This window comes from Achromobacter sp. PD1 (assembly GCF_048541815.1).
GTDB classification, from domain to species: Bacteria; Pseudomonadota; Gammaproteobacteria; order Burkholderiales; family Burkholderiaceae_B; genus Achromobacter; species Achromobacter bronchisepticus_A.
Map to the genome: position 1 here is coordinate 2,962,810 of NZ_CP183349.1, position 55,493 is coordinate 3,018,302.

At 66.4% G+C, this 55,493-nt stretch carries 55 protein-coding genes (2 of these 55 only partly in view); 13 read left to right on the top strand and 42 right to left on the bottom strand.

Features of this window, described 5'->3' with window-relative positions:
• Window positions 1-681: the beginning of a methyl-accepting chemotaxis protein gene (locus ACM1PE_RS13915; RefSeq protein ID WP_419343614.1), read on the bottom strand. 939 nt of this gene lie to the left of the window's left edge; only the first 681 of its 1,620 coding nucleotides appear in the window; it begins with the start codon at window positions 679-681; the stop codon falls past the left edge of the window.
• A 248-nt stretch (window positions 682-929) separates the two neighbouring features.
• Window positions 930-2,411: an amidase gene (locus tag ACM1PE_RS13920; protein ID WP_419343615.1), complete on the bottom strand. Its 1,482-nt coding sequence runs from the start codon at window positions 2,409-2,411 to the stop codon at window positions 930-932.
• A gap of 217 nt (window positions 2,412-2,628) precedes the next feature.
• Between ACM1PE_RS13920 and ACM1PE_RS13925 the strand changes: the two genes are divergently transcribed.
• A complete protein-coding gene (locus ACM1PE_RS13925; RefSeq protein ID WP_059373127.1) occupies window positions 2,629-3,036 on the top strand; it encodes a group III truncated hemoglobin in 408 nt (135 codons plus the stop codon).
• Here the strand turns inward: ACM1PE_RS13925 and ACM1PE_RS13930 are convergent, their stop codons facing one another.
• The 9 genes from ACM1PE_RS13930 to ACM1PE_RS13970 form a co-directional block, all read right to left on the bottom strand.
• A complete protein-coding gene (locus tag ACM1PE_RS13930) occupies window positions 3,037-5,307 on the bottom strand; it encodes an ATP-dependent DNA helicase (protein ID WP_419343617.1) in 2,271 nt (756 codons plus the stop codon). It lies immediately after the preceding gene.
• Window positions 5,304-6,947: a VRR-NUC domain-containing protein gene (locus tag ACM1PE_RS13935; RefSeq protein ID WP_419343619.1), complete on the bottom strand. Its 1,644-nt coding sequence runs from the start codon at window positions 6,945-6,947 to the stop codon at window positions 5,304-5,306. The genes ACM1PE_RS13930 and ACM1PE_RS13935 overlap by 4 nt, the downstream gene beginning before the upstream one ends.
• A 69-nt stretch (window positions 6,948-7,016) precedes the next feature.
• On the bottom strand, window positions 7,017-7,529 hold the full coding sequence (locus tag ACM1PE_RS13940; protein WP_251879746.1) for an AAA family ATPase: 513 nt from the start codon (window positions 7,527-7,529) through the stop codon (window positions 7,017-7,019).
• A 255-nt stretch (window positions 7,530-7,784) separates the two neighbouring features.
• Window positions 7,785-9,098, bottom strand: coding sequence for a cytochrome c (locus ACM1PE_RS13945; protein WP_059373137.1), 1,314 nt, complete (start codon window positions 9,096-9,098; stop codon window positions 7,785-7,787).
• A 12-nt stretch (window positions 9,099-9,110) separates the two neighbouring features.
• Window positions 9,111-10,886: a GMC family oxidoreductase gene (locus tag ACM1PE_RS13950; RefSeq protein WP_059373138.1), complete on the bottom strand. Its 1,776-nt coding sequence runs from the start codon at window positions 10,884-10,886 to the stop codon at window positions 9,111-9,113.
• A gap of 3 nt (window positions 10,887-10,889) precedes the next feature.
• Window positions 10,890-11,603, bottom strand: a complete 714-nt coding sequence (locus ACM1PE_RS13955) for a gluconate 2-dehydrogenase subunit 3 family protein (protein WP_059373140.1) — start codon at window positions 11,601-11,603, stop codon at window positions 10,890-10,892.
• A gap of 323 nt (window positions 11,604-11,926) precedes the next feature.
• Entirely contained in the window at window positions 11,927-12,649 is a 723-nt protein-coding gene (locus ACM1PE_RS13960) for an aspartate/glutamate racemase family protein (RefSeq protein WP_280016214.1), read from the bottom strand.
• Between the two features lie 32 nt (window positions 12,650-12,681).
• Entirely contained in the window at window positions 12,682-13,641 is a 960-nt protein-coding gene (locus ACM1PE_RS13965) for a Bug family tripartite tricarboxylate transporter substrate binding protein (protein WP_280016215.1), read from the bottom strand.
• Between the two features lie 93 nt (window positions 13,642-13,734).
• Complete coding sequence (locus ACM1PE_RS13970; RefSeq protein WP_118933295.1) at window positions 13,735-14,511, bottom strand: GntR family transcriptional regulator; 777 nt, start codon at window positions 14,509-14,511, stop codon at window positions 13,735-13,737.
• Window positions 14,512-14,688: 177 nt separating this feature from the next.
• Here ACM1PE_RS13970 and ACM1PE_RS13975 point away from each other — a divergent pair, with 177 nt between their 5' ends.
• The 4 genes from ACM1PE_RS13975 to ACM1PE_RS13990 all read left to right on the top strand — a co-directional run bounded on the left by ACM1PE_RS13975 (window position 14,689) and on the right by ACM1PE_RS13990 (window position 17,147).
• Window positions 14,689-15,255 carry a hypothetical protein gene (locus ACM1PE_RS13975; RefSeq protein ID WP_419343622.1) on the top strand — a complete coding sequence of 189 codons (567 nt, stop codon included), beginning with the start codon at window positions 14,689-14,691 and terminating at the stop codon, window positions 15,253-15,255.
• A 154-nt stretch (window positions 15,256-15,409) separates the two neighbouring features.
• Window positions 15,410-16,006, top strand: coding sequence for a hypothetical protein (locus ACM1PE_RS13980; RefSeq protein WP_419343624.1), 597 nt, complete (start codon window positions 15,410-15,412; stop codon window positions 16,004-16,006).
• Entirely contained in the window at window positions 16,003-16,584 is a 582-nt protein-coding gene (locus tag ACM1PE_RS13985) for a hypothetical protein (RefSeq protein ID WP_419343625.1), read from the top strand. Before ACM1PE_RS13980 ends, ACM1PE_RS13985 begins: the two co-directional genes overlap by 4 nt.
• The gene (locus ACM1PE_RS13990) at window positions 16,581-17,147 is read left to right on the top strand and encodes a hypothetical protein (RefSeq protein WP_419343626.1); all 567 of its coding nucleotides are present in this window, start codon (window positions 16,581-16,583) and stop codon (window positions 17,145-17,147) included. The genes ACM1PE_RS13985 and ACM1PE_RS13990 overlap by 4 nt, the downstream gene beginning before the upstream one ends.
• 1 nt (window position 17,148) lies before the next feature.
• Here the strand turns inward: ACM1PE_RS13990 and ACM1PE_RS13995 are convergent, their stop codons facing one another.
• Window positions 17,149-18,423: a hypothetical protein gene (locus tag ACM1PE_RS13995; protein ID WP_419343627.1), complete on the bottom strand. Its 1,275-nt coding sequence runs from the start codon at window positions 18,421-18,423 to the stop codon at window positions 17,149-17,151.
• Window positions 18,424-18,530: 107 nt separating this feature from the next.
• On the opposite strand from ACM1PE_RS13995, the gene ACM1PE_RS14000 reads away from it, so the two are divergent.
• Window positions 18,531-18,986, top strand: coding sequence for a GNAT family N-acetyltransferase (locus ACM1PE_RS14000; protein WP_118932181.1), 456 nt, complete (start codon window positions 18,531-18,533; stop codon window positions 18,984-18,986).
• Here the strand turns inward: ACM1PE_RS14000 and ACM1PE_RS14005 are convergent.
• The 3 genes from ACM1PE_RS14005 to ACM1PE_RS14015 form a co-directional block, all read right to left on the bottom strand.
• On the bottom strand, window positions 18,979-20,592 hold the full coding sequence (locus ACM1PE_RS14005; protein ID WP_419343628.1) for an ATP-binding cassette domain-containing protein: 1,614 nt from the start codon (window positions 20,590-20,592) through the stop codon (window positions 18,979-18,981). The genes ACM1PE_RS14000 and ACM1PE_RS14005 overlap by 8 nt on opposite strands.
• Window positions 20,593-20,754: 162 nt before the next feature.
• Window positions 20,755-21,882 carry an alpha-hydroxy acid oxidase gene (locus ACM1PE_RS14010; protein WP_419343629.1) on the bottom strand — a complete coding sequence of 376 codons (1,128 nt, stop codon included), beginning with the start codon at window positions 21,880-21,882 and terminating at the stop codon, window positions 20,755-20,757.
• A gap of 7 nt (window positions 21,883-21,889) precedes the next feature.
• Complete coding sequence (locus tag ACM1PE_RS14015) at window positions 21,890-22,861, bottom strand: Bug family tripartite tricarboxylate transporter substrate binding protein (RefSeq protein ID WP_251879736.1); 972 nt, start codon at window positions 22,859-22,861, stop codon at window positions 21,890-21,892.
• A gap of 143 nt (window positions 22,862-23,004) precedes the next feature.
• Between ACM1PE_RS14015 and ACM1PE_RS14020 the strand changes: the two genes are divergently transcribed.
• Window positions 23,005-23,919, top strand: coding sequence for a LysR family transcriptional regulator (locus ACM1PE_RS14020; RefSeq protein WP_251879735.1), 915 nt, complete (start codon window positions 23,005-23,007; stop codon window positions 23,917-23,919).
• Window positions 23,920-23,931: 12 nt separating this feature from the next.
• On the opposite strand, the gene ACM1PE_RS14025 is transcribed toward ACM1PE_RS14020, so the two are convergent.
• The 5 genes from ACM1PE_RS14025 to ACM1PE_RS14045 form a co-directional block, all read right to left on the bottom strand.
• Window positions 23,932-24,453: a helix-turn-helix transcriptional regulator gene (locus ACM1PE_RS14025; RefSeq protein ID WP_059373175.1), complete on the bottom strand. Its 522-nt coding sequence runs from the start codon at window positions 24,451-24,453 to the stop codon at window positions 23,932-23,934.
• Window positions 24,454-24,457: 4 nt separating this feature from the next.
• Window positions 24,458-24,733 (bottom strand): hypothetical protein, encoded by a 276-nt coding sequence (locus ACM1PE_RS14030; RefSeq protein ID WP_251879733.1) that lies wholly within the window; start codon window positions 24,731-24,733, stop codon window positions 24,458-24,460.
• 249 nt (window positions 24,734-24,982) lie between these two features.
• Window positions 24,983-25,396: a PaaI family thioesterase gene (locus ACM1PE_RS14035; RefSeq protein WP_419343631.1), complete on the bottom strand. Its 414-nt coding sequence runs from the start codon at window positions 25,394-25,396 to the stop codon at window positions 24,983-24,985.
• Window positions 25,397-25,617: 221 nt separating this feature from the next.
• Window positions 25,618-26,751: a thiolase family protein gene (locus tag ACM1PE_RS14040; RefSeq protein WP_419343632.1), complete on the bottom strand. Its 1,134-nt coding sequence runs from the start codon at window positions 26,749-26,751 to the stop codon at window positions 25,618-25,620.
• 24 nt (window positions 26,752-26,775) lie between these two features.
• Window positions 26,776-27,576, bottom strand: a complete 801-nt coding sequence (locus tag ACM1PE_RS14045) for an SDR family NAD(P)-dependent oxidoreductase (RefSeq protein WP_059373181.1) — start codon at window positions 27,574-27,576, stop codon at window positions 26,776-26,778.
• A 136-nt stretch (window positions 27,577-27,712) separates the two neighbouring features.
• Between ACM1PE_RS14045 and ACM1PE_RS14050 the strand changes: the two genes are divergently transcribed.
• From ACM1PE_RS14050 to ACM1PE_RS14060, 3 genes are all read left to right on the top strand, one after another.
• Window positions 27,713-28,666, top strand: a complete 954-nt coding sequence (locus tag ACM1PE_RS14050) for a GlxA family transcriptional regulator (RefSeq protein WP_419343634.1) — start codon at window positions 27,713-27,715, stop codon at window positions 28,664-28,666.
• An 89-nt stretch (window positions 28,667-28,755) separates the two neighbouring features.
• Window positions 28,756-30,369 (top strand): NAD(P)/FAD-dependent oxidoreductase, encoded by a 1,614-nt coding sequence (locus ACM1PE_RS14055; RefSeq protein ID WP_419343636.1) that lies wholly within the window; start codon window positions 28,756-28,758, stop codon window positions 30,367-30,369.
• Between the two features lie 155 nt (window positions 30,370-30,524).
• A complete protein-coding gene (locus ACM1PE_RS14060; protein WP_419343638.1) occupies window positions 30,525-31,451 on the top strand; it encodes a hypothetical protein in 927 nt (308 codons plus the stop codon).
• 66 nt (window positions 31,452-31,517) lie between these two features.
• On the opposite strand, the gene ACM1PE_RS14065 is transcribed toward ACM1PE_RS14060, so the two are convergent.
• The 6 genes from ACM1PE_RS14065 to ACM1PE_RS14090 form a co-directional block, all read right to left on the bottom strand.
• The gene (locus ACM1PE_RS14065) at window positions 31,518-31,754 is read right to left on the bottom strand and encodes a tautomerase family protein (RefSeq protein WP_047351050.1); all 237 of its coding nucleotides are present in this window, start codon (window positions 31,752-31,754) and stop codon (window positions 31,518-31,520) included.
• Window positions 31,755-31,806: 52 nt separating this feature from the next.
• Complete coding sequence (locus ACM1PE_RS14070) at window positions 31,807-32,154, bottom strand: hypothetical protein (protein ID WP_419343639.1); 348 nt, start codon at window positions 32,152-32,154, stop codon at window positions 31,807-31,809.
• Between the two features lie 84 nt (window positions 32,155-32,238).
• The gene (locus ACM1PE_RS14075) at window positions 32,239-32,655 is read right to left on the bottom strand and encodes a VOC family protein (protein WP_118932173.1); all 417 of its coding nucleotides are present in this window, start codon (window positions 32,653-32,655) and stop codon (window positions 32,239-32,241) included.
• A gap of 85 nt (window positions 32,656-32,740) precedes the next feature.
• A complete protein-coding gene (locus tag ACM1PE_RS14080; RefSeq protein WP_419343641.1) occupies window positions 32,741-33,949 on the bottom strand; it encodes a hypothetical protein in 1,209 nt (402 codons plus the stop codon).
• A gap of 59 nt (window positions 33,950-34,008) precedes the next feature.
• On the bottom strand, window positions 34,009-35,016 hold the full coding sequence (locus ACM1PE_RS14085; protein WP_419343642.1) for a hypothetical protein: 1,008 nt from the start codon (window positions 35,014-35,016) through the stop codon (window positions 34,009-34,011).
• A 23-nt stretch (window positions 35,017-35,039) separates the two neighbouring features.
• Window positions 35,040-35,597, bottom strand: a complete 558-nt coding sequence (locus ACM1PE_RS14090) for a hypothetical protein (RefSeq protein ID WP_223283252.1) — start codon at window positions 35,595-35,597, stop codon at window positions 35,040-35,042.
• Between the two features lie 184 nt (window positions 35,598-35,781).
• On the opposite strand from ACM1PE_RS14090, the gene ACM1PE_RS14095 reads away from it, so the two are divergent.
• Window positions 35,782-36,579 carry an aminoglycoside adenylyltransferase family protein gene (locus ACM1PE_RS14095; protein WP_419343644.1) on the top strand — a complete coding sequence of 266 codons (798 nt, stop codon included), beginning with the start codon at window positions 35,782-35,784 and terminating at the stop codon, window positions 36,577-36,579.
• A 60-nt stretch (window positions 36,580-36,639) separates the two neighbouring features.
• Here the strand turns inward: ACM1PE_RS14095 and ACM1PE_RS14100 are convergent, their stop codons facing one another.
• The 5 genes from ACM1PE_RS14100 to ACM1PE_RS14120 are packed head-to-tail and all read right to left on the bottom strand — an operon-like array spanning window position 36,640 to window position 41,707.
• Window positions 36,640-37,359, bottom strand: a complete 720-nt coding sequence (locus ACM1PE_RS14100) for a GntR family transcriptional regulator (RefSeq protein ID WP_059373200.1) — start codon at window positions 37,357-37,359, stop codon at window positions 36,640-36,642.
• Entirely contained in the window at window positions 37,356-39,023 is a 1,668-nt protein-coding gene (locus tag ACM1PE_RS14105) for a GMC family oxidoreductase (RefSeq protein WP_306637195.1), read from the bottom strand. Before ACM1PE_RS14105 ends, ACM1PE_RS14100 begins: the two co-directional genes overlap by 4 nt.
• Complete coding sequence (locus ACM1PE_RS14110) at window positions 39,020-40,018, bottom strand: ABC transporter substrate-binding protein (protein WP_054456339.1); 999 nt, start codon at window positions 40,016-40,018, stop codon at window positions 39,020-39,022. The genes ACM1PE_RS14105 and ACM1PE_RS14110 overlap by 4 nt, the downstream gene beginning before the upstream one ends.
• 34 nt (window positions 40,019-40,052) lie before the next feature.
• Window positions 40,053-40,910, bottom strand: a complete 858-nt coding sequence (locus ACM1PE_RS14115) for an ABC transporter ATP-binding protein (RefSeq protein ID WP_059373647.1) — start codon at window positions 40,908-40,910, stop codon at window positions 40,053-40,055.
• A gap of 29 nt (window positions 40,911-40,939) precedes the next feature.
• Window positions 40,940-41,707 carry an ABC transporter permease gene (locus ACM1PE_RS14120; protein ID WP_059373204.1) on the bottom strand — a complete coding sequence of 256 codons (768 nt, stop codon included), beginning with the start codon at window positions 41,705-41,707 and terminating at the stop codon, window positions 40,940-40,942.
• An 81-nt stretch (window positions 41,708-41,788) separates the two neighbouring features.
• On the opposite strand from ACM1PE_RS14120, the gene ACM1PE_RS14125 reads away from it, so the two are divergent.
• Window positions 41,789-42,955, top strand: coding sequence for a mandelate racemase/muconate lactonizing enzyme family protein (locus tag ACM1PE_RS14125; RefSeq protein WP_059373206.1), 1,167 nt, complete (start codon window positions 41,789-41,791; stop codon window positions 42,953-42,955).
• 57 nt (window positions 42,956-43,012) lie between these two features.
• Here the strand turns inward: ACM1PE_RS14125 and ACM1PE_RS14130 are convergent, their stop codons facing one another.
• On the bottom strand, window positions 43,013-43,927 hold the full coding sequence (locus ACM1PE_RS14130) for a LysR family transcriptional regulator (RefSeq protein WP_419343647.1): 915 nt from the start codon (window positions 43,925-43,927) through the stop codon (window positions 43,013-43,015).
• Window positions 43,928-44,153: 226 nt separating this feature from the next.
• On the opposite strand from ACM1PE_RS14130, the gene ACM1PE_RS14135 reads away from it, so the two are divergent.
• Complete coding sequence (locus ACM1PE_RS14135; protein WP_059373211.1) at window positions 44,154-45,368, top strand: MFS transporter; 1,215 nt, start codon at window positions 44,154-44,156, stop codon at window positions 45,366-45,368.
• A 236-nt stretch (window positions 45,369-45,604) separates the two neighbouring features.
• On the opposite strand, the gene ACM1PE_RS14140 is transcribed toward ACM1PE_RS14135, so the two are convergent.
• The 10 genes from ACM1PE_RS14140 to trbE form a co-directional block, all read right to left on the bottom strand.
• Window positions 45,605-46,525: a nucleotidyl transferase AbiEii/AbiGii toxin family protein gene (locus ACM1PE_RS14140; protein WP_054666124.1), complete on the bottom strand. Its 921-nt coding sequence runs from the start codon at window positions 46,523-46,525 to the stop codon at window positions 45,605-45,607.
• A complete protein-coding gene (locus ACM1PE_RS14145) occupies window positions 46,522-47,259 on the bottom strand; it encodes a type IV toxin-antitoxin system AbiEi family antitoxin (protein ID WP_054666126.1) in 738 nt (245 codons plus the stop codon). Before ACM1PE_RS14145 ends, ACM1PE_RS14140 begins: the two co-directional genes overlap by 4 nt.
• 127 nt (window positions 47,260-47,386) lie before the next feature.
• Window positions 47,387-47,614: a DUF2274 domain-containing protein gene (locus ACM1PE_RS14150; RefSeq protein ID WP_054666128.1), complete on the bottom strand. Its 228-nt coding sequence runs from the start codon at window positions 47,612-47,614 to the stop codon at window positions 47,387-47,389.
• Window positions 47,611-48,876 (bottom strand): TrbI/VirB10 family protein, encoded by a 1,266-nt coding sequence (locus ACM1PE_RS14155; protein WP_054666130.1) that lies wholly within the window; start codon window positions 48,874-48,876, stop codon window positions 47,611-47,613. Before ACM1PE_RS14155 ends, ACM1PE_RS14150 begins: the two co-directional genes overlap by 4 nt.
• Window positions 48,877-48,878: 2 nt before the next feature.
• On the bottom strand, window positions 48,879-49,883 hold the full coding sequence (gene trbG, locus ACM1PE_RS14160) for a P-type conjugative transfer protein TrbG (protein ID WP_054666133.1): 1,005 nt from the start codon (window positions 49,881-49,883) through the stop codon (window positions 48,879-48,881).
• A complete protein-coding gene (gene trbF / locus ACM1PE_RS14165; protein ID WP_054666135.1) occupies window positions 49,880-50,584 on the bottom strand; it encodes a conjugal transfer protein TrbF in 705 nt (234 codons plus the stop codon). The genes trbG and trbF overlap by 4 nt, the downstream gene beginning before the upstream one ends.
• Window positions 50,585-50,601: 17 nt before the next feature.
• Window positions 50,602-51,954 (bottom strand): P-type conjugative transfer protein TrbL, encoded by a 1,353-nt coding sequence (gene trbL, locus ACM1PE_RS14170; RefSeq protein ID WP_054666138.1) that lies wholly within the window; start codon window positions 51,952-51,954, stop codon window positions 50,602-50,604.
• A complete protein-coding gene (locus tag ACM1PE_RS14175; RefSeq protein WP_054666141.1) occupies window positions 51,951-52,277 on the bottom strand; it encodes a hypothetical protein in 327 nt (108 codons plus the stop codon). The genes trbL and ACM1PE_RS14175 overlap by 4 nt, the downstream gene beginning before the upstream one ends.
• Before the next feature lie 11 nt (window positions 52,278-52,288).
• Window positions 52,289-53,044 carry a P-type conjugative transfer protein TrbJ gene (trbJ, locus tag ACM1PE_RS14180; RefSeq protein WP_054666143.1) on the bottom strand — a complete coding sequence of 252 codons (756 nt, stop codon included), beginning with the start codon at window positions 53,042-53,044 and terminating at the stop codon, window positions 52,289-52,291.
• On the bottom strand, window positions 53,041-55,493 hold the 3' portion of the coding sequence (gene trbE, locus ACM1PE_RS14185; protein WP_054666146.1) for a conjugal transfer protein TrbE. Its footprint extends 13 nt past the window's final position; 2,453 of the gene's 2,466 nt are visible here — the last part of the coding sequence; the start codon falls outside the window, past its right edge — the gene reads right to left on this strand; its stop codon occupies window positions 53,041-53,043. The genes trbJ and trbE overlap by 4 nt, the downstream gene beginning before the upstream one ends.

The window sequence follows — 55,493 nt, forward strand, 5'->3', positions numbered from 1 at the left end:
GCCGGTGGCCTCCAGCGTCTTGACGATGGCGCGCATGGGATTGGCGATGGCGCGCATCAGCAGGATGCCGCAGATGATGGCGGCCACGATCGCCAGGCCCAGCGACAGCAGCATGCGCGTTTCGGCGCTGCTCACCGATTGCTTGATGGCGACGGCCGCTTCATCGGCTTGTTTCTTGTTTTCCAGCACCATCCTGGCGAGGATGTCGCGGCCCTTGTAGAACGCCGGCCGCAGTTCGGCCTTGATCAGCCCCTGCGCCCGCGCCGGGTCCGCCAGCGTGGCGGGCGCAAGAATGCTGGCGCGAATGCGTCTGTACTCCTGCAGTTCTTTCTCGAACTCCTCGAACATCTGCCGGTCATCGTCGCGCGCGATGGTGCGGCGGTACTGTTCAGTGTGTTCCGCCAGCAGCTTGTCGGTTTCGGGCAGACCCGCCAGGATGCTGCTGCGTTCCTGCTCCGTCTCCATGTTGAAGGCATCCTGGACCAGCACGAAACCGGCGAACCAGGAGGCGCGGATCGAGGTGCTGTAGTAGATGCCGGGCACGGCATCGTTATTGATCAGCTCGACTTCGGACTCGATGACCAGCAGGCGCCGGTAATCCATCACCACCATCAACGCCATGATGGCCAGAATCGCCAGGAAGCTGGCCAGGATGCGCTGGCGTAGTGTCAGATTCTTCATGCCGGGAGACCTCTATGCAAAATCAACTCGTCGATTGGACCGAAATATTCTGGAACAAAACCAGGGACATAAGGCTGTCCATTTATTACGGGATGTTGTGAGTTGGTCGACAATTATTGCAAAGGCAAACGCCGACAGCCACGTAAAACGCGGAAATTGCCGGAAATATGGCGTTTTGCGTCGGAAAAAAGCAAAGCCCTCTTACAAGGGCTTGTCTTTTCCCGCAACAATGCGTACCGGACCCGTTTTCAGGCGGCGCCGCTCCAGAGCGCCGCGGGCGGGCGGGATTGCACCCAGTCCCGCGCCTGCCCGTAGGCGTGCGCAAGCTGCAGCACGGCCAGGTCGGCCTGCGGCGGCCCGATAAGCTGCATGCCCATGGGCAGCCCGGCGGCGTTGAATCCCACCGGCACGCTGATCACCGGGCAGCCCGCCAGCGTCCAGGGCGTAACGGTCTCCATCCAGCGGTGATAGGTGTCCATGGGACGCCCGGCGATCTCCTTGGGCCAGTCCAGCGCCGCGTCGAAGGGGAACACCTGGGCCGACGGCACCGCCAGATAATCCACGTCGTCAAACATGCGCAGCACGGTCTGATACCAGGCGCTACGCTCTTCCGTGGCCTGGTAAACCTGCCGCGCCGTCATGCCTTCCAGCCCTTCGACCTCCCAAACCACGGCGGGCTTCACCAGCTTGCGGGTTTCGGGATTCTGGACCAGGGGGTGCAGTTGTCCGCCCACCATCAGGTGGCGGTGGGCCAGCCAGATGCGCCAGAGGCGCTCGCCGGCGAATGGCACCTGGTAGTCGACCGCTACGCAGCCGGTCTGCGCCAGGTCGGCCAGCGCCTGCTCGCACAGTTCCAGAATGCCCGCCTCCATCGGCAGATAGCCATTCCAGTCGCCCAGCCAGCCCACGCGCTTGCCGCGCAGGTCGGCGTCCAGCGGCTGGGCGAACTGCGCCGGGTCGCCGGTCAGGGACAACGGCACGCGGCGATCGGGGCCGGCCATCACGGACAGCAGCATGGCCACGTCGCGCGGCGTGCGGCCCATCGGCCCCTCAAACGCGAGCTGCTTGAGGAACACCTCGGTCGATGGCCCGTAAGGCACCCGGCCGGCGGACGGACGCATGCCGTAGACGTTGCAGAACGCCGCGGGATTGCGCAGCGAGCCGCCGAAATCGCTGCCGTCCGCCACCGGCAACATGCGCGCCGCCAGCGCAGCCGCCGCCCCGCCGCTGCTGCCGCCCGCTGTCCGGGAAGGGTCGTAGGGGTTGCCGGTGGCGCCATACACCTGGTTATAGGTGTGCGAGCCCAAGCCGAACTCCGGCACGTTGCTGCGGCCGATGAAGATGGCGCCGGACGCGCGCATGCGTTCGATGATGATGGAGTCATGCGCCGTGACCTGATCCTTGTAGACCAGCGAGCCCATGGACGTGACCATGCCGCGCACCGCGGTCAGGTCCTTGGGCGCCTGCGGCATGCCATGGAGCCAGCCCAGCCACTGTCCCGCGGCCAGTTGGGCGTCGCGCTCATCGGCTTCGCGCAGCAGTTCGTCGCTGTCACGCCGCGCAACGATGGCGTTGAGCTTGGGATTGACCCGGTCGATGTGCGCCAGATAGGCCGCCATGACCTCGCGGCAAGACACCTGACGCTTGCGGATCGCCTCGGACAGCGCGTGCGCGGGCAGCGCCACGATGTCGTTCAATGGGGCGGCTGCGGCCGGGGCGGCAATGGTCATGCGGGTCTCCTTGCGGCGCGCCTTCGACTCGGGGCGCCTGTTCATATGGGGTCGCGCTTGCCGGACGCCGGCCGCGCAGGCAGACAATACTACGCAAACCACAGGCGCCGCGCTTGCCGCGCCGGATCCCGCGGCAGGCCGGAAAACTTGCGCCAGATCAAACCGCTGGCGGGCGCACCCGCCCTAAGATCGCCATCCGCCCCCCAAGGAGACGAGCTTGAACTCGACCGCCGACATCTGCACCGAAGCCGAAATCCGCGACCTGGTGCACGCCTTCTACGGCAAGGCGCGCGCCGACGCGCAGCTGGGCCCGGTCTTCAACAGTCAAGTGCACGACTGGGACGAGCATCTGGCGACCCTGTCGGATTTCTGGTCCGCCGTGCTGCTGGGCACACGCCGCTTCACCGGCATGCCCATGCCCAAGCATGCCGCCATGCCGCATCTCAGCGCGGAACTGTTCGAGCGCTGGCTGGCGCTGTGGCAGGAGACCACCGACGCCCTGCCCAACCGCGCCCTGGCCGACGCGGCACAGGAAATGGCCAGGCGCATGGCGCGCAGCCTGTGGTACGGCTACCAGCTCAGCCGCGATCCCAACCAGCCGCTGACCGAGTTGCGCCCGGCCTGATCACTCCACTCGCCACCAGCCGGGCAACAAGCCGCGCACCTTGGCGCGGCGGTAGCGGTCGTCGATCAGGTGCACCGTGCCCACGTCGTGTTCCGTGCGGATGACGCGGCCCGCCGCCTGCACCACCTTTTGCATGCCGGGGTACAGGTAGGTGTAGTCGTAGCCGTTCTCCACGCCATAGCGCAAGTCCATGGCGCGCTTCATGTTCTCGTTCACGGGATTCACCTGCGGCAACCCCAGCGTGGCGATGAACGCGCCGATCAGCCGCTTGCCGGGCAGGTCCACGCCTTCTGAAAAAGCGCCGCCCAGCACCGCGAAACCCACGCCCTGCCCCGTTTCGGTAAAGCGCGCCAGGAACGCGGCGCGGCCCGCCTCGTCCATGCCCGGCGTCTGCAGCCAGATCGGCACCGAGGGATGGCGCTCGCGCATCAGGTCCGACACCTGGCGCAGATAGTCGAAGCTGCTGAGAAAGCCCAGGTAGTTCCCCGGCCGCTCGGCGTATTGCCGCGCAATCAGTTCGACGATGGGCGACAGCGAGCGCTCGCGGTCGCGATAGCGCGTGGACACATTGCCCACCACCCTCACCGCCAGCTGCTCGGCCTGGAATGGCGCGGCCACGTCGAGCCAGGGGGTGGCCGCGGGCAGGCCCAGCGTGTCGCGGTAGAACTGCTGCGGGCTCAGCGTGCCCGAGAACAGCACCGTGGCGTGCGCGGCCGCGTAACGCGCCGCGAGGTACGACGCCGGGATCACGTTGCGCACGCACAGCACGGAGGGCGGCGTCTTGGCGCCGGCCGCGCTGGCGTCCGACAAGGTCACGTCGAACAGCGCATGCGAGCCGAATTGCTCGGCCAGGCGCATGAACTGCAAGGCCTCGAAATAGAACCCCAGCACGGGATCATCCTGCGGCAACGGGTTTTCGGCCATGTGCTCCATGATCGCGCCGACCGCCTTCTGCACCGCGGCCAGCACCCCGGCCGCGACTTCGTCATAGGCCTGGTAGCGCTCCGCCTGCTTCTTGTTGAGCGCGTTCCATGAGCGCTGCAAGCCATCCAGGGACTTCTTCAACCCCTTGGGCGCGGCGTAGCGCGCCGCCGCCAGCGAGGCCTGGTCGAGCTCGCCCGTGTACATGCGGCGCGCCCGGTCGACCAGGTTGTGGGCCTCGTCCACCAGCACGGACACCTTCCACTGGTAGGCCTGCGTCATGGCGTACAGCATTGCCGTGGCGTCGTAGTAGTAGTTGTAGTCGCCCACCACCACGTCGCTCCAGCGGATCAGCTCCTGCGACAGGTAGTACGGACAGACCTGGTGTTCGCGCGCGGCCGCGGCCACCGTCGCGGCATCCAGCCGCGCGTGCGCCAGCGCGGCCTCGCGCGCCTGCGGCAAGCGGTCGTAGAAGCCCTGGGCCAGCGGACAGGATTCGCCATGGCAGGCCAGGTCCGGATGCACGCAGGTCTTGTCGCGCGCCTGCAGATCCAGCACCCGCAAGCCGGGCGCGGCGGGCTGCGCGTTGACCGTGTCCAGCGCCTCCAGTGCCAGGCCGCGGCCCGGGCTCTTGGCGGCCAGGAAGAAGATCTTGTCCAGGCCCGCGCCCGGGCTGGCCTTGAGCAGCGGAAAAATCGTCCCCAGCGTCTTGCCTATGCCGGTGGGCGCCTGCGCCATCAGGCAACCGCCGTCGCGGGCCGTGCGGTACGCGGCCACGGCGAGCTCGCGCTGACCCGCGCGGAATTCGCCGTGCGGAAACTTCAGCGCCTCCAACGCCGCGTCGCGCGACTGGCGGTGCGCCAGTTCCGTCGCCGCCCAGGCCAGGAATCGTCCGCATTGCTCGCGGAAGAACGCCTCCAGCGCGGCGGCCTCATGCGTTTCCACCAGCACCGTCTCTTCCTCGGTGACCACGTTGTAGTACACCAGCGCCACGCGCAGGCTTGCGAGTCCGCGCGCCTGGCAGAGCAGATGCCCATACACCTTGGCCTGCGCCCAATGCACGGCGCGGTGGTTGTCGCGCACGCTATCGAGTTGGCCGCGGTAGGTCTTGATTTCTTCGAGTTGCTTGGCCACGGGGTCGTAGCCGTCGGCGCGGCCGCGCACCAGCAGGTTTTCATGCTGGCCGGACAGCGCCACCTCGGTCTCGTAATCCGGCCCCCGGCGGCCCGTCACGGCCGCGTGGCCCGCCATGCCCTCCAGGCCGGTGGGCGCGGGCGTGAAGCGCAGGTCCAGATCCCCTGCCCGCGCCGTGAATTCGCACAGGGCGCGCACCGCCACGGCATAGCTCATGCGCCGTCCTCGCGCCAGCTGACGTGGCACACCCGCACCGGCATGCCATGCGACACGCAATACCGCAGCCAGCGGATCTGGTTGTCCTGCAGCTTGTCGCCCGGCCCCTTGACCTCGATCAGTTCATAGCGGCGCTCGGCCGGCCAGAAGCGGATCAGGTCCGGCAGACCGGAGCGGTTGGTCTTGACGTCGCGCAGCAGGCGTTCGAAGTACAGCTTCAAGTGAGCGGCAGGCAGGCAGTCCAGCGCCTGCGTCAGCAGGTCCTCCGACAGCGCGCCCCAGAAAACGAAGGGCGATTGCAGGCCGGACTTTTCGGCATAGCGTTGCAGGATCAGGTCGCGGTAGCCCGGCGTGTCCAGCTGCGCCAAGCACTGGGTGAACAGCGCCGCGCGGCGCTCATGGAAATCCGGCGCGTCCAGGTCGGCCGGGCCGCGTTGGAACGGGTGGAAGAAAGCGCCCGGCAAGGGCGCGAACACCGCGGGCCAGCACAGCAGTCCGAACAACGAATTGATCAGCGCATTTTCCACGTAGTGCACGGGCGCATCGTCGCGGTGCAGGTGGTCGCGCGTGACGAACTCCACCGAAGCGGGCTGTGCCGGCCGCGCCAGTGTCAGATCGGTGCGCAGCAAGGCGGGAGCCGGTTCGCGCGCCGGAGCGCCCTGCCCTGCGCCACGGTACAGCCGCGGCAGCATGCGCGCCAGGCGCTGGCTTTCCTCTTCGCTTTCAGGCTGAGCCTGGGCCTGCAGCGCCAGGGCCAATGCGTCGCCGTGCCGCGCCATGCGCTCATACACGCGGATGCGGCGGTGGCGCGCGCCGGGATACGCGCAGGCCTCGTACACGCGTTGCGCGGTGCCCCAGTCCTGCAACCGCTCGCAAGCCTGCCCAATGCGCAGCAGAACCTTGGCCCGGCGCTTTTCCAGCCAGGGGTTGCCGCTGGCGCAGGCCTGGACGGCCAGCATCAGCGCATCGGCATCGGCCCCCTCTTCCAGCGCGACGCGGCAAGCGTGCAGCGCCAGATAGCAGTCCACGTCTTCACGCGTCTGGAACGCGCGCGACGAGGCGTCGAACGGCACGGTCTCGTACTGAAACACGCCCAGGTCGGCCAGCACGAACTCCGACCAGTCCTGGTGCAGATTGCCGAAAAACATCAGACGGAATCGCTCGCAGATGTCCGATACGGTGACGCGCCAAACCGGCTCGTCCGCCGCGGGATTCCAGTCCGCATAAGGCCGCGCATCCGCGCCCGCCGCGCGCGCGGCCTCCAGCAGATCGCCCTTGCGCGAGGCGGACTTGGCCGGCAGCTGCGCAAACATGCGGTTCAGCTCCGGCTTGGTATGCAGGCCGAAGAGTTCATCCAGCGTCATCGGCGCCTGCGCGTCCAGCCAGCCCAATTGCAGCAGCGGGCCGGCGGCAGCCTCGGTCGCGCCGATCTCTTCGTAGGTCAGCCGGCTGGCGCGGAACCAGGGGCCGCGCCGCATCAGCATGCGCACCATCAGGGCCTGGGATGCCTGCGGCAAGGCGGGAAATTCCGCCATGAAGCGGCGCTCGGCGTCGTCCAGCAGGTCGGCGTAGCGCTCGCCCACCCAGGTCAGTGCGCGCTGGAAGTTGTGCAGATAGTAGTAACGGTAGGCGGGAAACATCGGCCGGGCCGGAGGACTGGATATTTATCCAGCAATCATAGCAGGCGCGCCCGGCCCGCGTCCCGCGCTTCAGGCCTGCCCGTGGCGCACCAGAACGAAACCTTCGTCTTCTTCCGGCTCGACGAAGTACGCCGTGATCGCGTCGTATTGTTCGTCCGTGGTGGTGTATGGGTGCGTGCCCGAGGCATTGCGCGCGCGCAGCCTGGCCTTGCAGACCTCGTCGGGCAGATCCAGGAAATGCAGCTGATGGGCGCAGCCGGCCTCTTGCGCCACCTGGCGCAGCCATGCGCGGCTGCGCCGCGTGTTGGCCGGGAAGTCCAGCACCACCGACAAACCCGCCCTGACCAGCGCCGCCACATGGCTGCCCATGGCGTTGCGCAGGCGGCTGGCGCAGCGGGCGTAGTCGGTCAGGTCCACGATCTCTCCGGGGTACAGCGTCGCCAGCCAGCTGTCCTCGCTGAGCAGGATGGTGCCGGGCCGCGCCGCCAGCGCCTGCGCCAGCGTGGATTTGCCGGCGCCGATCTTGCCGCACAGGAAGTGCAGCATGGGCGTGGCCGTGGTGGAAGGTTCTGTGGACATCATGAAGTGCTCTCCTGGAAAAACTGCGGCAGGAGGCGGGCCAACAAAAAACCCGCCTCTGGCGGGTTTATGTAGCGATGTACCGACGCGCGCTAACCCACCATGGACCTGATGGTGGTAATAATCAGCGCGAAGGCGGTTGCGGGGCTATGCATGTGGCGTAGCTTGCGCCCGGCATCGGGGCTTGTCAAATCGCCCATGAAAAACGCGGCGCCGGTAGCCGCAAGGGCTTGCCGGCGCCGCGCGCGCGGTCAGGCGTCAACGCGCGGGCTGCGGCGCCGCCCCCACGTCCTTGCGCACCTTGGCCACGTCGGCGGCGGTGACGGCCGCCCCCTGGTTGCCCCAGCTGGACCGCACGAACGTCACCACGTCGGCGACCTCCTTGTCGGTCATGCGCCAGTCAAAGCCCGGCATCGCGTAAGCAGTCGGCGCGGCGGCGGTGGCCGGCATCTGCGCGCCCTTGAGCACGATGTGGATCAGGGACGCGGGGTCCGCCGAGTTCACCGTGGAGCTGAGCGCCAGCTGCGGGAAGGTTTCCGCATAGCCCTTGCCCGTGCTGCGGTGGCAGGCCGCGCAGTTGTTGAGGAAAGCCATGGCGCCGTCGCCCTTGTCGTGCCCTGTGCGCAGCGCCTGCGCCACGGACTCGTTGTAGGCCAGCGGCTTGGTGGCGTCCTTGTTCACCGGCGGCAGGCTCTTCAGATAGGCCGCGATGGCGTTCAGGTCGGCATCGGACAGATGCTGCGTGCTGTCGCCCACCACCTGAGCCATGCCGCCGAAAGCCGCGGAATGGCCGTTGCGGCCGGACTTCAGGAAGGCCACGATGTCCGCCTGGCTCCAGCTGCCCAGGCCGTCGGTGGTGTCGCCGCGCAGGTTCTTGGCCAGCCAGCCTTCGACCACGCCGCCGGACAGGAAGGCCGAGCCGTCCGCCTCGGTCAACGCCTTTTCCTGCAAGGCGACGCCGCGCGGCGTGTGGCAGGTGCTGCAATGGCCCAGGCCTTCGACCAGGTACTGGCCGCGCAAGAGCGCGGCGCGGTCGGCGCCCTGGGTGTCAGCCGTCACCGGCGCCGTGGCCACGTCGGGCGCAAACATCCAGCGCCACACGCCCAGCGGCCAGCGCATCGACAAAGGCCAGATGATGTCCGTGTCCTTGTTCTCCTGCTTCACCGGCTCGACGCCGTGCATGAAATAGGCGTACAGGGCCTTCACATCCTCGGGCGTGACCTTGGCGTAGGCGGTGTACGGCATCGCCGGATACAGCGAGTGTCCGTCCTTGGCCACGCCGTGGCGCACGGCACGGTCGAAGTCCTCGTAGGAGTAGCCGCCGATGCCGGTGTCCTTGTCGGGCGTGATGTTGGTGGAATAGATCATGCCCAGCGGCGAATCGATGCCCAGGCCGCCCGCGAACGGCTTGCCGTCCTTGGCCGTGTGGCAGGCGATGCAGTCGCCGGCGCGCGACAGGTACTCGCCCTGCTTGATCATCTGGGCGTCGGCGGCGGCCGGCGTGCCGTCCGCGGCGAACGCGGCGCTGGCCGCCAGGGCGGAGATGGCCGCAACAATGGTCTGCTTAATCATTGTGCCGTCTCCTTAAGCCTGGACCAGCGGGCCGGGGTTCTTCAGGTACAGGTCGCGGATCGCCTGCGCCGACCAATAGGCCAGCGCCCCGACCAGGCCGGTGGGGTTGTAGCCCATGTTCTGCGGGAACACGCAGGCGCCCATCACGAACAGGTTGGGCACGTCCCAGCTCTGCAGGTACTTGTTGACCACGCTTTCCTTGGGATTGGAGCCCATGATGGCGCCGCCCGTGTTGTGCGTGCTCTGGTAGACCCGTGTGTCGTAGCGCGCGCCCTTCTTGCGCACCCCCACGGCATACTTTTCGGGCTTCATGGCCTTGGCCACTTCTTCCATGCGCTTGCCCATGTAGCCCAGCATGTCGAATTCGTTGTCATGCCAGTCGAAGGTCATGCGCAGCAGAGGCTGGCCGAAGCTGTCCTTGTAGGTGGGGTCCAGCGACAGGTAGGCGTCGCGGTACGACATCACCGAACCGGAAATGCCTATGGTCATGTGGCGCTGGTAGGCGTCCTGCACCCCGGCCTTCCAGCCCGTGCCCCAAGTGGGCGTACCCGGCATGGTGGGCGTCTGCTTGATCGGACGGCCGCCGTAGCGCACGTGGCGGATGCTGGCGCCGCCCAGGAAACCCAGGGGACCGTGGTCGAACTGGTCGCCGTTCAGGTCGTCCATGCCCACGCCGCCCGCGCCCGTGCCCACGAAGGGGTTGAGCTGGGTGCCCTTGGGCAGCAGCACGCTGACGCCGCCGTTCATCTGGTAGGCGTAGTTCTTGCCCACCACGCCTTCATTGGTCTTGGGATCGTAGGGCTTGCCGATGCCGGACAGCAGCAGCAGGCGCACGTTGTGCATCTGGTAGGCCGACAGGATCACCAGGTCCGCCGGCTGCTCCACTTCGCGGCCTTGCGCGTCGATGTAGGTCACGCCCACGGCCTTCTTGCCGCTGGAATCCAGATTGACCTTGATCACGTGCGAATGCGTGCGCAGTTCGAAGTTGGGCTTCTTCAGCAGCACCGGCAGGATGGTGGTCTGCGGCGAGGCCTTCGAATACATGTAGCAGCCGTAGTTCTCGCAGAAACCGCAGAAATTACAGGGCCCCAGGCGCACGCCATATGGGTTGGTGTACGGACCCGAGGCATTGGCCGCGGGCGCCGGATACGGATGGAAGCCGACTTCGCGCGCCGCCTTGTCGAACAGCTGGGCGCCGTAGGTGGTGGTCAGGGGCGGCAGCGGGAATTCCTTGCTGCGCTTGCCTTCCAGCGGGTTGCCGCCTTCGACGATCTGGCCGTTCAGATTGCCGGCCTTGCCCGAGGTGCCGCAGACGTATTCGAACTTGCTGAAGTACGGCTCCAGCTCGTCATAGGTCACGCCGAAATCCTGGATGGTCATGCCTTCAGGAATGAAGCTCTTGCCGTAGCGCGTTTCGTAGCGGGTGCGCAGCTCCAGCTCTTCGGGCAACACGCGGTAGTGCATGCCGTTCCAATGGAAGCCCGCCCCGCCCACGCCCGTGCCCAGCAGGAACGAACCGTTCTGCCGGTACGGCACGGCCACGTCGTCCACGCCATGGCGGATGGTCACGGTTTCCTTGGACAGGTCCTGGAACAGCTTGCCGCGCACGGAATACGCCAGCTCGTCCGCAACCTTGGGGTACTCGGCGTCCTTGGGCGTGTCCTGCATCGCGCCGCGCTCCAGCGCCAGCACGTGCAACCCGGCCTCGGTCAGCTCCTGGCCGAGGATCGCGCCGGTCCAGCCGAACCCGACCAGCACCGCATCGACTTTGTCTTTTTTGATCGCCATGGCTTAACCCTTCTCCCCAGAGATCGACACGGGGCCGTAGGGATACTTCGCGTTGGGCTGGTCGGCCCAGTCCATGAAGTCCGCGCGCGCCCCCGGGAAACCCACCATCTTCCAGCCCACCATGTTCTTGTTGCCGCCGTACATCGGATCGGCGAAGAAACCTTCCTTCGTGTTGGAGAGCAGGAAACTGAAGAACGTCCTGGCGGGCACGCTCTCGAATTCGATCTTGCCGCCTTGCAGGTCCTTGAGGATCTGCTCTTGCAGCGCCTTGTCCAGTTCGGCATAGACCTTGCCGTGCGTCTTCACGCACCAGGCGTCACAGGCCTCGATGCCGTGGCGGTAGACCTCGCGGGGATTCTGGTTCAGCTGGTAGCCCAGTTCCGGCACCTGGTCGGTGTGGAACGGACCTTGCATGTACCAGAGCTTGCCGTGGCCGAACGGGGTTTCCATCTGGCGGTCGATGAACTCCGGCACGCCGGCCTCGATGGCGCCAGGACCGTACTGGTCGGCGGGAATCAGATGATCCACCGCGGCCACGATGAAGGCCCATTCGGCCTTGGTGAAGTAGGTGGGTTCGTAGGGCTTGGCCGCGCGCGCAGCGGCGCTATCCGGCTCGTTGGTACAGCCGGTGGTCATTGCGCCCACCGCCAGCGTCGACGCCGGCACGATGGCCAACGCCTGCAGGAACCGCCTGCGCGGCTTTGCGTCTTCTGTCATAGACATCTCCGTGAATACTCCAAGTTGTCCTAGCTACCGAACATGAACCTGGGAACACGAACCGCCGAGCTAGTGACAACACGCTCTTCGCTTACAGAAAATCGACCCTATCCCCATGACATGCAGCTTGGGAAAGGGTGCGCACATTATGCGCTTTTTAAGCCATCTGATACGCTCAACAGACCATATCAGATCGATTTTCTTGACATGAAAATAAGTTTTGCATTAAGGACAAAGTAAGAAACCCGCTTGCGCGGGTTTCATGTCACTGCGGTGCGCGGCTAGCGCGCGATTGCGGCCTTGCCGCCGGCGAGCCGCTATCGTCAGGACTCGTCGAACAGCCGGCCGTATCCGGGCCTTGCCTTCGCCCCTCCCCCCGCAAGCCGCACGGCGTCCCAGAACCCCGCCGGCGAACTCGACACCACCGGCACGCCCAGGCGGCGCTCGACTTCGGGTATGGCGTCCAGCGTCAGCAAGCCGCCACAAGACAGCAGGATGCCGTCGCTATCGGGCGCCGCTTCGAAGGCACGCACGCACAGGTCGACCAGCGTGGCCGTATCCACGCGCGCCATGGCCTCCACGCCCGTGATGCCAAGGCTGCGGCAGCCGGTGGGAACCAGGCTCTCTTCGGCCAGGAATGCCGCCAGGCGCTCGTTCACATCGTCGATATAGGCCGTCGCCAACGCGACGCGGCGCACGCCCAGGGCGCGCAATCCGTTCAGGACCGCCGTGCTCATGGTCGTGCATGGCAGTCCCGTGGCTTCGCGCATCGCTACGGTCAACGCGGCATTGAAGGCCGCGCCCCGGTAGAAGCTGAGCGAGGTGCCCATCAGCGAAACCACCGCCGCGCCCTGCTCTTGCAGGCGGCGCGCATGGTCCACCACCGATTCGATCACGGCGTCATAGCCTTCCGGCGTGACGGAGCCCAGCCCCAGCCCGCTGGCAATGAAGGGCAGATCGGGATAGAGCCGCGCCCCATCCGCCGGCACCAGACCCGCGGCGGGCGGCACGATCATGCCGATGGTGGGAGTGCTTGCTTGCTGCATGAAAAGTTCTCCTACTGTGGATACCGAAAATCTCAAGGGGCGAAGGTCAGCTTGGCGCGCGAGATCAGGTCGACCCAGCGCTGCTCCTGCGCGGGCAGCCACGCGGCGAGCGCGTCGGCGGGCTGGTAGCGCACCAGCGAACCCTGCGCGATGAAAGCTTCCCGCAGCTTGGCGTCGGCCAATACCTGCGGCAGCGCCTGCGTGATCCTTGCCAGCGCGGCAGGCGGCGTCTTGGCTGGAGCCAGCAGGAAGATCGCCGGGGTCGCGTCAAAGCCCGGCAGCGTCTCTGCCACGGTCGGCACATCCGGCAAGCCCGGGAACCGCTCTGCGCCCAGCACCGCCAGAATGCGTATGCGCCCCGCGCTTGCCTGCGGAATCACCGCCGGCAGGCTGGAAATGGCGGACGACACCTGATCCGATGCGACCGCCTGGGTGGCCGGGCTGCCGCCTTTGTACGGCACATGCACCAGATCCACGTCGGCCATGGACTTGATCAGTTCGCCACCCAGATGATGCATGGAGCCCACACCCACCGAGGCGTAGGTGTAGCGCCCCGGCTCCTTGCGCGCCATGGCCAGCAGGTCCGGCAGCGTGCGCGCCGGGCTGGCTGCGGGCACCGCCAAGGCCAGCCCGGCGTCGCCCACCATGGCGACCGGCGTGAAGCTCGTGTTCATCCGGTAATTGACTTTCGGATAGATGTGCGGCGCAAGCAGCAGCGAGGTATCCGCCAACAGCAAGGTCGCGCCGTCGGGCTCGGCGCGCGCCACCACGTCGGCGGCGATGGTGCCTCCAGCCCCCGCGCGATTTTCCACCACCACCGGCCGGTCGATCGCCTGCGCCAGCCCCTGGGCCAACAGGCGCGCCAAGGTATCGACGCCGCCGCCCGGCGAGAACCCGACCACGATCTTGACCGGCGTGGTCTGCGCCTGCGCGGCCGGACTGGCGGCGGCGATGAACAAGGCGGCCGCAAGGCCTGCAACTCGATGGAACACGGCTAGTCTCCTGCTTCTGTTTTTGATCGATGGCGCAAAAACGCCGGACAGCATCGCGCCCCGGCCGGCGCCGGTAAACGCGGTGGACAAGGTTCAATTGACCGGCTTGGTATGCCTGCCCGCGGTGCGCGGGCCATACAGCCAGGCAAGCGTGGCCGCGGCCGGCGCGGCCTGCTCCGCGGCGCGCATGCTGCCTACCGCGGCGTACAGCCCCTGCGGAAAGCGCTCGGCGAACTCGCGGAACTGCTGCCCGCCCTCGACGATGTGGCGGGTGGCGGCCTGCGAGGCCGCACGCTCGTCGCCGTCCAGCACCGCCTCCAGCACGCCGGCGTGTTCCCGCCAGGAACAGGCAAGACGGCCCGGCTGGTCGAAATGCCGCAACCGGTAAGGATGGGTACGCTTGCGTATCGCCATGATCTGCTGGATCAGGTAGCTGTTGCCGCTGGCGCGATAAAGGATGTCGTGGAACGCGAGATTCGCCGCGGCGTAGCCCCCGGGACGGCTTGCGGCCCGGGCCGGCTCGGCGTCGCGGTGCGCAGCCAGCAGTTCGGCGCGCCCGGCCTGGGTGATGCGCTGGCTGGCCAGCCCCGCGCACAGCCCTTCCAGATAGGCCAGGGTTTCGAACATATTGGCCAGTTCGCCGGGTTCCAGCGCCGCCACGAAGATGCCGACACGCGGCTTGATGTGCACGAAGCCCTGGGCCGAAAGCTGCAGCAAGGCGTCCCGCACGGGCGTGCGCGAAACGCCGCAACGTTGCGCCAGCAACGCCTCGTCCAGCGCCAGGCCCGGAGGCAACTCGGCATTGACGATCTGATCCTCCAGCGTCTGCCGTATCCGATCAGCCGCCGTGGCGGGGTAAGGCTTCTGCATCACGATTCCTAGCGGGCAACAGTGGAAGAATTATCGTCAGGGAGATCTGATATATCAACGCACAGCCGCGCTCCGGCAAACCGCGCGCCGTTCTGATTTTCTTGACAGGAAAACGCCTTCTGCATTAATGACAAGGCATGCCGCGCTGGACGCGATCCGCACACCTATGGATACCCAATGAACGACAAGACCAAGACTTGGCGCAGCACCACGACGACGCGCAGCTGGAGCGCCGCGCAGGACCTGACGCCCGAACAGCGCGCCAACATCGAAGCACTGCTGGACGGCGGGATGGACGGCGCCACGATCAACGAGACCTGGAGCTATGCCGGCACCGAAAACGGCGAGTCCTTCAAGGTCGAGATCAAGAACGGCGCGGTCACGGTCAATGGCCGCAAGTACGACAGCCTGGACGACGTGCCGCGCGCCGAACGCGAACGCATCGAGGCATTGCGCGCCGGCCAGGGCGACGGCGGCCTGTGGGACATGCTGCGCAATACCGGCGTGGACGTGGAAAACCTGGCGCCGGGATTGAAGCCGCAGGACGCCAAGCCTGAATTCGTGATCGAGACCGATGACCCGGCGCCGACCCGCGCCCCGGCGGCATCCGTTCAGTCCGCCCCGAACACGGGCCTGCCGCCGGGCGCCGTGCCGCCCAAGGGCGGCGGCCTGCGCAGGACGCTGCTGATCGGCGTCGCGATCGGCCTGGGCTGGTGGGTGGCGCGGGCGCTGAACCTGTTCTGAGGCATGCTCCCGACGAATTGTTTCAAAACTTGGCCGCCGCACGCGGCAACGCCATGCGCGACATGCATGGAAACATAAGGACAGAACCCGCCAGGAGCAGCGCGCCTACGATCTGGGATTCCCGATGCGCGCCATCTGCGCGCCTGGAGTCCGGATGCGCGTACTGCACTCGCTCAGAGCCCGTATCGCCGCCAGCCTGGCAGGCATAGGCTCTCTGCTCGCCGCGGCCTGCGTCGCGATTTACGGCGCCTACGGCAAGCTCAACCGCGCGTCCGAACCGGTATATGGCCCAGATGTCTCGATCCAGACCGGCCAGTGGCGGGTGGTGCCGCGCCGCGCCTGGACCGCGTCCACCCCCAAGGTCTACGGCGTGCCGGTCAAGCCAGGTGCCACCGCGCTGGTGGTCGAGGCCGACCTCACCAACCGCACGGCCGAATCGAGCGCCGACTATCTCGGACTGCTGCGCTGGAATGCGCCGCTGGGAGCGGCTGCCGGCAAGCCCATGGTGGTCGGCCTGCGCGACTCGCAGCAAATGCCTTATCTGCAGCCCGGCCTGCCCGAGCGCATGGCCTTCGTCTGGATGCTGCCGCCCGCGGCCGCGGCGCCCGTGCGCACCGCGCTTGCCCTGCAGAGCAAGATCTACAAGCCCGTCGACAATCTGTATGGTGCGCCGGGCTGGTTCAATCCCGCGAACGTGGGCCGGATCGAGTTGCCGATAGCCCCGGACGGCGCACCGGAGTCAGCGCCATGAGCGCGCGGCTGGGCACGCTGCTGCTGGTGCTGGCCGCCGCGCTGGCCCTGTACGCCATGCAGCGCAGCACGCCCCGCTACATGGCGCTGACCGGACCCATCACGGCAAGCGGCGCAATGGGACAGACGGTGAGCGCCAGGCAGTTCGAGGTCACCGTGGAGCGCGTGCAGTTCGCGCAGCAATTGCACTACCGCAGCCTGAGCGCTACGCAGACGCGCACGACGGGCGGCGTATGGGCCATCGTCTGGCTGCGCCTGGCGGCCCGGGACACGTCGGCCACTGTCGGCGAAGCCGCCTGGCTCGGACCCGACGGCCTGGCCTACCGCCACACGGACCGTCTCGTGCTCGCGCGCAACCAGCCGCCCCACGCCGTGGAACCGGGCCTGCCGCGCACCGTGCGGCTGGTGTTCGAGATCCGGCCCGATCAGGCGCGCGACGCCACGCTGCTGCTGTCCGCGCGCTATGACCCGCGCCTGGATTCGCAGGTGCGCATTGCGCTGGACGACATCCCGCTGGACGCCTCCGGCCGGCCCGTCAGCGCCGCCAGCTACGATCTCGAACAGGAGGCCGCCCCATGAACGATGCGGCCGCGAGCGAACGCCGCTGGCGCCGCCGCAGCCTCTGGTTGCTGCCCATCCTGCTGGCCCTGACGCTGTACTGGAGCGCCCGCGACAGCGTGGCACGCTGGCTCGAGGGCCGCGAACTGCAGCCGCGCGAGATAGCGGCTGGCGCGCAGGCGCCGCTAGGCGGCGCGCAATGGCAGTTGCGGCAATTCGCGGTGCTGGAGCCGCCGGCCGGCAGGGGCTGGCAGCCCGGCTCGCGCTCCGCGCTGGCCGCCTTCTCCGTGCAGGTGCAATCTGCCGATCTGCCCACGCGCTGGCGCGGCTGCCGCATTGCGCTGCATGATGCGCAGGGGCGCACCTGGCTGCCCGCCATCGCCCCGGCCTTGCGCCTGCCGCGCGGCACCGCGCGCGGCTGCGTGGCCGCGGCCCACAGCGGCGCCGCCCCCGGCGCCAGCGTCGAAATCATGGAAGCCTTCATGGTGCCCGCCGACGCAGCCGCGCCCTGGTCGATCACCGTGTCCATCGATGCCGAGCGGCCCGCCTACCTGCGCTTCGCGCCGCCGGATCCTGCCGGCTGAATCATGCCGCGGGCGCGGGCGCCGCGCTGCGCATCTTCCAGGGTGCGTAAGCGCATTCCAGCACGGCGGCAAGAAAGCAGATGCGCAGGGGCTCGATCAGCAGGCCCGTGGAAGAATCGCGGAACGGACTGCCGAACAGCAGCGAAACGCCATGCGCCAGCACCTGCCAGGTATCCAGGTCGTTCGGACCGATCAGGCGCGCCGCGCCGTACCACAGCCACGCGGCTCCCCAGTCGATCAGGCGGTAGCCCACGATGAGCGTGACCAGCAGCAGCGCGCTGCTGTGAAAGGCCAACCGCACGCCGCTGGCCAGCGGCAGATAACGCTTGCGGTAGCCGGCCACGAAATGCTCGATGAAATCGCGCAGAAAACGCGGCACCGCGCGGTAGCGGTCGCCCAGCCGTTGCAGCCGTTGATAGCGCCTGAGATCGGCATCGTCGCGCACGTCATAGCCATAGACCAACGCGGCCATCACCAGCCATATCACCGGCAACAAGGCATAGAAGAACAAGCTGATCAGCGCCGTGCCCAGGCCGGGCCCTTGCGCCTCCACGGGCGTCATGCCCGCCGCCCAGGCATTCGTGACGGGCGTCAGCATGTTCATCAGGGACTGCAGCAACGCCTCCAGGCCGCGCCGGTCGGCCAGCCACTGCCACGCGTGGTCCTTCCAGCGGCTGATGACGTACAAGCCGATCAGCACCCAGTTGGTTTCGCACAGCACCACCAGCCATTGCCAGCGGCCCTTGCCCGTGCGGTCGCGCGCCGTCACCGCCGCCTTGCGCACCAGCCACGAAATCGCCACCGAGACCAGCAGCCAGCGGGAATCCAGCGCGTCCAACACGTTGCCGTGCTCGCCCAGCGGATCCAGCCCGTAGGCCAGGCGCGAGTATTGCCGCACGATGTCGCCCAGAAAGCCCCAGGCCGCGTAGTAGGCGAAGAACGGCAGCAAGGCCACCGTCAACGCCTGCCCCAGCCGCCCTCTGCTCCCGCCCGTCTCCGCCTGCCCGGCGCGCGCCGCTTCCTGCGCGCCGCGCAAGGCCGGCAGCCCCGGCAGCAGCACGAGAAACATCGCGACGGTGGTCACCAACTGAGCCAGCGCCACCAGCGTAAGCACGGCCAGGCCGGCGAGATGGTTGGCGAAGCCGGTCTGCGCCGCCACCCACAGCAGCACATCGCGGGCCAGCGTGCCTGCCAGCACCAGCGCCATCAATTGCGGCCAGAACCGCAGCCACAGCCGGCCGGTGAGCGCCCATGGCGCGAGTACGGACTCGAGCATGCCTACACCCTGCAGTGCGCGGATTGAAGCGGACGATGTTAATGCCGCCGGGATGCGCGGAGTGTTACCGCTCGCCACGATTGCGCACAGGGTGTCAATATGCGGACATGAGCACATTGACATTCCGCCCCGCCACCGCCGACGACGTCCCTGCCTGCGTGACGATCCGAGGCCAGACCAGAGAGAACGCATTTTCCGTGGAGCAACTGCGCGCGCTAGGCATCACCGAGGACAACTGGGCCGCCGGCGTACGCGCGGGCGATCTGCGTGGCTTCGTCGCCTGCGCGGACGGCCGTGTGACGGGCTACTGCTTCGGCGACCGCGAGACCGGTGAAATCGTGGTGCTGGCCCTGCTGCCCGAAAGCGAAAACCAGGGCGCAGGCAAGGCGCTGCTGCGGTTGATGGTCCAGCATCTGGCAAGCCTGGGACACGAACGCCTGTTCCTCGCCTGCGCCAGCGATCCCGCCGTGCGCTCCCATGGCTTCTACCGCCACCTGGGTTGGACGCCCACCGGAGAACGCGATGACGCCGGCGACGACATCCTGGAACTGTCGATCAGATAGTTTCCAGGCGCCAGCCGCCGCTGCCCGCGGCCAGCCGGTGCGTCAGGTCCAGGCTGTCCATGAACGCGTCGTCATGGGACACCACGACCAGGGCGCCCCGGTAGGCGCGCAGCATCGCCTCCAATGCCTGCGTCGACGGCAGATCCAGATGATTGCTGGGTTCATCCAGCAACAGCAGCTGCGCGGGCGGGTCCGCGTACAGCGCGCAGGCCAGCGCGGCCTTCAGGCGCTCTCCTCCGCTGAGTTCACCGCTGGGCGCCGCGATCTTGCGCGCGTCCAGGCCCAGCTGGGCCAGGCGCGTGCGCAAGCCGGCTTGCGTCGCGCCGCGATTGGCCGCTTGCAGCTGCGCCAGCACGGACTGCTGCGGCGCCAGCATGGCTAATCGTTGATCCAGATACACGGCCTTTGCCGCGACTCGGCAGGTTCCGCCCGATGCCTGCAGCTGTCCCGCCAGCACCTTGAGCAAGGTCGACTTGCCGCAACCGTTCGGACCGACCACGCCCACGCGCTGCCGCCCGCCCAGCGCAAGATCGATGCGGCGCGTGGCGGCCGGGACGAACGGCAGCTCCACCGCGTCCAGCTTGGCGACGCGCCGCTGCGCTGGCATTGCGGCTGGCGGCGCATGCAACACGATGGCGTCCTGCTCGTCGACCTGCCCAGCCGCCTCGCGCACGCGCAAGGCAAGCTGCTCGCTGGCGGCCTCATGCTGGCGACGCAGCTTGCCGGCGGAGGTTTCGCTGCGCGCCTTCTGCCGGCCCAGCAGGATCTTGGCCTGATTGGCGTCGCGCGCCTGCCGGTTGCCGCGCGCCTGGCGGCGCTCCTGGCGTTCGCGCTGTTCGCGCAGGGCCTGTTCTTCGCGTTGGCGCTCATGCTTGCGCTGCTCCAGCAGCGACAGCGCGCGGCCCCGTTCCTCTTCCTTGCGCTGCGCATAAAAGCTGTAGCCGCCGCCATACCCGCGCAACCCAAGCGGCGACAATTCCACGATGCGTTGCATCGCCTCCAGCAATTGCCGGTCGTGGCTGATCACCAGCAAACCGCGCGGCCAGCGTCGCAGCTGTTCGGCCAGGGCCAGCCGGTTCGGCCTGTCCAGGTGGTTGGTGGGTTCGTCCAGGATCAGGAAGTCGGCGTCCGACAGCAAGGCGCCAATCAGGGCGACACGCATGGCCTCGCCGCCGCTGAGCGCGGCGGCCGGCGTCGCGGCATCCAGGTGGCCCAGGCCGCAACGTTCCAGTTCCTGCTGCAACGCAAGGCGCGCATCCCAGCGCTCGCCCACGATGTCGAAGTCCTCGGCGGCGGCGCTGCCCGCTTCGATGCGTCCCAGCGCAGCCAGCGTGGCCTGCATGCCCGCCAGGCCGGCCACGGTTTCCGCCGCGCCAGGCGCCGCCTGCTGGGCCAGGTAATGCACGCTGCCCGAACGCAGACAGCGGCCGTGGGCCGGCGGCAGTTGTCCGGCAAGAATGCGGGCCAGCACGCTCTTGCCCACGCCATTGCGGCCCACCAGCCCGGCAGGCTGCAGGTCGAACTGTTCGTCGAGACCGGAGAATAATGTTCTGCCGTCCGGCAGAACATAAGACACGCCTTCCAGCGCGATATAGGGATTCGTCATGTGCAATTCCAAGGATGCCAAGAACTCCCCCTGCTCTTTGGGGGCGGGTGGAGACTGGCCGTCGCGAAGACGGCGGCATCAGTGGCGCATGGCGAATGACTCCTGGTGGGGTGTTGAATGCGGCATTGTAAGAGCGACGGCGGCGCGGGCGCAAAGGTAAGGCTATGCCTGCTCCCGCCGCGCGTCACAAGCGCCAGTCCGTCCCGACAGGATCATGGTGCGCTCGTAGTCTTCCGCCAGCAAACGCATCACATCGGCCACACCCTGCGCGCCGCCGCAAGCCAGGCCATACAGCGCGGGCCGCCCGATGAATACGGCGCGCGCCCCCAGAGACTGGGCACGCACGATGTCCGCGCCGCTGCGCACGCCGCTGTCCAGGAATACCGGGATGCGGTCGGCGACCGCGTCGACGACCCCGGGCAGCACGCTGATCGACGAGGGCGCGGCATCCAGTTGGCGGCCGCCGTGGTTGGACACGATGAGGCCGTCCACGCCATGCCGCGCCGCCAGGACGGCATCCTCGCGATGCAGCACGCCTTTCAACAGCAAGGGGCCATCCCACAGGCTGCGCAGCCAGCGCAGGCTGTCCCAGGTCAATGAACGGTCCATGCTGCGCGCAAGCAGGGATGCCTGCACTTCCATGGACAGGGATTCGTCGGCGTGTGCAGCCAGGTTCACGAAGCGAGGCGGGCCACCGCGCAGCATGCGCAGCGCCCACCCGGGCCGCCGCGCCACATCCCAGGCGATCCGAGGCGTGATCCGGAACGGCATGGAAAAGCCGTTGCGCACATCGCGCCAGCGCCTGCCGCCCACCGGCACGTCAGCCGTCAGGACCAGCGCACGATAGTCCGCCGCGCGCGCCCGGCGCACGAGCTGTTCGGCCAGCCGGCGGTCCTGCATTACATATAGCTGCAGCCATTGTTCGCCGCCGCCAGCGATGGCGCGCACGTCCTCGACCCGCTGGTTCGAGGCGGTGGACTGGACAAACGGCACGCCCATTTCCGCCGCCGCCCGCGCCAGCATGCCGTCGCCGCCGGGGCGGATCACGCCATTCAGGCCGGTGGGCGCCAGCGCAAACGGTTGCCGCCAGACCGATCCGTACACCTCAACCGAAGCGTCGACTTCTCGGGTATCCCTGAGCACCCGCGGCATCAGCCGGATCCGCTCGAAGTCTTCCCGGTTGGCCCGCAGGCAGGTTTCGTGCTCCGCGCCCCCGTCCACGAACTCGAACACGAAACGGGGCAGCACCTTGCTGGCCCGGTTTCGGTAATCCTCCATCGTCAACAGCACGCCGCACCTACTGCAGGGTGATGCCGCGTTCGCGGATGATCTTGCCCCAGCGGCTGTTCTCGCCCGCCACGAAGCTTGCCATCTGGTCCGGCGAACTGAACCAGGGTTCGACCGCGATGTTGGCGTAGAAATCGATGACCGCCTGCGTCTTCAGCGCCGCCGCCAGCCCCTGGTTCAACGCGTCCACGGTGGCGCGGGGGGTGCCGGCGGGAACCAGCATGCCCTGCCACGCGAACGCCTCAAAATCCTTCAAGCCCTGTTCATGCAGCGTGGGAATGTCCGGGAAATTCTTCATCCGCTGCGGGCTGGCCACGCCCAGCACCTTAAGCCTGCCCGTCTTCATCTGAGGCACCACGGTGGAAGCGTCCATCAAGGCGAAGGACACCGCGCCTGCCATCAAGTCCGTTACCGCCGGCGCGCCGCCGCGGTAGGCGACGTGCGTCATTTTCAGGCCGGTGCGCTCGCGGAACAGTTCGGCGGCCAGGTGCTGGGGAGAGCCCACGCCGGAACTGGCGAAATTGGCGCTGTCCGGATTGGCGCGCGCCCATTGCAGGAACTCGTCCAGGTTGCTGGCCGGCACCTTGCTGGAGACCACCAGCAGTATCGGATAGCGGGCATACAGGCCGACCGAGACGAAGTCCCGGGCGCTGTCGTAAGGCAGGCTGGCGAACAGATGCGGATTGGCCGCCAGGGTGGCGAAGTCGCCCGTGAAGACGATGTTGCCATTGGCGCGGGCATTGGCCACATAGGCCGCGGCGATGTTGGTGGCCCCGCCCGGCTTGTTGCTGACGAAGAAGCTGCGCCCCATCTGCGCGCCCACGCTTTCGGCCAGCTTGCGCGCAATGGCGTCGGAGCCCCCGCCCACGGGATAGGGATGGACCCATTCAATGGGCTTGTCGCTGGCCTGGGCCCAACAGGCCGCCGCGCCCGAGCCGGCCGCCAGTGCAAACAGCGCTTTCAGGAACAAACGTTTCTGCATGTCGCTACTCTCCATGTGTGTATGCCGCGCATGTCCCTGCTCAGTTGCCGACCGCGGGACAGGCCGTATTGGATGGAGAGAGTGTGAGGCCGCTCCTCATTCCTGAAAATTGTTATTTAGCGCATAAGTCATTACATTTCGGTATGGCATACAACCTCAATGAATTGCGCGCGTTCCTTGCGGTGCTGGACGAAGGCTCACTCGGCAAGGCAGCGGACAAAATGAACCTGACGCAGCCCGCTCTCAGCCGCATCGTCAAGCGTCTTGAAGCGGCTGTCGGCGAACCGCTGTTCGAGCGGCATTCCGGCGGCATGCGCCTGACGGCATACGGCAAGGCCCTGGCGCCGCACGCGCAACTGCTATGCCGCGAAGAAAAGATCGCCCGCGATGAAATGAACCGCATGCGCGGCCTGGCGACAGGCGCGCTGCGCCTGGGCGTCACCGCGGGCGCGTCCGCCCTCTTCATCCCCAAGGCGCTGGAGGCGTTCCTGGCTAAGTGGCCTGGCATCGCCATCGATGTGGTCGAGGGAATCTGGGACGAATTGGCCACGGCGCTGGACAGCTATCAGGTCGACCTGGTAATCGCCCCGGAAGCGCCCGAGACCGCCAGCATCGTGTCTGCCCGCAACTGCGCATGGCAAGAAAGCATGAACGTCGTCGTCGGCGCCGGCCACCCGCGACAGGGCGACGCGGCGGTGAGCATGGAGGCCTTGCTGGAAGAGCGCTGGTGCTTCGTGCCGCAACGCACAGAGCCGCACAACCGGCTCATGTCGCTGTTCAAGGCCCGGGGCCTGCCCGCGCCGGCCATCGCGGTTTCCAGCACGTCGATTCCGCTGATCAAGAGCCTGGTCGCGTACTCCGGCTTCGTCAGTTGGCTGACACGACCCATGTACGGCGCCGAACTCAAGGCCGGCCTGATCCATGAACTGCGGGTGGACGGACTGGACCATGAGCGCAGATTTTCAGCCTACCATCGGCGTGTAGGCATACTGCCGGGGCCGGCCATGCGCTTCCTGGACGAAATCAGGAGGCTAGCGCGGGCAGGCGCGCCAACGTAGGCGCAACGCTCATCACACCAGCGTTTCCAGTTCCTTGGAGGCAGCACGCGAAACGCGCTGCCCTTCCTTTGCGGCGTTGACCTGCAAGGCCACGCGGGCCACGTCCATGACCTGCTCGACCTGCGGATAGCCGCCCTTGGCCTGCAACCACGCCAGCACGTCCGCCAGGTGCCAGATCGAGGTGCTGCCCTCGTGGACCGGCAGCGGAAAGCTGTCCGGATACGCCAGCATCAGCTTGCGCATGTTCTGGCGGGAAACCCCGACGATCTCGGCCACATCGGTCAAGCCCACCAGGTCGGGCGCGGCCTCGATCAGCTTCGCGGTTGGAACCGCGCGCCTGACGTCTCCAAGGGCCGAGCGCACTGCGGCTTCCGCGCTTTCAGATTCGCGGGTGAACGCCAGCGCAATGCGCCCCGGCAGCCCGGTGCCGACCAGGGCATCGTCGCAACCGGCCGCACCCAGGCGTTCGACCAGCGCATCGATGTCGTGATCGACGTCCGCAAGCTGGTACTTCAAGGTAAAGGTGTATTCCATCGCACTACTCCCATGCGCCGCCGTCTGCTTCGGGCAACCGGCGGTGCGCACTACAGTTGTTTACGACGCGCCGCAAGGCGCGCGCATGATTGCCGGGGTTTTTCGGGGTGCTCCAGATGCTGGTGATGCAGAATTCGCCACAACGGCAGTCCGCCAGATTGCTGGGGCAATAGATCCGCCCCCAGGCATGGCTGCCGCCAACTTCCACGCGCCAGCCGCATTCTTCGGCAAGGCGCAGCGCTGCCTCTACCTCTTTCTTGGGATGGGACGGACGAGCCATCATTGGTATCCAGTATGAAGACATTCAAACAGGTTGTCAATAGACAACCAGACCGCAGCTTCAGGGATGCCAACAGCGCCGGATGTCGTGGATGGACAGCGTCCTCCGTGGCCGCCGGCCCTGAAAGCCGACGTTGCAGCTTATCGAGGGCACTCGCGGGAACCAAGGCTGAATCCGTCTGAGAAACGGACGAAAGGACTGGAATGGCTTGCGGGTTCTACCATTGCGGCCCATCTTCGGGCCGCGCGCTCACCAGAGGATGATCTGCGAACAACGGAACAGCGACAGCTTGCGGCCGCTTGCGTCGACCACGGTCGCCGACCAGATCTGGGTGGTGCGGCCCATGTGTTCCGCCACCGCCTCGACGGTCAGCACGCCTTCCCGCGCGGTGCCCAGGAAGTTCGATTTCAGCTCCAGCGTGGTGAAGCTCTTGGCCCCTGCGGGCAGATGCGCCAGGGTGGCGTAGCCGGCGCAGGTATCGGCCAGCATCACCTGCGAGGCTGCGTGCAGATAACCATTGGGCGCCATCATCCACGGCGCCACCGTCATTTCCATGGACATGCGTCCTTCCTCGATGGACAGCGGCCGCACGCCGAAGGTGTCCGGCAGCGTGCCGCGCTGGCGTTCGAAGAGACTTTCTATGGTTTCGGGGGAGCGCAGCATTGAATGTGTCCTCTGTACAGGTTGTCGAGAATCAGGAAGGTACTACCGCCGGCGCTTGCCCGCCATCAGCGCGGCGCATCCGAGCGCCATGCACGCGAAGAACAAGCCCAACTGCCCCGCGCTCAGGCCAAGGCCCCCGTTAAGGCAAAGGCCGCATCGCGGCCAAGGGAAATGAAGGCATGCGTGCGCATGGTTCGATGAGGTCCGGCTGTCGATCGGGTTCAGGGCCGTTCCAGCACCGTGGCGATGCCCTGGCCGCCGCCTATGCATTGCGTGGCCAGCGCATAGCGCCCTTGGCTGCGCGCCAGCAACGCCGCAGCCTTGCCGGTGATGCGCGCGCCCGTGGCGCCCAAAGGATGACCGATGGCCAGGCCGCCTCCGTCGATGTTGACGCGGGCCATGTCCAGGCCCAGCTCACGGACGCAGGCCAGGGCCTGCGACGAGAACGCCTCATTTATCTCCACCACGTCCAGATCGGCCGCCGCAAGCCCCGCGCGCGCCAGCGCCTTGCGCGTGGCAGGTATCGGACCTATGCCCATGACGGCCGGGTCCACGCCCACGGTCGCGAAACTGCGGATGCGCGCCAGCGCCTCCAGGCCGTGGCGCGCCGCGAAGGCATCGCTGGCAACCAGCACCGCCGCCGCGCCGTCGGTCAGCGGCGACGAGGTGCCCGCCGTGACCACGCCATCGGCGCGGAACGCGGGCTTGAGTCCCGCCAATGCGTCCAGCGTGGTACCCGGACGGATGCAGCCGTCGGCATCGACCACCTCGCCGTCCGGCAAGCGGATGGGCACGATCTCGGCCGCCAGCAAGCCCTGCTCGCGCGCCGCGGCGGCCTTGCGGTGGGATTGCAGCGCCAGCAGTTCCTGGTCGGCTCGGCTGACGTTCCAACGCTGCGCCACGTTCTCCGCCGTCTCGCCCATGGAGAGGTAGGCGTCGCTGGACGCCTGCAGCTCGGGGTTGGGCGAAAAGTTGAAGCCGCCCTGCGGCACCATCGTCATCGACTCCACCCCCACGCAAAGAAAGGCCTCGCCCATGCCCGCCTCGATCTGCGCCGCCGCGATGTGCACCGCCTGCATCGACGAACCGCAGAAGCGGTTCACGGTCATGCCGCCCACCTCCAGGGGCAGGCCGGCCAGCAGGCCGACGATGCGCGCCAAATTGTTGCCTTGCGCGGCTTCCGGATAGGCGCAGCCCAGTATCACGTCCTCCAGCAACGCCGGATCCAGGTCCGTGCGCCGCAGCAGGCCCTGTACCACCTGCGCGGCCAAGGTATCGGGCCGCAAGCCGGCCAACCGGCCCTTGCGGGCAAAGTGGAAAGGCGAGCGCGCATAAGCGGCTATGACTGCTTTCATGGTTTCAGCTTCCCAGGAGCAGGCTCAGACCGCGGCCGCGTAGCGCTGCGCAACGGTACTGCTGGACAGGTGCCCCGCCATGGCCAGGCGCGCGGCTTCGTAGGCGTCCCATTCCTCGCCAGCGTGCAGCGAGGGGATGGAGACCTTCTCGCCGCGCGCGAAGCCCAGCAAGGCGGCATCGACCAGGTCTTCGGCGCGCATCACGATGCGCTGGTCCAATGTTTCCACCGGCCGCCCGCCGATGGCCCAGAAGTCCGTGGCCGTGGCGCCGGGCAGCACCGCCTGCACCTGCACGCCGGTCCCGGCCAGCTCGTGTTGCAGCGACTGGCTGAACGCCAGCACGAACGCCTTGCTGCCGCCATAGACGCCGTTCAGGACTTCGGGCGCAAGCGCCACGACGGAAGCGATATTGATGATGGCGCCCCGGCCTCGCGCGACGAAGCCCGGAACCGCCGCATAGGTCAGCCGCATCGGCGCGGTGACGTTCAGATCGACCATGCGCGTCATCTGCTCCACGTCGCTTTGCAGCAGCGGCGTATGCGTGCCGATGCCGGCGTTGTTCACCAGCAAGGCAATGCTGGCGTCCTGGCGCAGCTGGTCTTCGACGCGGGCCAGCGACGCGCGGTCGCCCAGGTCCGCCGCCAATACCTCCACCGCGCGGCCGCTGCGGGTGCTGATGTCGCTGGCCAGCGTGTTCAGACGCTCGCGGTTGCGGGCGACCAGGATCAGGTCGTAGCCCTGCTGCGCCAATTTTTCCGCGTACAGCGCGCCGATGCCGCTGGATGCGCCCGTGACGAGGGCGGTGCCGGGTTGGGTTTGTGCCATGTTGGGACTCACAAAGAGGGGTTGCGATGGGAGCCATGTTGCGGCTTGCAGCGCATGGCGTAAATGACGTATATAGTCGTAAATAAGGACATCAACGCTGGACATATGCGGGGCCAGAACCCGCCAGGACGCCCCCATGCACCGCATCGGTTACATACTTCCCGAAGGCTTCCAAATCATCGGCCTGGGCACGCAGGCCGTATTCGAACTCGCCAACGCGGTGGCGCGCGAGCCCTTCTACGCCGTGGAAAGCTACGCCCTGGACGGCGCGGTGCGCGCCTCGGCGGGCCTGACGGTGCAGGCCCGTCCGCTCACCGCCCGCAGCCAGGCCGACACCTGGCTGGTGGCCGGCGTGCTTTCGCCCCTGTCCAGGCGCGTCTCGCCCGAACTCCCCCGGCTGCTGGAGAAACTCGCGCCACGCTCGCGCCGCGTCGCCGGCCTGTGCACCGGCGCGTTCCTGCTGGCCGAAGCGGGCTTGCTGGACGACCGGCGCGCCACCACGCACTGGTACTGGGCCGACGCCTTGCAGCAGCGCCACCCCCGCGCGCAGGTCGAGGCCGACCGCATCTACATCGCCGACGGGGCGGTCTGGACCTCCGCCGGCATGACGGCGGAAATGGACCTGGCCTTGGCGCTGGTGGAGAAGGACCTGGGCGTGGAACTCGCGCGCGCGGTGGCGCACCGGCTGGTGATGCATCAGCGCCGCTCGGGCGGACAGTCGCAGCATTCGGAAATGCTCAGGCTCGCGCCCAAGTCCGACCGCATTCAGCAGGCGCTGGAACATGCCCGGCGCAACCTCGCCCGTCCCTTGAGCGTGGAGGATCTGGCCCAGGCCGCCAGCCTGAGCCCGCGCCAGTTCAGCCGTGTCTTCACGGCCGAGACCGGCCAGTCGCCCGCCAAGGCCATCGAGGGGCTGCGGCTGGAAGCCGCCCGGCTGATGATAGAAAGCAGCCGGCATCCGCTGGAAGTGGTGGCCAGGGAAACCGGTTTTCGCGACCGCCGCCACTTGCGCGAGGCTTTTCTGCGCGGCTTCGGCATGCCGCCGCAGGCGGTGCGGCGCGATGCGCGCACCAGCCCTCCCGGCCCCTGATCGGCGCCGGATACGCCGCGGCCCCGGCCTGCGGTCCAGTACAATTCGCGTTTGGCGACGTTGTGCTCGCCCATTTATCTGGACCAAAGATGTTGCGACTGTCTGAAATCAAGCTGCCGTTGAATCACACGCCCGAAGAATTGCCTGCCGCGATTCTCAAGAAACTGGGTGTAGCGGCCAGCGATCTGCGCGGCTACACCGTTGCCTCCCGCAGCTATGACGCGCGCAAGAAGCACAACATCCTGCTGATCTACACGCTGGACGTCGACGTCGAAAACGAAGCGGCGCTGCTCAAGCGCTATCACGACGACCGCAACGTCAAGCCCACTCCCGACACCGAATACAAGTTCGTCGCCCAGGCGCCCGCCAGCCTGAGCAAGCGCCCCATCGTCATCGGCACCGGCCCCTGTGGGCTGTTCGCCGGGCTGGTCCTGGCGCAGATGGGCTTCAAGCCCATCATCCTGGAACGCGGCAAGGCCGTGCGCGAACGGACCAAGGACACCTGGGGCCTGTGGCGCAAGCGCATCCTGAACCCCGATTCGAACGTGCAATTCGGCGAAGGCGGCGCCGGCACCTTCTCCGACGGCAAGCTGTACAGCCAGATCAAGGACCCCAAGCACTACGGCGAAAAAGTGCTCAAGGAATTCGTCCTGGCCGGCGCGCCCGAAGAAATCCTGTACGTGAGCAAGCCGCACATCGGCACGTTCCGCCTGGTCGGCATGGTGGAAGTCATGCGCGACACCATCACCAAGCTGGGCGGCGAAGTCCGCTTCTCCAGCAGGGTCGAAACGCTGCATCGGGAAAACGGCCGCGTCACCGGCGTGACCCTGGCCGGCGGCGAGCACATCGAGGCCGACCACGTCGTGCTGGCCATCGGCCACAGCGCGCGCGACACCTTCCAGATGCTGCACGACCAGGGCGTGTTCATGGAAGCCAAGCCCTTCTCGATCGGCTTCCGGATCGAACATCCGCAGTCGCTGATCGACCGCGCCCGCTTCGGCCCCAACGCCGGCCACCCCATCCTGGGTGCGGCGGATTACAAGCTGGTGCATCATGCCAGCAACGGACGCTCGGTCTACAGCTTCTGCATGTGCCCGGGTGGCACCGTGGTGGCTGCCACGTCCGAACCCGACCGTGTCGTCACCAACGGCATGAGCCAGTACTCCCGCAACGAGCGCAACGCCAACGCGGGCATCGTGGTCGGGATTTCGCCCGAGGTCGATTACCCCGAACATGTGCTGGCGGGCGTGGATTTCCAGCGCAAATGGGAATCCCAGGCGTTCGAGCTGGGCGGCCGCAATTACAGCGCACCAGGCCAACTGGTCGGCGATTTCATCGCCGGCCGGGCCTCGACCGAATTCGGCTCCGTGCAGCCCTCATATACGCCGGGCGTGCACCTGACCGACCTGGCCGCCGCGCTGCCCGAATTCGCGATCAGCGCCATCCGCGAAGCGCTGCCCGTCTTCGACAAGACCATCAAGGGTTTCGGCATGCACGACGCCGTGCTCACCGGCGTCGAAACCCGCACCTCGTCGCCCATCCGCATCAAGCGCGACAACGAGACTCTGCAAAGCCTCAATACCCAAGGCCTGTTCCCGGCTGGCGAAGGCGCGGGCTATGCCGGCGGCATCCTCTCGGCGGGCGTGGACGGCATCAAGATCGCCGAGGCGGTGGCCTTGAGCATCATGAGCCAGCAGGGGTAAGCGTGCCGGGCCCGGCACGGGCCCGCGAAATGCGCCTGCTGAACCCCGCTGCTTGACCTTCCCATCGTGTCAAGCTTGAAACTGACGCCATCGTATTGCCCCGACTGCCTCATGCAGCGCAGCGGGCCAGGCGCATTTTCGAAAAGGGTTCCGCCATGCAGCAAACAACGCTCACGCCTCGCCAGGCACGCCTGTCGTATTTCTGCGCCTTCGCGTTCATCGCTGCAATGGTCGCGGCCGCCGCCGTCTGGAACGATCGCGAGATCGTGCTGCCCGAGATCGCCGCCATGGCAATCGCCTTGTGGGTCTACCGCGAGCCCAGTTGGATGCGCCATCCCGAGAAGATCTTTCTTTGCCCCACGGCAACGGCCTTGATGGGCTTCGGCATCAACCTGCTGGCCATACCCTATACCGCCAAACTGGCGCTCGTCCTGGCAGCGATGCTGCTGTTCTTCCTGCTGCTGCGCTACAGCTTGGCGCCTGCGCTGGCCACGGGCTTTTTGCCGGTGGTGACCAACGCCACCGAGCCGTCATTCATTGCCGCCATTGTGGTCAGCACCCTGCTACTGATGCTGGGCGTGATGCTGGGACGGCTGCGCGCCAGCACGGATCGCACCGTTTCCGTCCAGCCCAGGCTGATGGCCGCCTATGCCGCGATCATCCTGGCCGGAATCGGCCTCGCCGCGCTCGCCGGCAATACGCACCTGGCCGTACTGCCGCCAGTGGCCGTGGTGGTGTACGAGTCCCTGCACATGAAGATGTACTCGTGGCGCATGCTGTTCAAGCAGACTGCGGTGCTGACCCTGTCGGCCGCTGTCGGCGTGGCGCTCTATCTGGCGGTCGAGGACTGGATGACGGTGGTCCTGCTGGACCTGGCGCTGATGTGGCTGCTGCTGCGCCTGTTCGAGATGCGCATGCCCGCCGTGTACGCGTTTCCGCTGTTGGCCTATGTCTTCCCGCGGGACGCGCTGCCGCAACTGCCCGCGGCGGCGCTGCTGGTTTCCTTGTTTTCCCTGACCTTGGTTATGGCCTATCGCAAGCTGCAAAAGCCGGCCATGGCGCTGGAGCGTCAGCCCCAATAGCGCCAAAGCCCTTGCGGCTCACAGGCCTGGGGCATGGCCCAGGCCTGGCACGGCGGGTAGTTGTCCCTAGCCGCCACTTTGCGGCTTGGCGCCCGGCGTCGGCACCCTGCCCGCCCGCATCTCGGTCGTCGTCACCCCGCCGAAGCCCCAGTTGTCCGTGTCGATTTCCTCGATCACGACGTGCGTCCACTCCGGCGGCTTGTGCAGCACGCGTTCGAGCGTCTCGGTGACTTCGCGGATGACCTGCGCTTTCTGCTCGGCGGTAACGCCATCGCGGGTAATGCGGATACTGACGAACGGCATGACTTTCTCCTGGTTGAAGTGCCTGTGCCCGTCGCCACGCCGGAGGTCGTTCTCAATCCAGCTTGGGATCAGGAAACGGCAGCTTATCCTGGGAAACGCTGGGCTGCGCTTTCCACTTGCCGTCCTGCTTGTAGAAATCCATCTGGTTCTCGCTGACCGCAGCCCCCAGGGTCACCGCGACCGTGCAGGCGACCTGGCCCGGATAGGTGGCGTCCACCGCAGGGATGCAGGTTCCAAGCTTGACCTTGGACGGCCGCGGCATGCCCGTGTCCGCCAGCATGTCGACGATCGCATCCGTGGCTTCGGGAATGGAAGGCAGGACCAGGTCCTGGGCCCGGGCCATGCCGCCCATTCCCAACAATGCAACCACCGACGCCACGGAAATCAAGGGCTTGAACATGCGCCAGCTCCATCAGAATTGAGACTCGCGGAGCTTAAAGGAAGCGGCCCTTTGTCACCGTAACAGAGCGCTACGCGCCTATTCCTAAGGCAGCATCTGAGGGTTGTAGACCACTTCCCACAAATGCCCGTCCGGATCCATGAAGTAGCCCGCGTAGCCGCCATAGAAGGTATCGCCTGCCGCTTTGACCACGGTGGCGCCCGCGCCATTAGCCTGCTGCATCACCGCGTCCACCTCACTTTTGGAACGCACGTTGTGTCCCAAGGTGAATTCAAGAGAGCCGCCCGGCCGCAACGCAATGCCCGTGTCGGCAGCCATGCTCGCGCGCGGCCACACGGCCAGTTTCACGCCATTCTGCAAGTCGAAGAACGCGACCGCGCCGTGTTCGAACTCCTTGCCGATGATGCCCTCAGTCGACAGCCCCAGCCCATCGCGATAGAAAGCCACCGATTTTTCCAGATCATCGACGCCCAGCGTGATGACCGTGATTCTTGGTTCCATGAGCTGCTCCGAAAGTGAGTCCGACTGCCAGAATAGCGCGCGCGGGAATGCGCGGGCCGCAACGCCGGGCGGGAAGCAACGCCTCTCAGTAATCCCTCGCCTCGTCGAACCAGCGCTGCGCCTGCTCTTCGCTTACGCCCAACCGTTCGACCAGGGCAAGCTGGCTGAACTGCCACACCGCCTCGCCGATGTCTTCGCGCTCCATGGTCTCGATGCCCTTCATGCCATTGAAGTGACTGGCGAAGGCAGAGATTGCGACTTGGACCTCGGCGGGATTGCTGGCGCTTTCCAGCGCCGCCTGCGCCTTGTCATAAGCGGTGTTCGCCGACTTCGCCATGCGGCTGCTCCAGCCCGAGAATGGCCGGCCGTATTCGCTCTGCCACCACTCCTGCTTGCGCAGCTTGGAGACGGAGCTGTAGCCGCCCCAAGCGCGGACCTTCGCCCTCGCCGTCATCTGTGCCTTCAATCGCTTGCCCGCCGCTTCGTCGACGTTGAAGGCGATGAACCTGTCCAGCAGAGGCCAACTGGCCAGTTCCGGCAACCCGGCCAGATCGGGCGTGTAGCGGATCTCCAGACTCGTCAGGCGCGACAACCGGGCCAGCGCCCCCCAGTCGCTGAAGCTGCCCCAAAGCGACAGGCTCTCCAACTGCGGAAAGCGCTCGATCCCTTGCAGTGATATGGCTTGTCCCAGCGGCGCGCCGTGCAACGTCAGCGCAGTCACGTTCTGCAGCGGGCCGAGGTCGGGCAAGGCATAGGGAGCTCCGACGGCCCGGCGTCCCAGCGCAGGCTGCAGCGACAGCATGTCGGGCAGCGGCCCCGCCACGGTAATGCGCGTCGGGTCGCCAAACAGCCCCAGGTTGCGGACCTGGGGCAGTCTGGCGGCTAGATGCCCTGACACCGCGTCCAGCCGGATATGCAGCGTCTGGATTCTTGCCGCGCCGGCGTCGATGGCGCGCCTGTCCGAAAATGCCGGCGCCCAGCTGAACTGCTCGATCTCGCGGCCTTGCGACCAGCCGAAGAAGCCGCTGTCGTTGCCGTAATAATCGATGTGGCGCGGCCATGCCGAGCCGGCAGGCGTGGAGAATGGATCGAACACCGCCCAGTTGATGGCGTCTTCGCCAGCCACGTGCAGATCGGCCTTCTTGCCCATGCAGGCCGGACCGATGATCAGGTTGCCGCGGCCTGCTTCCCTTGCGAAGACATGGCTGTCCGGCGCGGTCAGACTCACCTGATACTGCCCTGCTTCGCTCACCGAGCCCGCCGGCTCGCCGGACACGTCTGTGGGTACGGACACACTACTCTCCTTTTGCTCGGCAGGATCCGCTTGTCGCCATCCCGTCCATTCATTGACGTCTACGCAGGTTCGCCATCCACCCGGAAGAACAGCGCAGTCTGCCCGCTCAGGCCCGCATCCAGGAACTCGAACTCGACGCGCCTGCCGGGTTCGACCACGTCGCCCAGGTATTCGACCCGATACATCACGCCGCCGATGCGGTAATTGTGGACCAGCGAGACAATCGAGGAGTTGGGGCTGCGCAGCCGGTAGACCACGGCCTCTTCGACCACGCCCCGCACGCCGTGCTTGTAGAGCCCCCGCTGCAGCTTGCGGCTGCGCATGCCGAACAGCATCCCCAGAATCGCAAAGATCGCCGCGACGAACAGCAGCGGCGGCAAAAACAGCCCTCCCACCAGCGGCACAAGGGCAAAGATCAGCATGAACTTGCGCGCGTCCAACTCTTCCCTGCGCACGGCCGCACGGTCGGCATCGCTGATTTCCTCGACAGCGACCAGGGACTCCGCGCTCATGGGGTACTCCGCCCGCAACAGCACGGGAGGCGAGTCTGGCTGCAGGGTCAGCAGGTGCAGGCGCACGGGCAGATCCGTCAGGCCCACGGCCGTCGCGGGTCCGTGTCCGCTGCGAGTGTCGCTGGCGATCTCGTTCCAGAACGGCAAGGCGGCCTCCACGCGCTGCTCGCCGAATCCGTAGCACACGCCCGGCGTCGAGAAACCCGGACCAAACGACGTCAGCCGGCCTGAAACGATCTGCTTGGCCAGCCGTCCCTTCAGCGCCCGGTCGAGGCTGCGCCAGCCTCGCGGAATGCGCAGCAGCTTGCGCCCGAAAAACACCGCCAGCGCTCCCATCACCGCAATGCCCGCCAGCAGTACCGCGCCTCCGCCGACATCCAGCGCGCGCCACTCGGACAGACCGAGCACGACAAAGGTCAACACGGAAAGCGCCAGCAGCAGCACCACGAAGACGCCGAACACGGCCATCAACCGTCTGCCGCGCGAGCATCTGCGCAGCAGCAGAATGTCGTCCTCGGTGAGCGGAGCATCTTCTATTTGCAGGGTCTGCTTCATGCGTTGATCGCCGCCTCCCGGACTCAATAGGTTCCGATGGGAACCTCGATCTTCAGCGGCGCGCCGCCCTTGGCCGGACGCAGGCTATACGTGTACACGCCGCCATCGCCATCAGCGAGCGCCGAATCCTTGCGCTCCACGGCATAGCGCTGCCCGTCGATCTCCAGCGTGCGGGCGGCGACGGCGCCGGCATGGTCAGGCACCAGCAGCCCGCCCACACCGTCTCCCGCATCGGCGAACTCGTAGTCGCGCAACTCCCCATCAACCCGCAGCAACTGCACCCGCGGCCGGTAAGGCGCCGCGTCCAGGTTCCAGCCATTGGTCAGGTCGGTGATCCAGGGGCCCGGAATGTCATAGACGCTGCCCAGTTGCTCTTCCGACACCTCGGGCCCTTCCACGACCAGGCAGCACACCACCTTCCCTGCGCGGGAGTCGTACACCGCCCAGTTGCTGCCGATGGCCGCCACGCCGGGCAGCATCGAAAAATGGAATTGCCGATTGAACTGGCTGTCCGACACCTGGCGCCAGCCTCCAATATTGGGCGCTGGCGCAGGCGATTGCGCCTGGCTGGCCATTGCCATCAGGACGCCTGCGGCCAGGGCGCCGGCTCGGAGCAATAAACGTATCATCTCGGTGCCTGTCGTGGGCTTGTGGGGATCATCGGACTGGGACCTTGCGCCGGCATAGTACCAGTGCCGGCGTTGCCGCCATGGCATGCGCGCCGCCCGCCTGCCGGCCGCGCGCGAACTTCGCTACTATCGACGCATGGCTCATCTCGTTCCTCCCTCAATCGCCTCCCAGGTCGCAGCGGCCAGCAGCCTCATCGAACGGCATCTGGGCGCAGGCCTCGTCGCCATCCACCTGTTCGGTTCCGCCGTGGACGGCGGGCTGCAACCCCATAGCGATATCGACCTGCTCGTCACCGTGACCCAGCCGCCGGACGAAACCGTGCTGCGCGCGCTGGCCACGGCGCTATTGGCGATCTCCGCCCCGCCCGGTTCATCGCCCGACTTGCGCGCGCTCGAAGTCACCGTGCTGGCGCTGGAACACGTCGTGCCTTGGCGCCACCCAGCCAGGCGCGAACTCCAGTTCGGCGAATGGCTGCGAACCGATCTGATGGCGGGCGTCGTGGAACCGCCCATGATGGACCACGATCTGGCCATCCTGCTCACCAAGGTCCGTGGCCACAGCACCCCTATCGTCGGCCCGGAGGCCACTCAGTTGTTCCAGGCCATCCCCCGCGCAGACCTGAGGCGGGCACTGCTGGACACCGTCGCGCAGTGGAACACGCCCGAGGACTGGGCGGGCGACGAAAAGCACATCATCCTCGCGCTGGCGCGCATCTGGTACACGGCCGTCTCCGGGGGCATCGCCTCCAAGGACCAGGCGGCTGCGTGGCTGCTGGAGAGGTTGGAAGCGCCCTACCGCCCCGTCCTGAGCAAGGCGCGCGCGATCTATCTGGGACAAGAGGAAGACGATCTGGCGCAACGGCACGCTGCCGAAACCGCGGCATTCATTGCCCACGCCCGCGCCGCTATTGAAGGACTGGCCGGCAGCCGATAACCCTGGAACACATGAACGGCCTGCTTGCCAGCGCGGATGCGGCGGGCAGCCTTTCAGGCATCACGGCTTCAGGTCGATTTCCATGCGCACGAAATCGCCGCGATACGTCACTTCGCCCAGGTAGATGACGCGGCGGTCCGGTCCGGTGAACACGCGCCGGACTTCCGCCACCGGCGCATTCACATTGATGCCCAAATGCCGCGCCACCTCGACATCGGCGGTCGAAATGGTCAGCACCTGGCGGGCAGAGACGATATCCACCGAGGACATCCCCATCAGAATGGGGATGACGGTTTCCTTGCGAAAGCGCGCAGGGTGCTTGGCAAAGATGGCGGCGTCCAGGTAGATGTTGATGACGCAGTACGGCTGCCCATTGCGGGCGTGAATGCGCCGCATGAAGACATACTTTTCCGCCGCGACGCCGTCCGAATCGTTCAGCAATGGCGTGCGCGTGGACTCATCGATATTGAGGATGGTCGGGTGCGTATCCCGATAGACGCTGGACAGGTTCTCGAGCGTGGTCTCGACACGGAACCAGCGGTTGTCCTGGGGCGCGCCCGTCACGAAAGTGCCGCGCCCCCGCTGCGGTGAAAGCAGTCCGTCGCGGGTGAGCCTTTCGATCGCCTGGCGCACCGTGACCTTGGCCACGTGGAACTCCTCGGCCAGCGCGTCCAGCGAGGGCAATTTCTCGCCGTTCTTCCACACACCCTTCAGGATCCGCTGCCGGAACAGATCCGAAAGTTGAACGTAGAGAGGGGCTTGGGCAGTGTCGAGAATCATGGCGTCAAAGTGTCCGCGACTATATCACGCGCCTGCGGCCGGGCCGCGCCGCGCGCGTCTTCCAGGATCAGCGCTGCGCCCTTCTCGCCGATCAGGATCGCGGCGGCGTTTGTGTTTGTCGACACCATGCGGGGCATGACCGAAGCATCGACGACGCGCAAGCGCTCGATCCCGCGCACGCGCAAGCGCGCATCGACCACAGCCCCGTCATCCCCGCCCATGCGGCAAGTACCGGCGGGATGGAACACCGTGCCTCCCTTGTTGCGCGCGAATTGCTCCAATGCGGCGGCGGTCGTGACATCGTTGCCCGGCAGGTACTCCACGCCGGTCACCAGATCGCGGAACGACGGCTGGGCATAGATGTCGCGCAACATGCGCAAGCCCGCGACCAGGACCTTCGCATCGCGCGGCTCGGTCAGATAGTTCGAGACGATGCGCGGCGATGCCAATGGATCCGTGCCCACGATCTCCACGGTGCCGCGCGAATCGGGCCGGCATTGCGTCGCCGACGCGGAGAAACCGGAAAACCGGTGCAACGGGTCGCCGGGCTTGTCGACCGACAGCGGCATGACATTGAAGAGAATGTCCGCCCGGCCGCCGACCGCGTGCTCGGTCGCCGCAAGCCCCCCCACCTGGCCCGCGCCCACCGTGAGCGGTCCCCTGCCCTGGAACAGCCACTGCGCTCCCATGCCCGCAAGGCTGAGCGGATTGCGCACCGCGTCGTTGAGCGACATGCGCCGCTTCAGCTTGACGATCACGCGCGCCTGGTAATGGTCCTGCAGGTTGCGGCCGACTTCCGGCGCGTGCGCCGCAACCGCGATGCCGTGCCTGGCAAGCAGCGCCGCATCGCCCACGCCCGAAAGCTGCAGCACCTGGGGCGATTGCAGCGCGCCCGCCGCAAGCACCACCTCGGCATCCGCCATCGCACGCTTCAATTGGCCCTCTTGCACCCACTCCACGCCCAGCGCCCGGCCGCCTTCGATCAGGATGCGCGTGACATGGGCGCCGGTTTCGATCACCAGGTTCGGACGCGACCGGACCGGATACAGGAAGGCGGTCGCGGCGTCGCAGCGCCAACGGCTGCCGAGGGTCAACTGGTAAGGTCCCACCCCTTCCGATTCGGCGCCGTTGAAATCGTCATTTCGCCGGCAGCCGGCCTCGACTGCCGCTTCCACCCACGCAGACGTGTAGGGATGTTCATTGCGCAGATTGGAGACGCGGAGTTCGCCGGAACCCCCGTGGTACTCGGACTCGCCCCCGTCGTAGCGCTCGGATTTCTTGAAATACGGCAGCACGTCCCGATAGGCCCAGCCGGTCGCGCCGAGATCGGCCCAGTCGTCGTAGTCCTCATGTTGCCCGCGGATATACAACAAGCCGTTGATCACGCTAGACCCGCCCAGCGCCTTGCCGCGCGGCCACAGGATGGTGCGATCGCCGGTCTCGGCCTGGGCTTCGACCGGGAACAGCCGGGAGAACCGCGGATCGTAGATGGTCTTGAAGTAGCCCACCGGCAGCTTGAGCCAGAAATTATGCGCGGCCGCGCCTGCCTCCAGCAGCAGCACGCGCACCGCAGGATCGCGGCTGAGCCGATTGGCCAGCACGCATCCGGCGGAGCCGCCGCCAATGACGATGTAGTCAAAGCCCGTCCCAGCCGGAATGCTCATGCCTTGATCGCCTCCAGATAGGCAGAAGGATCGAAGTAGCGCGAAGCCGGAACCGGATTCGGAATGTTCCCGGCCTGCGCGAAGAAGTCGGTCACCTGCTGCAGCCAGCGGGTCACTGAACCGTCTTCGTACTTGGTGCGCCATTCGGCCGTGGAGAAATACTTGGCCTGCTTGAACTGCGCCTTGAACTCGGCCAGCGGCACGTCTTTGTACTGTGTCTTCTGCAGCGTCTCCACCGCGGCATCCGGAGTTTTCACGATGGCGTCGTTGGCCTCGCCCCAGGCGGCGATGAGGCTGCGGATGGCCGGCTTCTGGGCTTCGTAGAAATCGTTCCTGGCCGCCCATCCGCCCATGATCGCCGCCTCCGGATAGAACGCGGAAGCGTCGATCAGCATGCGCGCATTGGACACCTTGGACCGGACGATCGTGTCGAACGGAACCCACAGCGCGACCGCGCTGACCGCCCCGGACACGAACGAGGTCACGGCGTCGGCCATGCGCTGGTTGACGATCTGCACGTCCTTGCCCGGGTCCAGCTTGGCCGCGCGCAAGGCCCGGTCCAGGAACACATGGGCGGTCGTGCCCGTGGTCGTGGAGATCTGCTTGCCCTTCAGGTCGGCCACGGTCTTGATCGACTCGTCGCGGACCCAGAGTTGGGCGGTGCCGTATTCGATGTCGTTCACGAGAAAGACCTTGCCCTGGCCGCGGGCGGGGAAATTCGATACAACCGCGCCGGTGGCCAGCACATCAAGGCTGCCGCCTATCATGGCCTGGAAGATTTCCAACCCCGTGGTGAAGACGATGGGCTCCAGTTCCAAACCATGCTTGGCATAGCTGCCCATCTGCAAGCCCAGCCACAAGTGGCCGTCGACGGCGGGCGTATGCAGGTAGCCTACGCGCAGTTTCTTGCGCGCCTGGCCTATGGCGGGCGCCGCGATCGCTGCGATGGAAGCGGCCATGCCGGCCTTGAGTAGGGTTCTGCGGTCGAGCTTCATGGTGTCTCCTTGTGGTGGGGCTGCTGACGCAGGCTCAATCGGTCGGCCGGACGGATTGGCGGGCCTGGGCTTCGTACTCGAACATGACCAGCTCCCGGATCTCGCGGCTCAGCTCGACGAAGCGAGGGTCCTCGTGGACCCGCTCCGATCGGGGGTAGCCGAAAGGCACCTCTATCACCTTGCGTACCTTGGAAGGCCTCGCGGTGACCACGACGATCTTCGACGACAGGTAGATGGCCTCTTCCACCGAGTGGGTGATCAGCATCACCGTCTTGCCCTCGGTCTGCAGCACTTCGAGCAGCAGGTCCTGCATCGCGGTCCGGGTCTGCGCATCCAGCGCGCCAAAGGGCTCGTCCATCAACAGGAACTGGGGCTTGACGGCGTAGGCTCGCGCGATTGCCAGCCGCTGCCGCATACCGCCGGACAGGTGCTTCGGAAAGTGATCGGCGAAATCGCTCAGGCCCATCAGCTTCATGTAGCGCTGGCAGATCTCGGCGCGCTCCCGCGGGTTCGTCTTGTTGGCCGCGAGCTTCATGCCGAACTCGATGTTGCCGCGCACCGTCAGCCACGGGAAGACGCCATATTCCTGGAAGATCACGCCGCGGTCGGGTCCGGGCGCCGTGACAGGCTGCCCATCCAGCGTCACGGAGCCGGAGGTGGGCTGCACGAAGCCGCCGACGATGTTCATCAAGGTCGTCTTGCCGCAACCCGAGGGGCCGATGATGGACACGAACTCGCCATCCCGGATGTCCAGCGTCACGCCATCCACCACCCTCATGGGGCCTGTGGCCGTGGGAAAGTCCACCGTAACGTTGTCGAACCTGATCCTGACTTCCGGTTCCTGGGAAGGCTTCGGCGTAGCGGTATCCACGCTACGCAGTTGAGTGCTCATGGTCATGGTCTTGAATGTCCGGGATGGTCTCAGGCGATACGGTCTTGCCACGCGACCAGGCGCCGGCTTGCGGCCCTCAGCGCCAGGTCCATCAGCATGGCGATGAGGCCGATGCAGATGATCCCGACGTAGATCACGTCCAGCTGGAAGAACGAGGAGGCATTCTGGATCAGCGCCCCCAGCCCCTGCTGGGCCGCTATGAGTTCGGACGCCACCAGCGTGGCCCAGGCCACGCCCAGCGCCACCCGGATGGCGGTCAGGATGTGCGGCACGGTCAACGGGACGATGACCTTGATGAAGATCTCCACATCATTGGCGCCCAGCGTCCGTGCGACGCGCACGAAGATCGGGCTGATCTGGGCGATGCCCTCGTACATCACGATGACGCCGGCAAAGAACGAGGCATAGAACAGGATGACGGTCTTGGCCGATTCGCCGATGCCGAAGTAGACGATCACCAGCGGAATCAGCGCGATCGGCGGGAGCGCGCGGAAGAAGTTGATGACGGGATCGATGAAGACCCGCAGCCCGCGATACCAGCCCAGGCAAAAACCCACGGGCACTGCCACCAGGATGCCTAGCGCGACTCCGGTGAAAACGCGGCGGGCCGACATCCAGATGTCCAGCCACAGCCGGTCCTTGGAGAGCTCTATGAACTTTTCGACGACCGCGGCGGGCGAAGGCACGAGCGCGGGGCTGACCAGCCCACTGGCGCGCACCGCCAGCCACAGCAAGAGGATGCATAGCCATGGCGCCGCGATGAGCAGCGGGCGCGAGATAAAGGACGGAAGGCGCATGGTGTGTATAGAGGGTTAGACCTGAGTTGCAATCCGTAAGTGCTAAACATACTATAGACCAGCACTTAATATCTTCATGCCATGACAAACCCTAATACGAATCAAGCCTGGGCCATCGAACCATTCACGCTTGCGCGTATCGAGGCCTACGTCCTGCGATGGCCGGTCAAGCGTCCGGTACAAACCTCGTTCGGCACCATGCATGACCGCCCCGCCCTGCTCGTGCGGGTAGAAGATGCGGACGGCGCGGTCGGCTGGGGAGAGGTCTGGTGCAACTTTCCCGGCTGCGGCGCCGAACACCGCGCCCGCCTGCTTGAAACCGTGGTCGCGCCGCTGGTCGTCGGCCAGTCCTACGCCTCGGCCCAAGCCGCGTTTGCCCACATGAGCGCGCGCACCGCGGTGCTCGCCATCCAGTCGGGCGAACCTGGCCCCATCGCGCAGGTAATCGCCGGCATCGACCTGGCCTTATGGGACATGCTGTCGCGCCGGGCCGGCGCGCCGCTATGGCAATTCCTGGGCGGCGCCTCGGACGTGATCCGCGTCTATGCAAGCGGCATCAACCCTGACCGCCCCGAAGATACGGTGCTCGCAAAACACGCGGAGGGCTATCGCGCCTTCAAGCTCAAAGTGGGCTTTGGCGAGGAGCGGGACCTCGCCAATGTCAGAACGGTGCGCGCCCGGCTGCCCTCGGGCAGCGAGCTCATGTTGGACGCCAATCAGGCCTGGGATCTGGCGGGCGCTCTACACATGAGCAGCCGCTTCAGCGAGTTCACGCCGCGCTGGCTGGAAGAGCCGCTGCGCGCCGATCGCCCGCTATCGGACTGGGCGCAGTTGGCAGAAAAAACGGATATCCCCCTCGCAGCCGGAGAGAACCTCATCGGTTCAGACGCCTTCGAGGCCATGATCAACAGCAGGACGCTCAAGGTCGTGCAGCCGGACCTGGCCAAATGGGGCGGCATATCCGGCTGCTTGCCCGTGATCGACAGGATTCACGAGGCCGGACTGCGCTATTGCCCGCATTTCCTTGGCGCGGGTGTCGGCCAGCTTGCGTCGGCGCACATTCTGGCGGCGCGGGGACGAGCCGGCGGCATGCTTGAAATCGATGCCAACGAGAACCCGCTGCGCGCGGCTCTCAGTCCGGTATTGGGTGCGATCGTTGAAGGAGAGGCCCAGCTCGGAAACGCGGCGGGGCTGGGCGTGCAGCCGGATATCGCGCAATTGCGCGATATCTGCGGTGTGCGTTCATAACATCCCGGAAAGAAGGCCCGCAATTGTCCGGGCCGCGGGGTTCAACAGGGCTTGACGTCAGCCGGCCGTGCTCCTCGCAAGACGCATCTGGAGAAAGTCGAGAAATACCTGGACCTTTTTGGAGTGCCTGCGATTCGGCAGATACGCCGCATGGACGCACACACTCTGTTCTTGAGGATTGACCTCGTAGTCCTCGAAGAACCGGCGCAGCCGCCCGGCCCGCACGTCCTCCCGGATCAGCCATTCCGCCAGCAACGCGATGCCCTGCCCATCCAGCACAGCTTCGCGCAGCATGTCCGAGTTGTTGGCGGCCAGACGCCCCTGCACCTCCACGTGCCGCACCTCGTCATCGCCGCGAAGGAACGACCAGCGTTGCGGCCCGGCCTGGTGGGCGAATCGCAGACAGTCGTGCTGTGTCAACTCCTCAGGCGCAGTGGGCGTGCCGTGCCGCTCCAGGTATTCATGGCTGGCCACCACATAGCGCCGGTGCTCGGCCAATTTGCGCACGATCAATTGAGGCTGCAAGTCCGGTGTGCCGATGCGGACGGCGACATCGATCCGCTCCGCCACCAGGTCCACATACGCATCGGATAGCACCAGATCCAGTGACACGCGCGGATTCTCGCGCAGGAAACCCGAGATATAGGGCCCTAGGCACAAGCGCGCGAAGGTCACTGGCAAGGAAACCCGCAAGGGTCCGACCGCGACCGCGCCAACGTCCGACACGCTGCCGTCGGCCTCCTCCAGATCCGACACAACCCTGGACACCTGCTCCAGGTAAGTCGCTCCTGCGTCGGTCAACGTTACCCGGCGCGTCGACCGGGTCAGCAGCGCGGTACCGAGAGACGCCTCCAGGCTATCGATCAGCCGCGTGACGGAAGACGTGGCGACCCCCAGGCGCCGCGCGGTTTTTGAGAATCCTCCTGACTCGGCCACGTCCAGAAAGACGCGCAAGGCTTGCAGTTTATCCATGGTTATCTTTGCGAAATACGCAATCCTACGTTGCGATAAAGACCGATTCATTGATTTTTACGCAAAGACTAATCTGGCGTTTCTCTCAACGCAAGGAGCCACGCCGTGAAATCCCTGTGCATCGGCGATTCTCTCGTCAGCGGTGCGCAACCGCCCGCGGCGTTCCTGCAAGCCCTTCAACAGGCCGCCGTGGCGGCCGCCAACTGAGCCCCTGGAACACACCAACATGCCTTCCACGCAAATTACCGCCGCCGCCAAGGATCAGAATTCAGCCGCCTCATCGGGGCTGCCACTACGCTTGACCTTCATGCTGGCCGGCAGCGCCGGCCTGTCGGTCGCATCCCTGTACTACAGCCAGCCCATGCTGGGAGTGCTGGCCCCGGACATCGGCGCCTCTCCCCAGTCGGTCGGACTGCTGCCAACACTGACCCAGTTGGGCTATGCCCTGGGCATCCTCTTCCTGGCGCCGCTGGGTGACCGGCATGACCGGCGCAGGATCATCCTCACCAAGGCCGCCATCCTGTTCGCCGCGCTGCTGCTCGCGGCTCTGTCGCCCTCTTTGCCGACGCTGCTGGCCGCCAGCCTGGCCGTCGGCGTGTCCGCAACGATGGCGCAGGACATCGTTCCGGCAGCCGCAACATTGGCGCCAGCCGCGCATCGCGGCAAAATCGTCGGCACGGTGATGACAGGCCTGCTGCTGGGCATCCTGCTATCCCGGGTAGTCAGCGGCTTCGTTGCCGAGAATTGGGGTTGGCGCGCCATGTTCGCGGCCGCCGCCGCCAGCATCGCGCTCGTAGGCCTGGCCGCAAAGCGTCAGCTCCCGCGCTTCGAGGCCAGCACGCAACTGCCTTACTTCGCGCTGCTGCGATCGCTGGCCGCGCTATGGCGGCAACATCCCGCACTGCGCCGCGCCACTTGGGCCCAAGGCCTGCTGTCTATCGGCTTCAGCGCCTTCTGGTCCACCCTGGCCATCATGCTGCATGACGAGCCCTTCCACCTGGGCGCGGCTGCCGCCGGCGCCTTCGGACTGGCCGGCGCGGCAGGAGCCATGGCCGCTCCCATCGCCGGACGCATCGCCGACCGCCACGGCGCCCCGCTGGTCACCCGTCTGGGTGCAGGCCTGGTCGTCGCGTCCTTCGCCGCCATGGGAGTAGCCCCGTTCATGGCGCCCGGCGCGCAGCTAGGGCTGCTGGTCGCCAGCGCCATCGGATTCGACCTGGGCATACAGGCCGCACTGATCGCGCACCAAACCATCATCTACGGCATCGACGCCAATGCCCGCAGCCGGCTCAACGCGGTACTGTTCACCGGCATGTTCATCGGCATGGCCGTCGGGTCGGCGTTGGCAGCCTTGCTGTATGCACAGTTCGGATGGATGGCGGTGACGGTGCTGGCGACGGTCACGGCGCTGGGAGCATTCTTGGTGCGATTGAGGGGCTGACGGCAGCGCTCTCATCTCCCGACTCAAAGAGAAAGAGGCGCCGAAGCGCCTCTTTCATTCACCGCGAGACAACAGCGGGATCACTCCCACTCGATCATCAACAGCTCACGCAAGTCCGCGTGGTTAAAGGGATTTGCTTTGATCGACATAGGCCGTTACCGTCGCTTTTACCGTCAGAAAAACAGGTCCTTTGCTGGCGCGGGTTTACGCGGCATCGGCTCATCATCAATCAGCGCTTAGGATACCGCAGCCAGTCGCGTAGCGAGCAAGTCGGCCTGCTCGGCAAACTTCTTCGCATCGGTCTTCTGCAACTGCGCCAGGTTGCGCAGCTTCCAGCGGATGCCAGGCAGATGTTCGAGGTGTGCGATGCCCAGCAGCGACCACTCCGGCGTGCCAGCGGCCAGCGACAGCAGGAAGCGCCGCTCGTCGTCGTCCAAGCCCTGCTGGATTTCGCGCACCATGCGCTCGCGGGCAGCAAGCAGCGCATCGAGCGGCACGGGCTCGGCCGTCATGCCTTGGAAGTTGTGCTCATAGTCATGCCGGATGTCCCGCAGGGGCGTGAATAGCACTTCATGGATCGGCCGATTGCTGCTGGCCAGGTAGACCACGAAGGCACGCCGGATGCCGGGCGTGATGCCCTCATGCGCAAAGAGCTGCATCACGTCGAACAGGTCACGTGGGTGCTGCCGATCCAGTGCCGCCACCAGCTTGCCGCCGTACACGTCCTCCAGCGACGCCACCGGGATCTCCAGATCAGCCAGCAAAGTGTCGCGGGCAATCGGCGTCAGCGAAGCGCGGCGCACCGGTTGCACCGTGCCGCGCATGACGAAGTTGACTTCGACCTTGACCTGAATCGAGCCGCGACGCACCAGCAACTTCGTCTCCCCTGCTGCTGCCGCTGGTGCGTGCGTCTGGAATCCCCGCTTCTTTAACCGCTCGGCGGCCTGCCGAACGGCCTCGTTGATACGCGCCAACGCCTCGTCACGCGGCAGCGTGTGATCGGGAAAGACCAGATCGAGATCGACCGACAGACGCGGCATGTCGCGCACAAACAGATTGATCGCCGTGCCGCCCTTCAGCGCAAAGGTGTCATCCGCGAACACCAGCGGCGCTACCTGCGTCAGCAGGCGCGCGGTATCGAGATAGGTCTGGTTCATGGCTTGAGCACCAGCAGGCCGTCGGACGACCGGGACACCCAGGGCCGGTCGCTACCCGTCGGAAGCGTGGCCGGATCGAGCTTGGCCGCCCAAGGCAGTGACGCCTCGCGGCCGAGTTGCAGGCACAGCCGCACGGTCTTGACGCTTGTGCAGTGCTGCAACAGTTCGCGCAGCACATCGGCGCGTAGGCCGTAGGCGCTCTCGACGAGTTCGCGGGCTTCCTGCAAGGGCTGGCGCACGCCAACCTCGCTCAACAGTTCCAGCAATGCGCGCTCCGGCGCCGACACCTGCGGCGCCCCGCTGCGCTTCTCGAACGGGCCGACGTGCAGCAAGGCGTCCGGCTGCTCATCGAACAGCCGCTTGCGGTGGTACTCGGCCGGGAAGCGTTCGGTGAACCATTGCGGCAAGCGCGCTGCCTTCCAGCCATACAGGTGCAGCACCGGCTGCTGCGACACGTACTGCCGCACACCGTACCAGTCCAGCGCCGACTTGCCGCCGACGTGCAACCCCTCGAATTGGCGCTGCAACAGCAGCAGGCTGGGATGGAGCGCCGGGACGTCGTTCGGACGGCAGAACACTCCCCGCGCCAGGCGCGTGAGCCACCCTGCCCGGACGTAGTGAACGGCCAGGTCGGCAGAGATGCCCAACGCCGCCAAGTCCTCAGAGGTCAGCGGCGTTCCCGGTGCCAGCCGGGTGTAGAGCGCGTTTAGCTTGCTTGAATTAGTCGTAGCCATGCTACGGTTTTTACAACTTTTCCAAGCGATAGTCAATTTAATATGGCGTACCCAGTCGTAGTTTGAATACGATGATGGCAACATATCCAAAATCTCATCCATTCGGCGCAGCGGCGCGGAAAGACGGTTACTTGTCGTCTCCCCTGCCCCGCTTGAATCCCCGATCCGCCGCCATGAACGCCTCCAGCATGTGCGGGATCAGCGTCATGGCATCGACCGTCTCACCATACGCCTGCGCGTGCAGCGCAGCGTAGCGGTCAAGGTCGGCCTTCAGGCTGGCCGGGCAGGCGAAGGTCAGCTTGATGCTCTCGGTCTTGGGCAGCGGCCCGAGCCGCAGCTTCTTGGTCATGCTCATTGCATCGCCCCCCGCTGGAAGAACATCGGCTGGTAAGGCCGCAACACCAAATCGCGGTTGACGATGATCCGCACCGGCAGGCCCGGCCGCTCGGTCAGCGTCGGCTGGATGTTCATGTTGCGCCGGGTCATCTCCTGGCCGACTTGATTGATGCTGTCCTGCGTGCTGTCGCGCCCAGCGATCACGATGCGGTTGCCATCCTGCCGGTTCTCCGGCGCGGCCAGCTCGGCACCCACGCCCAGCAGCGTGGTCAGCGCCGCACCCGCAAAGATGCGCCCCCAATGCCAATCGACGCCATCCTCCAGGCCGGAATAGCCGGCCGGATCGGTGCCAGCCAGGTTGTCGAGCTTCAGCGAAGACGTGTCCGGCAGGATGACCCGGTTCCACACCACCTGCACGCGGCTCTGCCCATAACTGACCTGGCTGTTGTAGCGCCCAAGGATGCGCGATCCCTGCGGGATCAGCAGGAACTTGCCCGTGGCCGTGTCATAGACCGGCTCCGTCACCGTGGCGATCACGTCGCCCGGAAGATCGGACTTGATGCCCGTCACCAGCGCCCCGGCGATCACCGTTCCGGCCATCACCTGGTACGGCGAGGACGGCATTTGCAGATTGCCGGAATTGCGGGTTTCCGTAGAACCGTCCTTCAGGAAGGCCTCTTTCTGGTCTTGCCGGTTCTGCACAGCGGTGGGGTCGGCGGGCTGGGCCGCCGTCGAGGCCGGGCCAGCCGCCAGCGGATCGAATCCCGCCAAGCCCGATGTCGGGCCGGTCGCAGCGACTTGCGCCGTGGCTGGCGCAGCGGCCTTGCCCTGGTTGCCGGAGCGAAAGAACACCGACGAAGCCGCCGCCGCATCGGCCTCCTTGCGCAGCGCGTCGGCCGGGTCGTGGCCCGGTGGCGCATAGGTGGGCGTCACCGGTTGCTGCGAATGCACGATGGCCGGCCCCAGGTCGCCCGGCAGCGGCGGCCCCAACTCGGGCACCTTCGGCGGCAGCTTCGAGTAGTCGGCCGGCAGGCCATCCAGCCCTTCGGACTTCGAGACGCGATCCACGTTGTACAGCTCGGTCTGCTCGCTTGCGCGCCGGTGCGGCTGCAACGACCAGATCGTGGCCCCGAGCACGGCGACCGACAGGCCGCCCGTGAGGATGGCCAAGGTGCGCCGATTCAGGCGCGTGACCGGGCGCGGTTGTGCGCGCAGCACCACCGCCTCGGGCGCGACCTTGCCCGCCTGCGGTGCAAGATCAGGGGAATCGTCCTGGCTCATGGTCAGTTCCTCCGCGTGCCACCCGAGACACCATCTGTGCGCTCGATCCGCACCACGTCGCCCTTGTCACCGCCCAGGCGCAGCTCGGCCGCGCCGAACAGGCGATCCACGATGTAGTACGGCGGGCGAAAGCGGTAGTTCACCAACTGCCCGTCACCCTGGGCACCGATCACGAACAGCGGCGGCAGCTCGCCCTGGGCGATGCCCGGCGGAAACTGGATGTAGACCTTCTCGCCATCGTCGAAAGCGCGCAGCGGCTTCCACGGCGGGTTGCTGCCACTGACCGCATAGCGGAAGCGGATCTTCTCCAGCGATAGCCCGGCATCGACCGGTGCGGCGGCGCTGGCCGCCTGTGCCTGGCGCTGCAAAGCCAGCATCTTGTCCTTGGGATATTCCCAGGAGGCCGACGCCATCCACGTCTTCTCGGTCGATGTCAGCTCCAGCAGGTAGGTACGCCGACTCGTGGTGATGACTAAATTGGTCTTGAGGCCCGAACGGATGGGCTTGACCATCACATTGACGCGCAGCGCATCACCGCTGCCGCTCGATGTATCCCCGACGATCCAGCGCACGGTGTCGCCGGCGGCCACCGTCACCAGTTCCTCGCTCGGCTGGAGAGCGATCACGGTCACGCGGCCCACGGCCGCATAGACCTGGTACAGCGCACCATCGGTGAAAGGCCACACCTGAATCGCGTTGACGTAGCCTTCGCGCGTGGGCGCAATGCGCGCTTCGGCATTGGCGCGGGACACGCGCACGGTTTCATCGGCAGGTTCCGCGGCGGGCTTGGCATCCGGGATGGGTTTCATCTGCGTCGGCATCGGCAGCACCTGCGGCACGGCCACCACTTCCACCGGCTTCGGCGCCTCGGGCAGCGGCTGGGCTTGCACCGGCTCATCAAGCGAGATGGACGGCGGCGGCTTGCCCTGCGTGGCGCAGCCCGAGAACAGTACGGTCGAAGCCAACAGCATCACCAGCAAGGCGGATTTACGGAAAAGTGCATTCATGGCTTGGCTCCTTCGTTCGCTTCCAGTTCGCGGCTCCACGACAGGCCGTTGACGTAGATACCCAAGGGGTTCTTGCGCAGGCGCTGCTCGGTGCGCGGAGCTTGCAGCACCGTGGAAATCACCGCGTTCCAGCGTTCGGTGCGATCCAATGCGCCGTTGACGAAGCGCGTCTCCGTCCAGCGCACGTTGAACGACGTGTCGCTGGCGCGAGTCACGCTGCTGATCTGCACCGTCACCGATTCCTTGCCGATGCGCGCGAACGGATCGTTCACACGGGCGTACTCGTTGAGCACCACGGCGCCTTTGTCGGTCGTGTAGTCGTAGGCATCGAGCCAGTTCTGTCGCACCACGATGGGGTCAATGGACAGCGAGCGCACCAGGCCGATGAAGCGGCCGAGGTGATAGGCAATCTGCGCATCGCTGGGCCGGTACGGCGTGGCGGCTTCGCCGACGGCGCGCACTTGGCCCGCGTTGTCCACCTCGATGACGTAGGGCGTGACGATGGACTGCGCCGAGCGCCACACCAGGCCGCCCGCCATCAGCACCGCCAGCGTGAGACAGCCGAAGGCCATGAAACGCCAGTTCTTCGCCTGCACGCGGGCCGAGCCGATGCGCTCGTCCCAGACCTGCGCGGCGGATTGGTATGGGGTGGCAGGTTGCGGCGTGTCGGCGTAGCGCACCTGTGGTCGTTTGAATCGCATGGGGTTCTCCTTGAAGATCAGGAATCGGAATCGCGCAGGCTCGGGCCTTGGCTAGAGCTGCCGCCGTCGCCACCGCGCAGCGTGTGGGCGGCGGTCGTCGCTGCATGGGTGAGCTGCTGCCTGCGATGCAGGCGCTTGGCCCAGGCGGGTTGCGCGGTGGATGGGGTTGGCTCGTTCGCAGTCTGTGCGGCACTGGCTCCCGACGCCGATCCGGCGTCGCCCGGCCGGAAGGCGGCGGCGACACGCTCCTTCATCGAGCGCGCCCCATCGGCCACCTTCTGCCCGGCCGCCTGCGCGCCGGTCTTGGCGACATTGCCCACGCCGGCGGCAGCGCCCTTGAGGCCTCCGCCGGCGGATGCAGAGCCAGCCTGGAACGCCGACCGTGCGCTACTGGCCGTCGAAGCGGCGGCACGCGCTCCGCTGCCGGCCAGCTTGGCGGCTGCGGGCGCCATACGCGCACCGGCAGCGACTGCGCCGCCGACACCCGTGGCCGCAGCGCCCACCGCAACGGCCGCGCCGGCTGCACCCAGCGCGGCACCGGCCATCGCGCCCGCGCCGAGCTGCGGCCCACCGGACACCAGCCCGGTTGCAATGCCCGGCCCGAAGATGCCCAAGGCCAGCAGCGTCAGCGAGGCCAGCATCACGACCACGGAGTGGTCGATGGATGGCTCGGCCGGCTGTACCTGAAACTCGGCGAACAGTCCCGAGCCGATGCCCACGATCACCGCCAGCACCAGCACCTTGATGCCCGAAGACACCACGTTACCCAGCACCTTCTCCGCGAGGAATGCGGTCTTGTTCCAGAGTGCGAACGGCACCAGCACGAAGCCCGCGAGCGTGGTCAGCTTGAACTCGATCAGCGTGATGAAAAGCTGGATCGCCAGCACGAAGAAGCACAGGAGGACGATCAGCCACGCCAGGAACATCACGACGATGGGCGTGATGTTCACGAACACCTCGGGAAAGCCCGCCATGTCGCCGATCTGCTTCAGGATCGGTGCCCCGGCGTCGATGCCGACCTTCGCCAGTCGGCCCGGTTGCAGGAAGCTCTCCATGCTCAGGGTCGAGCCGCTGGCCGTCAGGCCGAGGCCCGCGAATGAGCGGAACACGATGCCGGCCAGCCAGTTGAAGTTGCCGATGATGTAGGCGAAGGCACCGACGTACAGCACCTTGCGTATCAGCTTGGCGATCACGTCCTCGCCTTGGCCGGTGGCATGGCCCATCGCCCAGAACAGCCCGGCAAGCGTCATGTCGATGACGATCAGCGTGGCGGTCAGAAACGCCACCTCGCCGTGCAGCAGGCCGAAGCCCGAGTCGATGTAGCGCGAGAAGGTATCGAGGAAGCGGTCGATGACCGTCACGTCGTTCATGGCGAGCCCTCCTGCTCAGGCAGAGCGATTGCCCCACTGCCATCGGCGGGTTCATCGAAGCTGGGCGGGATCGGCGGCAGGTCGGCCAGCGTCTGGTACTCGCCCGGCCCAGCGTGGCCGGAGAGAAAGCGCCGCAGGTCGGCCTGCGCCACCTGCGTGCAAAACGCGCCGTCGTGCTCGCCCACGCGGCACTGCGCGCGCAACGCACGCAGCCGGGACGCATCGGCGGCCAGCGCATCCACCGACAGCCGCTGCGGCTGGTCACAGCCGGCCAGCACAAGCGCATGAACGGCGAAAGCAAACACGACGGGCGTGCGTTGCATGGCAGCCTCCGTCAGCGGTTGTAGAAGTTCACGGATTGCGGCGTGTATGGCGTGCCTTCGCCCAGGAAGCGGCGCGTCACCTCGCGCCCGCGCTCCGTGGCCGCCGCCTGCCGCGCCAGCTCCAGCGAGGCCGCGCGGTCTTGCGTGATCTGCAGCCGTTGCGTCTGGATCGACTGCTTGGCCTGCAAAGCCAACAACTGGTTCATGGCCTGCATCGCTTGCAGCGCACCCTCGGCCGACTGGCTCTTGCCCACGAGATCGGCCAGCACGCTTTCGTCATCGCTCAGGTTCTGCGACGCCTGGGCCTGCATCTGCATGGTGGTTTGCAGTCCGTTGAGCGTGTTCTTCCAACGCTCCTGCGCGTCGAGATACATCTGGTTGCCACTCACTGTAGCGGCGTACTTCTCGGGATACAGACGTGCGAACTCGCGGTCGATGCTCGTCACGTCATAGGCCAGGCCCTTGGCCTGTGCGATGAGGCGCTGGGTGGTTGCCAGGTTCGCGCGCAACTGGCCCACCACGCTGGACGGCAGGCTGGCCAGGTTGCGTGCCTGATTGATGAGCATCTGCGCTTCGTTCTGGAGCTGGCGGATCTGGTTGTTGATCTGCTCCAGCGTGCGAACCGCCGTGAGCGTGTTCTGCACCAGATTGGTCGGGTCGAGCACGATGTCGCCGACGCCGAACAGCGCGTGCGCAGGCTGCGCGACGCCGAAGGCGAGCACGCAGGCGGCGGTCAGCGCGGCGAGCTTGGGGACATAGGTTTTCATGGCTGGTTCTCCTGTGGATGGCTGGGGATGAGGGCGGCACACGGCGCAGGGCCGGGGAAATCGCGCAGCAGATCGGCCGCCCAATCAAGGCTGCGGTGGCGCAGCCATGCGGCTGCGAACGGAGTGGATGCGGATGAAGCGGCAGCGAGCACCGCGTCGATGTCGCGCTGGTCTTGCGGCGTGGAGGCACCCGCGAAGGCCAGCGTCGCGGCGCCCAGGTCGAGGTCGAACAGGCGGTTGCCGAGGCGGGATTGGTAGTAGTAGTCGCGCTTCGGCTGCGCGGTGGCGACGATCTCGATCTGCCGCCTGCTGAGGCCGAAACCCTCGTAGATCGTGCGAATCTGCGGCTCGGTGGCCTGCGGGTTCGGCAGGAAGATGCGGCTTGCGCAACTCTCGATGATCGCGGGCGCGATGCTCGAATCCTTGATGTCGGCGAGGCTCTGCGTGGCGAAGATCACCGAGACGTTCTTCTTGCGCAACGTCTTGAGCCACTGGCGGATGCGCGCGGCAAACACCGGGTCATCGAGGAACAGCCACGCTTCATCGAGGATCAGCAGCGTGGGCGCCCCGTCGAAGCGTTCATCGAAACGCGCAAAGAGGTAATGCAGCACGGCCATGACGGCGGCCTTGCTGTGCATCAGCTCCTCCATCTCGAAGCACCGCACGTCGGCCATGCCCAGCCGGTCATGATCGGCGTCCAGCAGCTTGCCGTGGGCACCGCCGAGCACATACGGCGACAGCGCCTGCCGCAGCGCGTTCGATTGCAGCAGCACGGAAAGCCCTGTCATCGTGCGCTGCTCCAACGGCGCACCGGCGAGGCTTCCCAGCGCCGACCAGATGGCCGCCTTTTCGTCGGGGCCGACCGCCACGCCCTCATGCAGCAAGCGGCCTTCGATCCATTCTGCCGCCCAGGTGCGGTAGCCTTCGCGGTCGATGCGTGCCAAGGGCTGGAAGGCGATTTCGCCATCCGTCCCGAGGTCGTAGTGCTCGCCACCCAGGCCCAGGATGGTGGCGCGCATGGAACGGCCCATGTCGAATGCGACGATGCGCGAACCGCGATAGCGGCGGAACTGCATTGCCAGCGTGGCGAGCAATACCGACTTGCCCATGCCGGTCGGCCCCGCGACCAGCGTGTGGCCCACGTCGCCGATGTGCGTCACAAGCCGGAACGGCGTGGCGCCGTCGGTGCGTGTCACGATCAGCGGGGGGCCGTCGAGGTGTTCGTTCTTCTCCGGTCCGGCCCATACCGCCGATACCGGCATCATGTGCGCCAGGTTCAGCGTTGAAACGATGGGCTGGCGCACGTTGGCGTAGGCGTTGCCCGGAATGGACGACAGCCACGCATCCACGGCGTTGAGCGTTTCCGGGATGGTGACGAAACCCCGACCCTGGATGACGCGCTCCACCATGCGCAGCTTCTCGTCGGCCACCGCAGGATCGGCGTCGAGCACCGCTACCGTGGCGGTGAGGTAGCCAAAGGCGACTTGATCGCTGCCCAGCTCCTGCAAGGCGGCATCGGCATCGGCGGCCTTGTTGCTGGCGTCGGTATCGACCAGCGGCGATTCCTGCTGGAAGATGGTTTCGCGCAGCAGCGCGATAACGTTCTTGCGCTTGGCGAACCACTGGCGGCGCAGGCGGGCGAGTTCTCTTTCCGCCTCGGCTTTGTCCAGGCACAGAAAGCGCGTACTCCAGCGATAGGCAAAGCCCAGGCGGTTGAGGTCGTCCAAAATCCCCGGCCAGGTTGAGGTCGGAAAGCCCCGCACCGACACCACGCGCAGGTGTTGCTCGCCCAGCATGGGCGCCAGGCCACCGACCAGTGCGGAGTCGGTCAGCAGCGCGTCGATGTGGAACGGCACTTCGGGCACGCCCACGCGATAGCGCCGCGTTGAGATGGTCGCGTGCAGGTAGGTCAGCGTCTGCCCGTCGTCGAGCCAGTCAATTTCCGGCATCACGCCGTCGAGCAGGTCAAAGACGCGATCCGTTTCCGCGACGAACGCTTGCAGCCGCTCGCGCCAGTCCACGCCATTCGTCGGCGTGTTCTCGTAGAGCATCTTGGCTGCACGGGCGCGGGATTCTTCCGGCGGCAGGTAAAGCAGCGTCAGGTGATAGCCGCTCTCAAAGTGATTGCCAGATTCCTCGAAGGTCGCGCGGCGTTCCTCGTCCACCAGCCAGGACAGCGGCTCGGGAAACTCCGAGTGTGGATAGTCGGCAGCGGGACGGCGCTCGGCTTCAATGAACAGCGCCCAGCCCGAACCCATGCGGCGCAGCGCGTTGTTCAAGCGTGCCGACGTAGCGATCAACTCACCCTGCGTCGCGCTGTCGAGGTCAGGCCCGCGAAACCGGGCCGTGCGCTGGAAACTGCCATCCTTGTTCAAGACGACGCCCAGTGCGACCAGCCCGGCCCAGGGCAGCCAGTCGGCAAGCAAGGCTGGGCGCTGGCGATATTCGG

Coding starts and splice junctions, on each gene's coding strand:
- ACM1PE_RS13920 (WP_419343615.1), bottom strand. CDS start 2,411: ATGACCATTGCCGCCCCGGCCGCAGCCGCCCCATTGAACGACATCGTG.
- ACM1PE_RS13930 (WP_419343617.1), bottom strand. CDS start 5,307: ATGAGCTATGCCGTGGCGGTGCGCGCCCTGTGCGAATTCACGGCGCGG.
- ACM1PE_RS13935 (WP_419343619.1), bottom strand. CDS start 6,947: ATGTTTCCCGCCTACCGTTACTACTATCTGCACAACTTCCAGCGCGCA.
- ACM1PE_RS13940 (WP_251879746.1), bottom strand. CDS start 7,529: ATGATGTCCACAGAACCTTCCACCACGGCCACGCCCATGCTGCACTTC.
- ACM1PE_RS13945 (WP_059373137.1), bottom strand. CDS start 9,098: ATGATTAAGCAGACCATTGTTGCGGCCATCTCCGCCCTGGCGGCCAGC.
- ACM1PE_RS13950 (WP_059373138.1), bottom strand. CDS start 10,886: ATGGCGATCAAAAAAGACAAAGTCGATGCGGTGCTGGTCGGGTTCGGC.
- ACM1PE_RS13955 (WP_059373140.1), bottom strand. CDS start 11,603: ATGACAGAAGACGCAAAGCCGCGCAGGCGGTTCCTGCAGGCGTTGGCC.
- ACM1PE_RS13960 (WP_280016214.1), bottom strand. CDS start 12,649: ATGCAGCAAGCAAGCACTCCCACCATCGGCATGATCGTGCCGCCCGCC.
- ACM1PE_RS13970 (WP_118933295.1), bottom strand. CDS start 14,511: ATGCAGAAGCCTTACCCCGCCACGGCGGCTGATCGGATACGGCAGACG.
- ACM1PE_RS13975 (WP_419343622.1), top strand. CDS start 14,689: ATGAACGACAAGACCAAGACTTGGCGCAGCACCACGACGACGCGCAGC.
- ACM1PE_RS13980 (WP_419343624.1), top strand. CDS start 15,410: ATGCGCGTACTGCACTCGCTCAGAGCCCGTATCGCCGCCAGCCTGGCA.
- ACM1PE_RS13985 (WP_419343625.1), top strand. CDS start 16,003: ATGAGCGCGCGGCTGGGCACGCTGCTGCTGGTGCTGGCCGCCGCGCTG.
- ACM1PE_RS13990 (WP_419343626.1), top strand. CDS start 16,581: ATGAACGATGCGGCCGCGAGCGAACGCCGCTGGCGCCGCCGCAGCCTC.
- ACM1PE_RS13995 (WP_419343627.1), bottom strand. CDS start 18,423: ATGCTCGAGTCCGTACTCGCGCCATGGGCGCTCACCGGCCGGCTGTGG.
- ACM1PE_RS14000 (WP_118932181.1), top strand. CDS start 18,531: ATGAGCACATTGACATTCCGCCCCGCCACCGCCGACGACGTCCCTGCC.
- ACM1PE_RS14005 (WP_419343628.1), bottom strand. CDS start 20,592: ATGACGAATCCCTATATCGCGCTGGAAGGCGTGTCTTATGTTCTGCCG.
- ACM1PE_RS14015 (WP_251879736.1), bottom strand. CDS start 22,861: ATGCAGAAACGTTTGTTCCTGAAAGCGCTGTTTGCACTGGCGGCCGGC.
- ACM1PE_RS14020 (WP_251879735.1), top strand. CDS start 23,005: ATGGCATACAACCTCAATGAATTGCGCGCGTTCCTTGCGGTGCTGGAC.
- ACM1PE_RS14025 (WP_059373175.1), bottom strand. CDS start 24,453: ATGGAATACACCTTTACCTTGAAGTACCAGCTTGCGGACGTCGATCAC.
- ACM1PE_RS14030 (WP_251879733.1), bottom strand. CDS start 24,733: ATGGCTCGTCCGTCCCATCCCAAGAAAGAGGTAGAGGCAGCGCTGCGC.
- ACM1PE_RS14035 (WP_419343631.1), bottom strand. CDS start 25,396: ATGCTGCGCTCCCCCGAAACCATAGAAAGTCTCTTCGAACGCCAGCGC.
- ACM1PE_RS14040 (WP_419343632.1), bottom strand. CDS start 26,751: ATGAAAGCAGTCATAGCCGCTTATGCGCGCTCGCCTTTCCACTTTGCC.
- ACM1PE_RS14045 (WP_059373181.1), bottom strand. CDS start 27,576: ATGGCACAAACCCAACCCGGCACCGCCCTCGTCACGGGCGCATCCAGC.
- ACM1PE_RS14050 (WP_419343634.1), top strand. CDS start 27,713: ATGCACCGCATCGGTTACATACTTCCCGAAGGCTTCCAAATCATCGGC.
- ACM1PE_RS14055 (WP_419343636.1), top strand. CDS start 28,756: ATGTTGCGACTGTCTGAAATCAAGCTGCCGTTGAATCACACGCCCGAA.
- ACM1PE_RS14060 (WP_419343638.1), top strand. CDS start 30,525: ATGCAGCAAACAACGCTCACGCCTCGCCAGGCACGCCTGTCGTATTTC.
- ACM1PE_RS14065 (WP_047351050.1), bottom strand. CDS start 31,754: ATGCCGTTCGTCAGTATCCGCATTACCCGCGATGGCGTTACCGCCGAG.
- ACM1PE_RS14070 (WP_419343639.1), bottom strand. CDS start 32,154: ATGTTCAAGCCCTTGATTTCCGTGGCGTCGGTGGTTGCATTGTTGGGA.
- ACM1PE_RS14075 (WP_118932173.1), bottom strand. CDS start 32,655: ATGGAACCAAGAATCACGGTCATCACGCTGGGCGTCGATGATCTGGAA.
- ACM1PE_RS14085 (WP_419343642.1), bottom strand. CDS start 35,016: ATGAAGCAGACCCTGCAAATAGAAGATGCTCCGCTCACCGAGGACGAC.
- ACM1PE_RS14090 (WP_223283252.1), bottom strand. CDS start 35,597: ATGGCAATGGCCAGCCAGGCGCAATCGCCTGCGCCAGCGCCCAATATT.
- ACM1PE_RS14095 (WP_419343644.1), top strand. CDS start 35,782: ATGGCTCATCTCGTTCCTCCCTCAATCGCCTCCCAGGTCGCAGCGGCC.
- ACM1PE_RS14100 (WP_059373200.1), bottom strand. CDS start 37,359: ATGATTCTCGACACTGCCCAAGCCCCTCTCTACGTTCAACTTTCGGAT.
- ACM1PE_RS14105 (WP_306637195.1), bottom strand. CDS start 39,023: ATGAGCATTCCGGCTGGGACGGGCTTTGACTACATCGTCATTGGCGGC.
- ACM1PE_RS14110 (WP_054456339.1), bottom strand. CDS start 40,018: ATGAAGCTCGACCGCAGAACCCTACTCAAGGCCGGCATGGCCGCTTCC.
- ACM1PE_RS14115 (WP_059373647.1), bottom strand. CDS start 40,910: ATGAGCACTCAACTGCGTAGCGTGGATACCGCTACGCCGAAGCCTTCC.
- ACM1PE_RS14120 (WP_059373204.1), bottom strand. CDS start 41,707: ATGCGCCTTCCGTCCTTTATCTCGCGCCCGCTGCTCATCGCGGCGCCA.
- ACM1PE_RS14125 (WP_059373206.1), top strand. CDS start 41,789: ATGACAAACCCTAATACGAATCAAGCCTGGGCCATCGAACCATTCACG.
- ACM1PE_RS14130 (WP_419343647.1), bottom strand. CDS start 43,927: ATGGATAAACTGCAAGCCTTGCGCGTCTTTCTGGACGTGGCCGAGTCA.
- ACM1PE_RS14135 (WP_059373211.1), top strand. CDS start 44,154: ATGCCTTCCACGCAAATTACCGCCGCCGCCAAGGATCAGAATTCAGCC.
- ACM1PE_RS14140 (WP_054666124.1), bottom strand. CDS start 46,525: ATGAACCAGACCTATCTCGATACCGCGCGCCTGCTGACGCAGGTAGCG.
- ACM1PE_RS14145 (WP_054666126.1), bottom strand. CDS start 47,259: ATGGCTACGACTAATTCAAGCAAGCTAAACGCGCTCTACACCCGGCTG.
- ACM1PE_RS14150 (WP_054666128.1), bottom strand. CDS start 47,614: ATGAGCATGACCAAGAAGCTGCGGCTCGGGCCGCTGCCCAAGACCGAG.
- ACM1PE_RS14155 (WP_054666130.1), bottom strand. CDS start 48,876: ATGAGCCAGGACGATTCCCCTGATCTTGCACCGCAGGCGGGCAAGGTC.
- trbG (WP_054666133.1), bottom strand. CDS start 49,883: ATGAATGCACTTTTCCGTAAATCCGCCTTGCTGGTGATGCTGTTGGCT.
- trbF (WP_054666135.1), bottom strand. CDS start 50,584: ATGCGATTCAAACGACCACAGGTGCGCTACGCCGACACGCCGCAACCT.
- trbL (WP_054666138.1), bottom strand. CDS start 51,954: ATGAACGACGTGACGGTCATCGACCGCTTCCTCGATACCTTCTCGCGC.
- ACM1PE_RS14175 (WP_054666141.1), bottom strand. CDS start 52,277: ATGCAACGCACGCCCGTCGTGTTTGCTTTCGCCGTTCATGCGCTTGTG.
- trbJ (WP_054666143.1), bottom strand. CDS start 53,044: ATGAAAACCTATGTCCCCAAGCTCGCCGCGCTGACCGCCGCCTGCGTG.